This window comes from Glaciecola sp. HA4-3 (assembly GCF_055693685.1).
Window position 1 is genome coordinate 2,133,844 of sequence record NZ_CM146340.1, and the last position, 57,671, is coordinate 2,191,514.

Consider the following 57,671-nt stretch of genomic DNA (forward strand, 5'->3'; position numbering starts at 1 on the left):
TGAACAATGCCAAGCATGCAGTGTTGTTTATCATTTTATTCCCACAGTTAGCAATGACGAGGACAAGTTAATCATAGCCAAAGAAAAATACCGTTTGGTGTTAGCTGCGCGCGCATTAATAATTGAAAAGCTGCTACATACACCATTGTTTCATATTATGCGCAATGTTCATCAAATGAGCTACACCTTCGGTGTTGCATATAAAGTTATTGGTAATTTTCCTGGTATTGTCATGTACGCTGAAAGCGCAAGTCATTCAAAACAAAGCATCATAGACGCGTTGAATGAATGTATCGAACTGTGCATTGAAGAAATCCAACATGGTCAGATTAATATGAAGAGTTTACAAACAGAGCTTAGCAAACAGGTGAGCCCAAAAGATAAGAATTTAGCCAGCTTAGCGGCAAGAGTTTGGGCAAATTTTGATACGAAGCACCCTCATCTTCAACATATCGAGTTGATTCAAACACTTGAAGCTATTCACTTGGATGAAATACACCGCTCTTTAACAAGAGCTACACAAAACAATCGTGGTCAAATAGCACTTAGTTTCAGCGCCGATAAATCTTAGATATTAACAATACGGCGTGTTTATGCGGCTAAATAAATGTTATTAAACCCAATTGATTTTCGAAGATTGATTTTTTTCGAAATTTCGAACATCGGCAACATAGTGGGACCAAATACCAAGCCTGCGACAACCCATCTTTTTTTCGACATACCGTTGCGGGCTGTTTCGATAAAAAAATAAATTGAACATAATGCACTACTCAATAAGAGTAAGATGACCATTGCAGTAATTCCTAATTACGTTTACCCATAAACATAGTATAGGTCTTTAGACGATAGATATGTCTAATATTCAGTATAGTTTGAGACTGTTAAGACTATCGCTGCATACCTAAGAACAGAAAGAAAAGAAGAATTGGTCTCTTGATTACAAAAAAGCTGCACTCTTATGAATGCAGCTTTTCTAGTCAATAAACCTTAGTAAAAAGTTTTACCTTCTTTTTGCATGGTTTTTAGGATCGCTGCAGGCGCATACTTTTCATTGTACGTGCTACTGTAATGTTCTAGACGACTCACTAAGTGGTCGATGCCCAAGCGGTCCATGTATCTAAAAGGACCACCACGAAATGGTGGGAATCCAATACCAAATATTGCGCCGATATCTCCATCTCGAGGATTACGCACAACACCTTCCTCTAGACACATCGCCGCTTCATTTAGCATCAGTAATACACAACGCTCTACTACAGTATCGTCAGTGTATTTGCTTGCCGGAGCAACACCTAACAAATCATAAATTGACTCATCAACTGATTTGCCCTTTTCTTTTCCAGAATAGTTATAGAATCCAGATTGATTCTTTTTCCCTTTCCTATCGTTTTGAAGCAATTTCTCAAACGCATCTGGCGATGCAAATCTTTCACCAAACTGGCCCATTAAAATAGGAATAATTTTGGTTCCTACATCAATACCAACTTCGTCTAAGAGCTTGAACGCGCCAACTGGAAAACCAAATTTCACTAGCGCTTTATCGATATCAGCAATAGGCTGGCCTTCCATTGCTAAATAACCTGCTTCACTCATATACGGCGCTAAAATTCTATTAACATAAAACCCTGCACCATCTTTAACAACAATTGGTGTTTTGCCTTGCTTTTTAGCAAATTCAACTGTTGTTGAAATGGTTTCTTGTGAAGTACCTTCATGTGGAATTACTTCCGCAAGGGGCATTTTGTCAACCGGTGAAAAATAGTGCAAACCAACCACATTTTCCGGTCTTGCCGCTTTTTGGGCGATATCAGCAATCGGAATAGATGAGGTATTTGAGGCAAATATAGTATGTGATTGACAGTGCTGTTCGATATCAGCCACCATGTTTTGTTTTAACCCAAGATCTTCAAAAACAGCTTCTACCACAATGTCTAACTTTGCGTATCCGCTATAATCCAAGCATCCTGTTATCTTAGCCATTTGTTGTTGCATTTGCGATTTAAGCATAAACCGTTTTTTGACTTTTTTATTCAGAATGTCGTAGCTATATTTCATAGCGCCAGCGATACCCGCTTCGCCAATATCCTTAATACGCACTGGCACATTTGCTTTAGTAGCAGTAACAAATGCAATACCGCCACCCATCAAACCGCCGCCCAAGACACCTGCTTTGCTCACTTTTTGAGGCGCGACGCCTTCAACACCTGATTCTTTTTTCATTTCAGTTGTAGCAAAAAATATTTCTCTTAACTGAGCAGATTCAGGCGTCATAACCAGTTCACCAAACAATCTAGCCTCAGTCGCAAAGCCCTTTTTACTGTTGCTCAAACCCGCTTCAATACAGTCAATGATGTACATGGGCGCTGGGTAGTTACCATTTGTTTTTGATAGTGTTTGCTCGCGCGCTTTTTTAAATAGTATGTTTCGACCAAATGATGTGTTTTCTAACATTTTGTTGGTCAACGATTTTTGAGCAATACGTTTTTTAGGAGGTTTTGCAGCAAGTTGCTTAGCAACATCCATAAGAATCGATTCTGGTACGCTATCATCAACAATGCCATACTTTTTTGCTTGCTTAGCGCGTGCTGGCGCACCTGTTAACATCATCTTCATGGCTTGTTGTACGCCAATCAATGCTGGTAAACGTTGAGTTCCGCCACTACCTGGAAGTAGACCTAGTTGTACTTCAGGTAAACCTACTTGCGTTTTGTCACTGTTAGAACATACACGGTAGTCACACGCTAGAGCCAGTTCTAGACCACCACCTAAGGCTGGACCGTGAATTGCCGCTACAAAGGTTTTATCCATCGCTTCCATACGATCAAATAGTTGCTGCCCCGCTATGGATAAGGTCTCAGCATCTTTTGCTGATGCACACTGCGCTAGCATGCTGACATCTGCACCTGCAACAAATGAGTCTTTTTTACCGCTTGCAACAACAACACCTTTGATGTCTTTGTCTTGCTCAATATCATCTAATATACTAGTGATCTCTTCGCCAAAACTCTCTTTTAGCGTGTTCATCGTCTCGTCAGGAACATCCATCGTTAAGATAGCAATACCGTCGTCTTGTTTACTTAGGGTAAATGCACTCATTATTCTGTCTCCACTATCATTGCAGCGCCTAGGCCACCAGCGGCGCAAGCCGTTAATAAGCCTGTACCACCGCCTCTGCGATTTAATTCATTTAACATCTGAGTAATCATTCGCGTACCTGTGGCAGCGAAGGGATGCCCATAAGCTAAAGAGCTTCCCATTACATTGAATTTGTCCATGTCGATTTCACCAATTGCTTTATCGCGGCCAAGTTTCTCTTTTGCAAAAGTATCGCTGGCGAACATCTTAACGTTTGATAATGTCTGAGCTGCAAAGGCTTCATGCATTTCGATAAGCGTTAAATCAGACAATGACATACCGGCTCTATCTAATGCGATAGGTGTTGCATAAGATGGTCCCATTAGCATGTCTTCCCACACGTCAATTGCCGAAAACGCGTAGCTTTTTAAGTAGCCTAGTGGTTTATAACCAAGTGCTTTGGCTTTGCTTTCAGTCATCATAACAACCGCAGAAGCACCATCTGTAAGTGGCGTTGCATTTGCCGCTGTTACTGAACCGTGTTTTTTATCAAATACAGGGCGTAATTTTGCGTAGCCTTCAAGTGTGCTGTCAAATCGGACATTGTTGTCGCGCGAAAAACCGCCTTTGTAAGGTTCAGCATATGCAGTCATAACTTCTGCATCTAAATTACCCTTCTCCCAGTTTTCTGCCGCCAAAGAATGAGAGCGGTGAGCAAGCGCGTCCTGCTCAGCTCTTGAGATACCATGAGTTTTAGCCATTTGCTCAGCCGTTTGGCCCATCGACAATCCAGTAGAGTATTCTGCAACCGCTGGTGGAACTGGTAATAGGTCTTTTACACTCAGTCGTTTAAAAATAGTGAGCCGTTGACCCAAAGTCTTAGCTTTTTGTAAGTCGACTAACGCGCGGCCTAGTTTTTTTGAAACGCCTATTGGTGACACTGACGTTGAATCAGCACCGCCGGCAATGCCAACTTCAATGTTTCCCACAACCATCGACTCGGCGATATTAACAGCTGATTGAAAACTCGTGGCGCAAGCCCTTGAAACACTGTAAGCGTCTGTACTAACGTTCATCCCCGTTCCTAGCACAATTTCTCGAGCGATATTAGGAGCTTCGGGCATTTGTACAACTTGCCCGTACACAACTTGTTCAACCACTGCAGGGTCAAGGTCATTTTTGATCATCAATTCATTAACGACCATTTTAGCTAAATCAACTGCTGGCACACCATGGAAATAGCTTGCCATTTTTGCGAAAGGGGTACGCAAGCCTGCGACAATCGCTATGCGATCGCCGTTTTGCGTTTTAAGTACTTGTTTATTTGACATATAAAGTCCTATGTATAATTCGTATGAACCGTTATGCTCACAATGCGTTTGCCCCATTTTGGCGCAATCTCTGGTCTGACCACTATGCTATTGTTGCAGAATAAAACAGCAATAGCAAATAAAGCCACGGAAACTTTTCTTGATGCTGAGTGTCTGTAGTGTGTTATTGCTAAATCGATTTAATTATAGTCTATAGACTTGAGTTTTTTTAGCTTGTACACATATATCTAACACAGTATTTAAGTAATTAATTTTGAGTAAACTGGGAAGTGTCAATGCATAAACAATTTACCGCCTTACTTGAGCATTTAGATGCACAAGTATTAGGACAAAGCCACTTAACGCAGAGTATCCTTATAGCACTGCTTGCTGATGGCCATCTTTTGGTAGAAGGCCCCCTGGTTTAGCAAAAACGCGTGCAGTAAATGCACTATCAGATGGTATAGACGCAGATTTTCATCGTGTTCAATTTACCCCCGACTTATTGCCAGCTGATTTGACAGGTACCGATATATACCGTCCGGAAACAGGCGAATTTATTTTCCAAAAAGGTCCCTTGTTTCACAATTTAGTGTTGGCGGACGAAATTAATCGCGCACCAGCTAAGGTCCAGTCAGCTTTACTAGAAGCTATGGCTGAGCGCCAAATTACCGTAGGAAGCAAGACATACAAACTTCCAGAATTATTTTTGGTAATGGCAACACAAAACCCGCTTGAACAAGAAGGGACATATCCCCTACCTGAAGCACAACTCGACCGTTTTTTAATGCATGTCGAAATCGATTACCCAGACGCGGCCACCGAACATAAAATATTAGCATTGACGCGTTCAGAAGCACTAGATAAAGCAACAAGCGTGCTAAATTCAGACAAACTCAGTCAACTTGATATTGCGCAAGCGCGCAAGGATATTCTAAATATACATGTTGCAGAAGCCGCAGAGGTGTATTTGGTACAACTTATTATGGCTACAAGAAAGGCGATAAGTTATAGCCCTGAACTTGCACAATGGATTGAGATTGGTGCAAGTCCTAGAGCCACTATTGCATTAGAAAGATGCGCAAGAGCCCATGCGTGGCTGCATCAACGTGACTTTGTAAGCCCACAAGATATACAAGCTGTTTTGCCTGATGTGTTAAGGCATCGTTTAATATATAGCTATCAAGCACAAGCTCAAGGAGTGACTCCAAACCAAGTAATTGCAAAAATTTTAGAATTAGTCCCCGTGCCATAGTGGTGGCTTTTTATGTTTGTATAACGACAATTCATTACGAGATATGACGACTAATGCAAAGCGCTGCTGTAAACGAACAACTTAATTTTTTGCAATCCAACGGTGTTAGCGTCGCGCTAGGTGAACTAATGCGCTACAAAGGTATTGCCAACAGGTTAAGTCTTCGACCAAACTCAGTCATTCGAAATAGCTTATCAGGCATGATGTCTTCCAAGGTCAAAGGAAGAGGAATGGAGTTTGATGAAGCTAGACACTACCAACCGGGCGATGATATTAGAAGTATCGATTGGAGGGTAACGGCACGCACAGGTAAAACACATACCAAACTATATCGGGAAGAGCGTGAGCGACCAGTTCTTGTGTTTATCGATTTTCAGTCAAGTATGTATTTTGGTTCTTCATTATTATATAAATCAGTTCAAGCCATGCACGCATGCGCGATTATCACATTTAGCGCGATTGGGCGTGGTGATAAAATTGGCTGTATTGCTATCAATGCGTCTAACGACATAGAAATAAAACCAAAGTCGTCAAACAAACATGCTTTATCCATGTTGAATCGTCTTGAGTCATTTCATAATCAAGCTTTAGACAAACAAGCAGCTACTAAAAAAGACACCTTGTCGAGCGGGAATATGTCGACAGAAGAAGGCTTAAGTAAACTTGCTCAGATTGCCAAGCCCGGGACCCTAATCTATTTATTGTCTGATTTTATGGCGATGGATGAAAAGCATTTCAGTATTTTAGGCAACATTCAGCGCCATTGTGAAATACGTCCCTTGCACGTGTTTGATCCTCTAGAAGCGGCATTGCCTATCACTGCTAGTTTGCAACAAGTGTTGCTCACAAATGGACAGGCAGAACAAAAGATTACGCTTGGAAACAAAGATGTTGCTAACGCTTATTCAGATAATCGTGCTATTTGGCGTAATAAACTGATCAGTCAATTTGACCAACTTGGGATGAGCTTACGCCAAGTAAGTGCGGCTTATCCACTTGAACAACAACTTGGTACAAGCCCTCATGGACTCATTTTGGGAGAATCAATATGAATCCACTGGATCAACTAGCCGACATTACGGCGCCTAGTGAAGTCTCTATTTGGCCTCTGGCATGGGGATATTGGATTGTTATAGCATTTGTCATGCTTACGCTAGTGACCCTTACTGTTGTTTCTATATCATATGTCAAACGACATCGAGCAAAGAAAGATGCACTGCGCAAATTATCCAAATTAGATGTTAATGACGAATATTTTGTCGCTAAAACGCGGCAATTGGTGAAACACGTCTGCATTCACTACTTCCCTGACACCTTCCAATTTGATTCGCTAAAAACAAATCAATGGTCACATTTTATGGCTGGTATACTTAGCCATTACCGTGCAGACATGACAAAGCCCATCGAAAAGTGCTTCAGCATGATGCAAAATGATTTGTATTCACCTCGCAGGTTATCTGCGCAAGATAAGGTTTTTATTAAGGACCAAATTACACATTGGATAAAAACCTGCGTTCCAATGAAACAAGCACATAAAAAAACAGCGCTTGCAAATATAAAGACTAATGAGGCCACAAGACATGGCTGAGTTAAAAATATTAGGAGATGAGTTATTTCAGCTTGGCAACTTTGCGTTGTCATGGTGGCCCGTTTTATTGTTACTGCCCTTACCATTATTTATTTATTTTTGGGCGCCTTCAAAAACAAACGATGCTAACGTTGCCTTGTATTTTCCGCATGTAAATGCGATATCACAAAACGGTGCCTCACTGCAAAAAACAGCAAAAATGCCTATCGCGTCGCTTGGGATTATTTGGATTTTGCTGGTGCTAAGTGCGGCAAGACCTATGTGGTTTGGTGCGCCTATTTCAATTCCAACTGAAGGACGAGATCTGATGTTGGCCGTTGACTTATCCGGTAGTATGCAGCAAACCGACATGCGCGTTAACGGCAGACAAGTTGACCGTTTAGATATGGTCAAATCAGTTATGGATGATTTTATTGAACGGCGCGTGGGCGACAGGCTTGGGCTGATATTGTTTGCTGATACAGCCTATTTGCAAACGCCGTTAACCTTTGACCGTGAAACAGTCAAACAACTGCTTGATGAATCAGTCATTGGATTAGTTGGAGATAGCACCGCTATAGGTGATGCAATTGGTTTAGCGGTTAAACGCTTTTCAAAACGAGAGCGCTCTAATCGAGTGTTAGTTCTATTGACTGATGGGCGAAGCACTGCTGGCAACATTTCAGTAGAAGAAGCATTAACTCTAGCAAAAAGTGAAAGCGTTACTATTTATGCCATTGGCGTGGGGGCTGATGCGCAAATGCAACGAACCTTTTTTGGCACCCGCACCGTCAATCCTTCGATGGACCTAGACGAAAACACGTTGACCCAAATAAGCCGTGAGACCGGTGGTGAATATTTTAGAGCGCGTGATGCTCAAGAGTTATCAACAATATATGAGTATCTTGATGTCTTAGAGCCTGTAAAAGGAAACGAGCAAACACTTAGACCTCGTGCTGAGCTATTTTATTATCCATTGGCGATTGCTGGGTTCTTGACTGCTTTTATGGTGTTAATGCCCATGGCTAGCAGGCTCTTCAAATTTATGACGTCAAATGCTTCGTCACAAGGAGGCGCGTAGTGGAACACTTTTATGCCCCTTTTGTCACAGGCTCTTTTGTTTTTATTCGGCCTATGTGGTTATTGGCTCTAATACCTGTGTTCTTTGTATATATTCTTTGTATTAAATACGCACGTACACAAAATATCTGGCAAGACATCATTCCTAAACATTTATATCAGCAATTAGTCATTACTAAAGGTCTTGTGAAAACTCGCTACTTTTTACATGTTGCTACATTTGGCTGGATATTATCTATACTAGCGCTTGCTGGTCCTGCTTGGGAAAAACTGCCTCAAAGTGTGTATCAAACCCAAGCAGGTAAGGTTTTACTACTAGATATGTCGATGTCGATGCGTGCAACTGATATATCACCAAACAGGCTTACTCGCGCTCGTTTTAAAGCAATGGACCTGATCAACCAAATTAGTGAAGGTGAAACCGGCTTAGTTGCCTATGCAGGTGATGCATTTGTGATTAGTCCACTAACAGACGATATCGATACTCTTCTTAATTTTATCCCTAGTTTGCGACCTGAAATAATGCCAACACAAGGCAGTTCGGTGTTAAGCGGACTTGAGCGCTCATCTGAATTATTATTAAATGCGGGATATCAAAGCGGACAAATCTATTGGATTACCGATGGCATCGTCTTTGACGAAGTTAACGAAATTAGGCAATTCATACAAGATTCACCTTACCAAATTTCAGCAATTTTAGTGGGTACTGAACAAGGTGCGCCCATTCAAATGCGAGATGGAAGGCTACTTAAAGATAATCAAGGCAGTATAGTCGTTCCAAGTATCAACTCTCGACTAATGGCCCAAGCAATGAGCGGTACAAATGCAAATTTTAGTGAGTTCAGTGCAGATAATAGCGATATTATGGCAATTAAAAGACAGATTGATTTTGAACAACAACAAAAAGCGCTAGAAGTTGAAAACACAAGCGGAGACATTTATAAAGATATGGGACCTTATTTAGTATTGTTAGTATTGCCATTTGTGGCTTATGCGTTTCGTAAAGGCGTAATGAGCATTGCAGTATTTAGCATCTGCTTTGTGAGCATGTATGGAGGTTCTAGTATCCCCGCCTTTGCAATACAAGCTCAAGAGCCGTCATCGATCACTAATCAGACAAGTGCTGTCATTAGTCAATGGTTCAAGAATGCAGATCAAAAAGGTAAACAGGCCTTTGATAATGAGCAATTCGTGCAAGCTACAAATTTGTTTGAAGATCCACAATGGCTGGCAGCCAGCGCATATAAAGCAGGAGAATATGAACAAGCAATTGAGTTGTACCAAAAACTTGATGGACTGGACAACACCTATAATTTAGCTAATTCATTAGCCCAAAATGGCCAACTTGAGCAAGCATTAAAACACTATGATGAAGTGCTTAATCAGGTACCAACACATCAACAAGCATTGAAGAATAAAAAAATAGTTGAAGACTTGCTAAAACAGCAAGAGCAGTCTCAAGAGCAGCAGCAACAATCTGAAGACCAGAATCAAGATGGCCAACAAAATAATGACAACAATCAGTCTGAGCAAGAACAAAGTAATAGTGACGACTCTTCTGAACAAGGCTCTCAAAACCAGCAAAGCGAACAATCACAAGACTCACAAGAGTCGGACAACCAGCAACAAAGTGATAATAGCGAATCAAATGACCAACAAACGCAAAATCAACAAGACGACCGTGATTTGAGCGACGCCGCCTCACAACGTGAGCAAGGACAAACAGATAATGAACCGTCAGAACAAGAGCAAGCTTTTGACCCTAACAATTCAGACCAAACGCCCGAAGAGCAGCAAGAACAGGCATTAAAAGAAGCAATTTCAAATCAAATTGACGAGCAAGATCTTACACCCGAACAAAAAGAGCAGATGCAAAGGATGCAGATGATATTAAATAAAATACCAGATGATCCCGCCTATCTGTTGCAGCGAAAAATGCAACTTGAGGCGCAGTCTAGATATAGACCAGTACCACCGAATGTGGAGGCTTGGTAAATGAAGAACATTATTGTTAATTGTCTTCTTGCTACATGCTTGTTGTTCGGCGCAGCCACAAACGCCTTATCACAGGTAACATCGGTATCTGCAAGTGTGGATAAAAATACCATCTTACTGGATGAATCTATTCGACTAAATGTGGTGGCTAACGGCAGTGCCGAGCGAGAAAATATCGACTTTGAGCAATTAAAGGATAATTTTGTAGTCGGTAGACCTTCTGTTTCGCAACAAACACAAATTATAAATGGCAATAGAACGCAAACAACATCGTGGACTGTTACCTTGTTCCCTCTTGCCGAAGGGACCTTCACTATTCCTGAATTTACTATACAGGGACAGTCTTCTAATGCATTTGATGTTAAAGTGCTTCCCGTTGATTCAGTTAATGTTACCACACCACGTGATTATTATGTCAGGGCAACATTGGACAATGATAATCCATTTCTACAAGAACAAATGCTCTACACAATTAAGATTTATCTGTCGACCAATATTCAAAGAGGTAATTTGAGCTTGCCAATATTAGAAGGTGCGATAATTGAACAAATTGGCGAAGACAATGATTATCAAGAGATTTTAAATGGCGTGAGATATCGCATCATAGAGCGACAATACGCTATTATTGCGCAAGCAAGCGGTGAATTTACGATCCAAGGCCCAGTGTTTGAGGCGGAAATACTAAGTACATCACGCCAAAGCTTCGGTAATTTTGGCAGGACACGCACAATTACACGCAAGGCACCTAATCTAGATATAACGGTAAAACCCATTCCAACAGATTATAATGATACATGGCTTCCCAGTGAGTATGTTGAAGTAGAGGAACAGTGGCAGAACGACCCTAATCAATTAACAGTGGGAGAACCTATTACTCGAAGTGTCACGGTCACTGCTGCTGGCGTGACAAAAGAGCAGTTACCTATCGTTGATATACCCTATCATCCTAGCTTCAAAGTGTACCCTGAACAAGCTGATTTAAATACCGCACAAGTAGGTGACATGCTCGTATCGCAAGGTGTATATAATACTGCAATCATTCCAAGTGAGGCAGGCAGCTTTGTTCTACCTGAAGTTAGAATCCCATGGTTTAATACCAAAACAAGCTTACAAGAGTTCGCTGTTATACCGGCTAAGACGGTACAAGTACTACCCTCGCCATCTGCTACAAGCTTAACTAAACAGACGATTGACAAGCGGATTGTGCAAGACACAGCTGAGGCCGAAGCAACACCTTCGCTTCCAGGCACTGTAGCTTCTTCCAATTTGATATATGCCTTGGTTGCTAGCAATGTCATCAGTGTCATGATAATTGTTTTCTTGGCTGTGTTACTGCAGCGAAAATCAAGACCCACTGCACAACAAAAAAACGAGTTTACTAACACTATCAGCAACACTGAATCACAGGTATTCACTGAGCTTAAACAAACATTAGAGCAAGGTGAATTAGCCCAATTTGATTCTTTATTAGATCAGTGGTTAAACCTATTATTAGGAAGTGAGCATCACTCAAATAGCTTGAGTCTATCTAAAGCAAGTTCACTAGATTTGTTACACATGTACAACGATATTATCGCTAAACAGTTTGGACATGAAAATCGCGCCATTGACTTTATGCGTTTAATCGAAGCTTTAGTCTCTTTTAGGCAATATAAACTAGCCGCTTCAAAAGAAAACGCATTAAATAGTTTGTATCCGAATTAATTTTTTGGTCACAGTCAACGTCAAAGTGCTGACTGGCTCTTGCTAGAGTGGAATTTTTGTGAGATTAGAGTAGGCTTAAGTCAACATTTAACAAAAAAGTTTTCATCATGCGAAATATTTCTAGCGACGCATCGGTCTTATCAGACATGAACACAAAACAAAACCGATACGAAGCCTTGGTAAAGGCACTACATGCTGACATTTATCGTTATGCTGTGTGGTTAATTAAAGATAAAGCAATCGCTGAAGATGTTGTACAAGAGACTTTTCTAAGAGCATGGAAATCCTTAGATTCTTTACAAGACGAAAATGCGGCGAAAGCTTGGCTTATTACTATTTTACGTCGCGAAAATGCAAGGCGTTTTGAACGTAAACAGTTTGACACCGTAGATATTGATGATGTGGCTGTAGAAGACCCCGCCGCACATAGTGAAGACTCGTTGCAAACAAGAGAAGTTCGAAAAGCGATTGCCAGCTTAAGCGAAGAATATAGAGAGCCATTAACTATGCAAATAATTATGGGATTTAGTGGAGATGAAATTGCCGAGCAATTGAAACTCAATAAAAATACCGTTATGACGAGACTTTTCAGAGCCCGTAATCAATTGAAAGACATTTTAACTGCTCAGATGCAGTTAGGAGAGCAAATAAGTGGATGATTTAACGTTTAGAAAGGCAGTTTACGCTGACCCTTTTACAAAAGATCCTGAAGTGATACAAGCTGCTCAAGAAGATGCTTCAAAGCAAGCATTTTGGAATGATATAAAAACAATGGAGGCTGAACTTGAAGCAGCCATGAACATTCCAGTGCCTGAGAATCTGGCTGAAAAACTGATTTTAAGACAGTCAATTAAAGAACATAGACAAACAAAGAAACAAAGACCTGTCTACTTAGCACTTGCTGCATCTGTGGCGTTAGCGGCTGTGCTGACGGTCAATATGCTAAGTGGGCCAAGTAGCTCCTTACAAAATGATGTCTTTGCACATATGGACCATGTCAGTGTCGAAATGATGAAAGGTGGTCAAGTTAATACCGAAATGATCAATGACAAACTTGCTTCATTTAATGGACAAGTATCTGGTGATTTAGGAGAAGTTGTGTCTGCAAACTATTGCTATCTTGATAAAATCAAAAGTCTACATGTGATTATCAAAGGCGAAAATGGCTTAACGTCTTTGTTTGTTGTACCAGATTCAATTACCGATACCATTGCTGAGAATTTCAGTAATGCAAGTTTTGCAGGTGCATCCTTCTTATTAGAGTCTGCAAAAGTCATTGTGGTAGGTGAAGATCCAAATGAAGTTGAAGCTGTACAAAAAAGAGCCAAAACCGCTTTGTCATTTTCAGCATAAACGCTTAGATTAAATCTAACTCTATACAACGCCAAGCATCAGTCTTGGCGTTTTCGTATAATTCACAAAACGCTTCGTTTACGCTCTCTGCTTTCGATATTTACCTGAGATGTTACAATTAGGGTTCAATTAATCACAATAATAAGAGAGCATCCATGGAATATGGCGCATACATTTCTTTATCTATTTATTTTATTGCTATGCTTGGCATAGGGCTTTATGCCTATAGAACAAATGAAGAAAGTGCATCAGGCTATCTACTTGGCGGTAGAAAACTAAGTGCCCCAGTAACGGCACTGTCAGCAGGTGCATCTGACATGAGTGGATGGATGTTAATGGGCGTGCTAGGGGCAATGTATTTATCTGGTGCCTCTTCTTTATGGATAGCCTTTGGTTTGATTGCTGGTGCCTTGGATAAATTATTTGATTGTCGCACCTCGTTTACGCGTCTTTACAGAAGTCGCAAATGACTCTATAACCTTACCTGATTATTTCGAAAACAGATTTAAAGATACGTCCCGTTCTCTGCGTGTTATCGGTTCGCTGGTCATTATTTTGTTTTTCACTTTATATACCTCCTCTGGCATTGTTGCAGGTGGTAAGCTGTTTGAATCATCTTTTGGCCTAAGCTATCAAATAGGTATTTTTCTTACTGCAGGTGTGGTGGTGACTTATACATTTTTTGGCGGCTTTATGGCGGTGTCCTTAACCGATTTTATTCAAGGAATAATCATGTTTATTGCCTTGATATTAGTGCCTACGGTCGTGGTATTTGAGCTTGGAGGAATAAGCGCTACACTAAATAGCCTAGAAGCCATTAACCCACAATTATTGTCATTGTTCACCGATGCCAATACGGGAGAAACCGTCACGATAATCGGCATTATTTCATTGATGTCATGGGGCTTAGGCTATTTTGGACAGCCTCATATTATTGTTAGATTTATGGCTATTGAAAGTGTCAAAAAGGTCCCTGTGGCACGTAGAATAGGAATGACATGGATGATTGTCGCCTTGCTTGGTGCCGCTATGACGGGAATATTTGGACTAGCCTACGCTAATCAAACTGGCTTAGTTGTAAACGATGCTGAAACGATTTTTATTTTGTTATCTACTCTTTTGTTTAACCCGCTAATTGGCGGTTTTCTGTTAGCCGCGATATTAGCAGCAATAATGAGTACTATTTCATCGCAATTACTTGTCACTTCAAGCTCATTAACACGTGACGTTTACTTAAGCTTTTTCAACACACAAGCGAGCGAATCTAGGCAAGTATTAGTCGGTAGAATATGTGTCATAGTGGTTGCTATTGCGGCGATTGGACTAGCCATGGGCGAAAACAAAACAATATTATCATTGGTTAGTAATGCTTGGGCCGGATTTGGCGCTGCCTTTGGCCCCTTAGTCATCATTTCATTGATATGGAAAAACATGACTCGTCTTAGTGCTTTACTGGGCATGATAGCAGGGACCATTACTGTGCTGTTATGGATATTTGTGCCCATAGATAGTGACGGCAACACCTTGTCATCCATTATTTATGAAATAATCCCTGGGTTTTTAGTCTCTTCTGCCGTTATAGTCTTAACTAGCTTATTATTTCCTGAAAAAAATGAAGTGATCGTCGGGCAATTTGAGCGCTATGAAATAAAACTAGCAGAGAAATAACACACACTACATATGACGTTTTTTGCAGCAAGACAACCCATTCTAGATAAGAATAAAGAAGTTTATGGTTATGAACTTCTTTTTCGCGCTAGTTCGCAGAATGTATTTCCTGACGTTGACCAAGAAATGGCAACCTCAAGAATGGTTGAAGGTCTGCAACTTGACCTTGGTCTTGATCACATTGCTAAAGGTAAGTATGCGTTTATAAATTTTACTGAAGATTCGTTGGTAAAAGCTTACCCCAACCTTTTGCCAAACGATAAAGTAGTCGTAGAAATATTGGAATCTGTAGAGCCCAATAATAATGTGTATGGAGAAATTAAAGCGCTTCATGAAGCAAATTATATCATTGCACTTGATGACTTCATTCATACTAAACAATGGGAACGCTTCTATCCGCTGTGTAATATTCTTAAAGTAGATTGTCAAACAATAACACCTGAACAACTTGCACACGTTTTGGACGTGAAACGGCGCTTTAGTCATTTAATTTTGTTAGCTGAAAAAGTGGAGACATATGAAGAGTTTCATGACTATGCGTCGTGGGGTTTTACACTGTTTCAAGGATACTTTTTCAGTAAACCGGAGGTTATGAAGAGTGTTTCGCTATCTCCCTCACAAGCACTACTATCAACCTTACTTGGGGAAGTTAATAAACCAGAACCCAACTTTAAAATTATCAGTGATACCATAGAAATTGATGTCGCACTGTCGTTCAAATTACTTCGCTATACTCAATCACCATTATTCAAACGCACAAAAACAATTGAGAGCATCAAGCAAGCGGTTATTTTATTGGGTCAAAAAGAGCTTAAACGATTTATAGTATTGATGTTTGCCGCTTCGATGAATGAGTCAAAGCCAAGTGAATTGATTAAAACTGCTATGTTACGAGCAAAATTTTGCGAGCTATTTATCTCTAGTACGGAATATAAGCCACTTGCTACAAGTGCATTTTTAGTGGGCATGTTGTCTTTGATTGATGCGATGCTTGATGCGCCGGCTGACGTACTATTAAAAGAGTTACCAATCGCGGATAATATTGTTGAAGCCTTATTAGACAATAAAGGAAAGCTAGCCGATTGCATTTCGCTTTGTGAAGCCCTTGAATTTGCGCAATGGCGACAAGTTGAAATCTTATCTGAACGTTTTAATGTCGCTCATGAAACTGTTCTACAGTCTTATGATGAGGCTAGAGAGTGGGCTGATTTAGCTCTTTCGCTTTAAATATAAAAATCAAATAATGACTGATATGTCAAAACATTGATTAGTAAATAAAATATCAGTTACACTTGAGATAAATTCGTAAATTACCTCATCTATATAACAAATAAATACATCAACCTTTCAAAAAGTAATTTATCATAGCTATTTAACATAGTTCTAGCACCTTACATCAATATTGATTGTGCTACTATAAATGCATAACACCTCACTACCCTTAATCATGATAGAGGCTATGGTCAATGCCCAATAATATCGTTTGGCATCAACATCATGTTGACAAACATACTCGTGCAAAACAGCTTTCTCAAAAACCATGTGTGATTTGGCTAACTGGCTTATCGGGTTCTGGAAAATCTACAATTGCTAACCTTCTTGAAAAACAGCTTGTTGATAAACAAAAAACAACCTATTTGCTTGACGGTGATAATGTTCGCCATGGCCTGTGTGGCGATCTTGGTTTTGATGATAAAGCTAGAGTTGAAAATATTCGTCGCATAAGTGAAGTAAGCAAACTGTTTGTTGATGCTGGTTTAGTGGTCATCACAGCATTTATTTCGCCCTTCGTCGCAGATCGAAATTTTTGTAGAGGATTGCTTGAACAGGGTGAGTTTATAGAAGTATTCATTGATACTCCTATCGAGGCATGTGAAGCGCGCGACCCAAAAGGCTTATATAAAAAAGCAAGAAGCGGTGATATTAAACATTTTACCGGCATTGACTCAACCTACGAAAAACCTAGCTCTCCTGAAATACATCTTGAGTATATTGAGGGTGAATCAGCTCAAGCCAGTGCACAGAGGCTGTATCAACTGCTTGAAAAAAATGGGTATGTATCATGAGTGAAATACTAATTAACGATACATTAATAAAACAGCTTGAAACAATCGCTTCAGGTGCTGGCGCCAAAATACTTGATATATATCACAAGGATTTTGCGATTTATGACAAATCTGATTCAAGCCCACTAACAGAGGCTGATTTAGCAGCCCACCATCACATTATTGAGGGTTTACAAGCGATATCATCATTACCGATTTTATCTGAAGAGTCGGCAGAAATTCCATGGGATGAGCGCAAAACGTGGGCCAGATACTGGCTCGTAGACCCCTTAGATGGCACCAAAGAGTTTATTAAAAAGAACGGCGAATTTACAGTAAACATTGCGCTGATTGAATACGGTGAACCCACAGTCGGCGTCGTATATGCCCCTGTATTAAATAAAATGTATACCGGTATTGTTGGTAAAGGGGCTTATCTAAAAGATGGGCAACACATCCAAACATTAAAGGTAAGCCCTCATCAATCAGGCGATACGTGGAAAGTGGTGGGAAGCCGTTCTCATCATAACCCACAAATCAACGCAATTATGGATGCCTTGACTGGTCCTAAAGAGCTTATTGCAATGGGTAGTTCATTAAAGCTCTGTTGTATCGCAAGTGCTGAAGCACATTTATATCCTCGTGTTGGGCCAACAAGCGAATGGGATACCGGCGCTGCTCATGCGGTTGTGCTAGCAGCGGGCGGAAAAGTCACTGTGTTGGATAGCCAAAACCCGTTTGATGACGATGCTCACCCACTTAGATACAACCAGAAAGAATCAATACTTAATCCTTTTTTTATGGTAAGCGCTTAACATGTTAAACGACAAACAATTATTAGAAACTGACATTCATCAATATTTAAGTGCACATGAAAACAAAGACCTTATGCGCTTTTTAACCTGCGGTAGTGTTGATGATGGCAAAAGCACCCTAATTGGTCGACTTTTACATGACTCAAAAATGATCTATGAGGACCAATTAGCCGCTATTACACAAGAGAGCAAAAAAGTGGGTACTACCGGCGAAAAAGTCGATTTAGCTTTGCTGGTAGATGGTCTGCAATCTGAACGAGAGCAAGGTATTACTATTGATGTTGCCTATCGCTATTTCAGTACTGATAAACGTAAATTTATTATTGCCGACACTCCAGGGCATGAGCAATATACACGAAACATGGTAACCGGCGCATCGACGTGCGATTTAGCTATTTTGATGGTTGATGCAAGATCGGGCATTAAAACACAAACCAAAAGACATGCTTTTCTTGCGTCTCTACTGGGAATAAAACATGCGATTGTCGCCATAAACAAAATGGATCTAATGGAGTATAGCCAAAGCGTATACAATAAAATCCGTGACGATTTTTTAGTTTTTTCAAAACAACTGAATATACCAGATATTCACTTTGTGCCTATTTCAGCACTTGAAGGTGACAACGTCGTTAACCAAAGTGAGCATACGCCTTGGTTTAAGGGGCCCACCTTAATGCATACACTAGAAAACATTGAAATTACTCGTACAGCAAATGATGATTTCAGGTTTCCTGTACAATATGTGAATCGCCCTAATTTAGATTTTAGGGGCTTTGCAGGTACCATTGCTTCTGGCTCTATTGCAGTATCAGATGAAGTGCTCGTATTACCTTCAGGTAAAAGTTCGCGAGTCAAAAGTATTTATACATTTGACAAAGAGCTCGACAAAACCAGTGCACCAAATGCAGTCACACTTACCTTAGAAGATGAAATCGATATTTCTCGTGGTGATATGATTGTGAAAAAAGAAGCGCCTCCTCTTAGTGCAAATGCTTTTTCAACACATTTAGTATGGATGGCTGAGGAAGCACTGATTCCAAACAAACAATACAATTTTAAGTTTGCCAGCAAAACCGTGTCGGGCAGTATTTCAGATATTAGCTATAAGATTGATGTAAACACTCTTGAGCATAGTGAAGCGCTTCATTTAAACCTCAATGAAATTGGTGTGGCTGATATTAAACTCACCCAAACAGTGGCATGCGATGCATATAGTCGCAACCGAGCGACGGGTGCATTTATCGTAATCGATAGAATGACCAACGGCACTGTCGGCGCAGGCATGATAATTTCTAGCAATAAAAATGTGCAGAACCAACATGAATACTCTGAGTTTGAACGAGCATTCAATGCATTAGTAAGAGAGCATTTTCCTCATTGGGGTGCTGTCGATATTAGCAAGCTATAATACTTGATGAACACAATAGTCCTTTTCTATAAACGATAATGCAATGATGAACTTTGACCAAATCATTGTTTTGCTTATCTTTTTTGCTACTATTTTAACGCTTATATTTACTAGGAAGCGTCCTTCAAGTGTGTTTGGCGCGTGCACACTTGTGCTTTTACTAAGCCAACAATTGTCATTTAGTGAAGTGCTTATCAATGTAACTAATCTAGGACTTGTAGCCTTGGTGCTACTGCTATTAATTAGTCATTCCATTGATAAAACCACCTTTATTGTTAGGTTAGGTCGCGCCGTTATTTCTGGTAATTATGCTAATAGTTTTTGGCGGATGTTTGCACTAACATTTAGCGCATCAGCTCTACTGAACAATACGGCTGTTGTCGCTAGTTTAATTGGTCCGGTTAAGCAGAATCAATTGCATGCGCCATCTAAATTACTCATCCCACTCTCATATGCGGCTATATTGGGTGGTACCGTAACCTTAATTGGAACGTCAACTAACCTTATTGTCGACAGCTTTTTGATTGAACACGGGCATCAAGGATTTAAGTTTTTTGACTTTACACTTTTTGGTATCAGCGCGGGGATCATTTGTGGTATTTTGCTTTTTTTGTGTACTCCCTTATTACCTACTTTTTTGTCACGTGAGTCCGATATACAACATTATTTGTTAGAAGCTGACGTAGAAGAGCAATCGGAATTAGTCGGCAAAACAGTTGAAGAAAATCACCTACGTAACCTACCTGAGCTATTCTTAGTTGAAATTGTGCGAAACAAAAGAGTTATATCCCCAGTATCCCCAAACATGGTAATACAGAAAAACGATAAGTTAATCTTTTCAGGTAATGTAAAAAAGCTTGATGGTTTACAACATATAAATGGCTTAACAACCTTCGCAGAAGCCAATGGCTTATTAAATGAGAACTTGACTGAAGTCATTGTATCAAATCGGTCAAGTATAAGCGGTAAAACGCTAAAAAGCCTTGGGTTTAGAGCCATGTTTGACGCTGCAGTAGTAGCAATTAGGCGTGATGGAGAGTCAATTTCTGGAAAATTAGGTGAAATAAAAATAAAACCTATGGCGACTTCTTGCAACTTGCAACAGGTGATGATTTTGGTCGACGCAACAATATCACAAAAAACTTTTTTATCGTGTCTAACCAAGCAATTAAAAGGCGTTTAGCACCGTGGCAAGAACGGTATACCTTACTTGGGTTTTTAGGTGTTATTGCATTGGCAGCATTTTCATTACTACCATTAGCGACTGGCTTACTGTTTTATATCGCTAGCTTGGTTGTGATTAAAGTATCTTCGATCGCTGAAATAAAGCGTCACCTGCCAATAAATCTTATTATCGTGATTGTCGGTGCATTGAGTCTAGCGACTTCACTTGAAAACTCTGGCCTAGTCACGCTGGTGTCGTCGTTAATTCAAGGTTCATTAGGCAACATGTCTGCGCTTTATGCACTGATTGTTGTTTACGCTATGACTGTATTATTAACCGAATTTGTAACCAACAATGCCGCAGCAGCCATCATGTTTCCCTTTGTTTATGGCTTAGTTATTAGTATGAATCTACCTATCACGCCTTTTGCCTTGGCTCTGGCCTTTGCTGCAAGTGCTAGCTTTATCTCCCCCTATGGGTATCAAACAAACCTAATTGTATTTAGTGCCTCACAATATCGTTTTGGTGATTTTGCCAAAATAGGCCTGCCAATATCACTTGCCTATGGCACCATTATAATCAGCTTGCTCAATTGGTACTATTTTTAAAGTAACTCGCAAATAAGAGCGAGCAATTAAGCGCTCGCAACTTGTATCGTGTCTAAGTGATTAACTTATTTTTGCATCTAAGCTTTTCAAAGAGCGTAAAAATAAGCCTAAGCCTCCAATGGCTAAAACCAAAATAACAATAAGCTCAAAAGACGTCATGGTTTTGAAGTTAAAACGAACTGATGAGAGCACGCCAAAAAATAAAGCAGTTAGCGAGCCTATCGATAATATCCAACCGAGTAGATTTTTGCTGTTGTAAAAGATAATGCCAACGCCAAAAATAAACGGGATCATTATCATTCCACCTGTGACACCAAAGCCTCCACCGAAACCAAAAAGACGCGACCCTAGTCCAAAGTTTGAACTTACGGTGATGGCATTAAATAACATGTAAAAACCACCGCACATCATAATCAAACCAATGAAAAAATGCCCTATCCCACCTGAACTACCACCTGCTCCATTCATATTTTATCCTAATGCTTTATGCGTATCTCTAATATACATTGACTACCAACTATCTACAAAAATTTAGCTTTGAAACTTGATAAACGATTGCGACTAATGGGGATGCGTTTACCATTGGTCATGATTAACTCCCCTTCACGCCCTTTTTGTCTAAACGTTTTGATTCCTTCAAAGACTACCCAATGAGACCTATGTACTTGCATGCCCATTTCTTGTGAAAGCTCTGCAACCGCATCTTTAAGTGAGTAAAGAATAAGTTGATGACCTTGGCTTGTGACAACATCTAAGTAATGTAATTCTGCGCTTAGATATAACAGTGAGTCACCTAAGTCAATTGTCACCAAACGCATAAACCTTAGTTCATATAGACTTGACGAGCTAGCTGGGGTAATAGCTTGGGCACTTGAGCTCGTTTTTGATGGACTGCCTGCTGAAGCGGTTTTGTTCGGTAATGCTACTATTTGAGCTGAGGTGTTTTGCTGGGCAAAACTAATATTCAATATCCAAGGAGCATTGATCAACACCCACACAATAATCGCAGGTGGAACAACCCCGCCCCACTCATCGACCAAATCGATAACGATGTTATTTGTACTAAGTTCCCCCATCCAATATACATCTATTGCGCTTGCTATAGGGACAAATAAACTAGCGCCAATTAGCCCTGATATCAAAATTTTTAACCATGGATTACTAAATTTTGCTACGTTGATCTTGGCAAGCTGAACGTGAGCAATAATCATGAATCCAACAGGAATGAGAGTTTGCAACTGCCATTGCACTAGGGTTTTCCACATCTCTACATTTGGGTTATTTTCGATAAACGCAAACACTAATCCAATGCTCGATGCTATACCAAAAAAATATGCTAATGGTGATATGCCGACAATAGGAAACTGCCTATTCATACAATAAAGTTGCCCATTCGTTCAATCTCCTATTATTTGGATTTGCATGGCTTACTATTTAGCTGATGGACATTCATCTTAATCATTTTTAGGACGCTAACTCTTATGAAAAATTTCTACCTGTGCGCAGTTGCCATATGCTTTTATATAATCTCACCTAGCTTATTGGCAAAATCAATACATGACAATGAAAAAGACACATCAAACAATTTTTACATTAAACCCATTGTCGGTATAAGTGTTTTAAGTGATCAAACATTTATCACTGACAATCTGCTTGAGCAGACAGGTAGTGCAGATATTGAACTAAACAATGGCTTAAATTTAGGCTTAGGTGCTGGGTATCGATTCAATGATTCTGTGGTGTTAGAACTCGCTTGGGAATATAGAACAAATGACTCTAATACGACCTTAAATAATGGGGCTACTTTTGCTGGTAACTATGCATCTTCTTTGTTCTCTGCCAATGCTTACTACACATTTTTTAGATACGACAACATAGATGTTTACGCAGGGACTGGTCTTATTTATGTTCAAGAAATAGACTTAGATTTAGAAGATAGCGAATTAGAACGCTCGTTATCTGGTAACGGTAGTTCGGGAATGCAATTTATGATTGGTACAAGATATCAACTTGCAAAAAGTTGGTATCTACAAGCTCAGCTTAGACACATATCAGTATCGAACATGCGTTTAGATGCTGAAGAGAACCTAAACACTGGAAGTATCAATAATCTGTCTTACAAGCCTTTAAGTTTTGAGCTAGCGGTGGCGTACTGGTTTTAATTACCAGCCGCTTGAATGGCGCCAACACCAAAAATCCAACCTTCAATTTGTTCAGCCGCCTCACTTGTTTTTACCTCAAGTGGTGTTGCGGTTTTAAACAAATAACGCATGCCCGCTGCTGCAATGATGGCATCAGTAAGATGATCGTTGAGCTGTTCAGATTGGGTAAAAGGCGGACATTCAAAAAATGCTAGAGCCTTGTTGAGCGTCTCTAAAGTGCGAATTTTAGCATTTCCAAATCCCGCCATTTTTATGAATAAACGCGGATATAACTCACTAATAACGACGGTCGCATTAGCCACTAAGTGTTTTTCAAATGGCCATATTGCCACTTTGTCACCGTATTCTAGTTTTAAGCGATACAACATCCTCATTCCCGCAAGGCCACCTTTTCCAACTTGCTTTGCACCAATCAATTTAAAAGGACTTTCGGGCACACCTACATTTTGAATAATAGCTTGTTTCTCGGTATCTCGTCTTAGTTTGTTTGCATCAAACCATGATGGCATTTTACCCGTTTGCCAGAAGGATTTTGAGTAAGCTTCGTGGGTCCAAAATCCTCCAGCGAAAAAGTTTTCATGTTGCTGGTTAACCCTATCTACCTCTTGCCATAAGCTAAGATAATTGGCATTTTTTCCAAGCTGTGATGAAGCAACACTGCGCACATAACCCAAATTACAATCAATGCCCACAAAGGTATATTGACGTTGTCGCAACTTTTGCGTAATGAGCTCATAAACATCTGTTCTTGAAAGTTTATCTTCAATTGCCAGAACTGCCCCATTACTAATTGGCTTGCAACTGGCAAGAGAGATAGCGTGAGTTTTTACAGGGCTTTTTGCGCCCGACCAATCAAGCCCTATATATTCGTCAAATATCATATATGATTTACCGTTAAGAATTAACGCCGCTCAGCGCTTGCGATTATTTTTTTGCCTTTGAGTCTTTTGCTTCATTTTTCTCAATCAGTAAATCGGCATAAGAGCGCAACTTTTGCTTATCTCTTAAGTGGGCAAAAGGGTCTTCACAAGAGCGTGATTTAGGTAGTGTCTTTTTATTTTTACTATCAACATTTGACACTTTACGATTAATCGTCAGTAAGCTTTTAAGCGTTTTGTTTGGCTTTTGAATATTCTCTTTGGCACGCTTATTTTTGTTGGCAATATGATTTGCAAATATAAAAATAACAATGCCTACCGCCCAAATACCCCATTTGACAACAAACGACATACCAATAGTATTTTGGATTTGCTGCGTAGCTGCTGAACTACTGGCATATGCAAGGTAGTCCTAGTGTATTTTGCCAACCAAAAACACACTAAGAATAAGCAGCAAAAGTGTCACGATAAAAAATTTATAACGACGCCACAGCAGACCTGATAGCACAATATTGATTAATTTATTCATAAAGACTTAATTATAACCTTAACCAAAAAAACTAAAACCAAAGACGGCAAGCACAGCAAGAAGACCTTTTTCTTTGATATCTGAATATATCTGCGCTTCTTCTTCTTGTACGATTACCTCTAACTGTTCAGGTGTAAAATCTTCTGGCACTTGTTGCGCAAGCACAATGCGAGTGCGGGCTCGGCTTATGGCCTTCTCTCGTATCGCACTCTTCACTTTTTGATTTAGGGTCGAAAATGGGTTTCTCACATTTATCCTTTTTGTTAGCAAACAGTATTGTAACTAATGTTTATATTGACAATCTACGCATTACAATGAATCAACAAAATATAGCGTTTTTGTACGCCTATATCATCTAGTTATTGTAACAGCGTGTGACGATTTGTGCTGGATTAAAGAAAAGTTATAAGTTATTCGTATGATCCCTATTGATAATATGCGTCGCATTGGATAGTATTCTCTCGCTCAAATAGTTAAGGCAAAACCAAAAATATGACATTTTTCGCAAATTTGAACCATCACCACCATACACGCATATAGCCTTTCAGGAATGTGCTGGAAGGGTATTGGTTCCTTTCCATGGCGATGAAATAAATTTGAAGCCCTCGGAAGGAAACTTTCGGGGGTTTTTCCTTTTAAAAGGCCCGTTAGCGTCAACAAGCGAAATAAATTAATTAGATTGGATCAATTACACTTTTTATCAGTATAAGTACGGGTAGTAAAACTAAGGAATTAAGATGAGTGATAGCAGCAGACTTCGAATAGCAATTCAAAAATCAGGTCGCCTGAGTGATGACAGCATTGCATTATTAAAAGCCATCGGCATTAAACTACAAATCCGCGATAGACTGTTAATCGCCCATAGCACTAATCAAGCTATCGATTTATTACGCGTAAGAGATGACGATATCCCTGGATTAGTTATGGACAATGTCGTGGACTTGGGTTTTATTGGCGAGAATGAATTAGAAGAAAAAATGCTTGAGCGCCAAGCAGCTGGTAAAGCACATGAATTTAAGACATTGCGCCGTCTTGATTATGGCGGTTGTCGACTATCAATTGCAGTACCAAACGAGTTTGCTTATGCAGGTGTTTCATCACTTAGCGGTAAAAAGGTCGCCACGACTTACCCCTATCTGCTTGAACGATTCTTTAAACAACAAAACATAAATGCGCAAGCGGTTATGTTAACCGGTTCGGTCGAAGTAGCGCCAAGAGCAGGCGTCGCAGATGCGATTTGTGACTTAGTATCCACCGGCGCAACGCTTGAAGCCAACGGCTTGCGTGAAGAAGATGAAGTCTTCTCATCTAAAGCGGTGTTGATACAAAAAGCACAAGGACTTAGTGAAGAAAAACAAGCTTTAGTTACGCGCTTGTTACCGCGTATTGATGGTGTTTTGCAAGCCAAAGAAAGTAAATACATTATGTTACATGCACCCAAAAACTACCTTGAGCAAGTAAAATCATTGTTACCTTGGCGCTGAAAATCCAACAGTACTGCCATTGGCGGGCATCGATGATAGGGTTGCAGTGCATGTAGTGAGCTCTGAAACACTCTTTTGGGAAACAATGGAAAAGTTAAAAGCAATTGGTTGCAGTTCGATATTGGTCTTACCAATAGAGAAGATGATGGGCTAAAATATGAGTAATCAATACAGTTCAGGTCACATACCTAAAACGCTTGTTTGGGAAAAGATGAGTAAAAGCGAACAAACTGCTTGTCTTGCCCGCCCTGCTTTGTCTGATTCAATCAAGCTGCAACAAATCGTTAATGATGTTTTAACGCAAGTGAAAGCTAAGGGTGACTAAGGCAGTTTTAGACTATACCAATCAATTTGATGGTGTAGTGCTAGATGATTTGAGATTAGATAAGTCAATTATTGATAACGCAAAAACGATGTTATCTGCAAAAGTCATTAGTGCCATCGATACTGCTTATCAAAATATAAAAACCTTTCATCAGGCACAGTATCCAACAGATATCAAAGTTGAAACAATGCCAGGCGTTATTTGCGAACAAAAGCATAGCCCATTAGAAGTGGTTGGTTTATATATCCCTGGGGGCAGTGCCCCGCTACCCTCAACGGTATTAATGTTAGGGGTAAGTGCGCAAGTGGCGGGTTGTGACATGCCCATTTTATGCACACCACCTTCTAAGATGCGCACAAAAGATATGCCAATTGCGCCAGAGATTTTGTACGCTGCATCCTTATGTGACATACAACACATATACCTTTGCGGCGGCGCCCAAGCTGTAGCTGCCATGGCTTATGGTACGCAAAGCATTCCTAAAGCAGATAAAATTTTTGGCCCGGGAAACAGCTTTGTTACTGAAGCGAAACAACAAGTAAGTCAAGATCCACAGGGCGCTGCTATAGATATGCCAGCCGGTCCATCTGAAGTGCTTGTGTTAGCAGATAATCAAGCGAATCCAGCCTTTGTGGCGGCGGATCTTTTATCACAAGCTGAGCATGGTGTTGATTCTCAGGCCGTACTTGTTTGTGACAGTGAAAGTATTATTGATGCTGTCAAAATCGAAATTGAGCAACAATTAGTAAAACTAAGCCGGCGCGAAATAGCGCAGCAATCAATCAATAACAGTCGCTTTATATTAAGTAGCTCAACTGAACAATCAATATCAATTGCCAATGCATATGCTGCAGAACATTTGATTATTCAGACCGCAGATGCATCGACTGTTGAGGCTAGCGTGAAACATGCAGGTTCTATTTTTGTTGGTGCATACTCTCCTGAATCTGCAGGCGACTATGCCAGTGGAACCAATCACGTGTTGCCTACTTATGGTTATGCTCGTAACTATTCAAGTTTAGGCTTATTAGATTTTATGAGGCGTTTTACAGTCCAAACTTTATCAAAGCAAGGATTGAATAACATCGCCGATGCGATTATGGATTTAGCAAGTGCTGAAGGATTAGATGCTCATAGCAACGCAGTCGCAATTCGTCTAGCAGACAATAAAACAGAGGTATCACGATGAATCCCTCACAAAATGAACAATGGTTAGATGACTTGACAAGTCAGCATGTTAGAGCGCTTACTCCATATGAATCAGCGAGGCGTTTATTTAGTGCTGATGATAGTCAAGAACGTATTTGGCTAAACGCAAATGAAGCGCCAAGCGCAGAGGAATTTTCAGTCAAAAGTGACTTACTTAATCGCTATCCAGACTGTCAACCTACTGCAGTAATCAATGCTTATGCTAAATACAGTGGCCTTGCACCCCAAAATATAGTGAGTACACGTGGCGCGGATGAAGGCATTGAGCTGCTAATACGCGCTTTTTGTGAAGCTCAAAATGATAGTGTATTAATTGCTCCCCCGACTTACGGTATGTATGCAATCAGCGCCCAAACTTTTAACGTTGGCGTTACTAAAGTGCCACTGAATCAAGATTTTAGTGTTGATACACGTGCTATTATTGATGCACAAAAGTCGACACAGCAGACTATAAAGCTTGTATTTTTGTGTTCACCAAATAACCCAACTGGCACATCTATTGCCGAAGACTCCTTAATAGAAATACTTGAGGCTTATCATCAAAAAGCTATTATTGTCCTCGATGAAGCCTATATCGAGTTTAGCGCTAGTGAGACTAAAACTTACCTGCTCGACAAGTACCCTAATCTGGTTATTCTGCGCACTTTATCAAAGGGTTTCGCACTTGCTGGCATTCGATGTGGTTTTGTTTTATGCAGTGAAGCAATAAAAGAAACACTGCTGAAGGTCATAGCGCCTTACCCTATACCCGACCCTGTTGCACAAATTGCACAACAAGCTTTGTCAAGCGAAGCAGTTGAGTTAATGCGTCAACGAGTCCAGCAACTTAGCGCTGATTTACGCAAGCTATGCGATGAGCTAAACAGTATAAGTGAAATAAGTTTGGTAGGCTCACAATGCGGTAATTTCGTCTTGTTCAAAAGTCAATTTAATACTCAATTAATGGCGTATTTAGTAGAACATCGAGTCTTAATTAGAAACCAATCCAAACAACTGTTTTTAGATAATTGTTTACGCATCACTATTGGTACGCCAGAACAAAACGAACGTGTTTTGTTTCTCATTGAGCAATTTTTCAATCAACGTGGCACAAAGGCACTCAACACTAGCGAAGGGACATTATAATGAGCCAGCAACCCATATTATTTATCGACCGAGATGGTACTTTAGTAGAAGAGCCGCCTATTGATAAACAGCTCGATACCCTAGCAAAGTTAAAGTTTGAGCCTATGGTAATAAGCAATCTAATTGCCTTGCAACAGGCGGGTTATAAGCTTGTTATGGTATCCAATCAAGATGGCCTAGGTACAGACAGTTTTCCTCAAGCGGATTTTGATTTACCGCATCAAGCGATGATGGATATATTTACCTCTCAGGGCATTACGTTTGATGAGGTATTAATTTGTCCACACTTTGATAGTGATAATTGTAGTTGCAGAAAACCTAGTTTGGGCTTAGTAAAAGACTATCTTGTGCAAGGTAAAGTGGACTTCACCAATTCATTTGTTATTGGCGATAGAGACACCGACATAGCCTTAGCACAAAATATGGGGATTGTAGGTATAAAGTATGATCCTATCGAAAACAATTGGGACAAAATAAGCCGTCAATTATTAGTCAAAGAGCGTATTGCTGAAGTTGTCCGAAACACTTCTGAAACTCAGATTTCTGTAAAAGTGAATCTTGATAGTCAGGAAAAAAGCACCATTAGTACGGGAATGGGTTTTTTTGACCATATGCTTGATCAAATAGCAACGCACGCAGGCTTCCAACTTGATTTGAACGTAAATGGTGACCTACATATTGATGATCATCATAGCGTTGAAGATACGGCTTTAGCGCTTGGTGAAGCGCTTAAAAAAGCGCTTGGCGACAAACGTGGAATTGCACGCTTTGGGTTTGCATTACCAATGGATGAGTGCCGCGCAGAATGCCTGATGGATATTTCTAACCGACCTCACCTTCAGTTTGAGGCCGAGTTTTCTCGTGATAGTGTGGGTGAAATGGCCACTGAAATGGTCCCGCATTTCTTTTACTCAATTGCTCAATCAATGGGCTTATCACTACATTTATCGACAACAGATGGCAATGCACATCACCAAGGTAGAAAGCCTTTTTAAAGTTTTCGGTCGCGCATTAAGACAAGCTATTAGCAAACAAGGTAATGTTTTACCTAGTTCAAAAGGGGCCTTATAATGCCCAGCGCAAAAATCACCATTGTTGATACTGGCTGTGCAAACATTTCATCGGTCAGATTCGCCATTAAACGTTTGGGCCTGGCGGCAGATGTATCTGATAAAGTGGATGATATCAAACGTGCACGGCATGTCATTTTGCCAGGTGTAGGTAGCGCAAAAGCAGCAATGACTAGCATAAAAAACAAAGGCCTTGTTAATTGTCTGCAAAGTCTAACTCAACCAGTTTTAGGCGTATGTTTGGGCATGCAACTGATGGTCGAAAGCTCGCAAGAAAAAGATCTTAATGCCAGTGAAGACATTGAGTGTTTAGGCCTAATTCCAGACCAAGTAAAAAAAATGAGTGTAGGTGATTTACGTTTACCTCATATGGGCTGGAACCAAGTCAGTAGTGCATATGACAACCCTTTGTTTGAAGGGATTGAGGACAAGGCTTATTTTTATTTTGTGCATGGTTATGCCGTCAGTAAATACGAACATACCTTAGCGACTAGCCAATACCACTATGAATTTTCTGCCGCCATCCAAAAAGACAATTTTTTTGGGGTACAATTCCACCCAGAGCGCTCTTCAGATGCTGGTGCACAACTTTTAAGAAATTTTTCAAGGATAGACTAATGATCATACCCGCTATCGATTTGATTGAAGGTCATGTTGTTCGACTTTATCAAGGCGACTATGAACAAAAAACGCAATACAATTTAGACCCCATTGATGTTGTTAAAGACTACGCACAGCAAGGTGCAAGCATATTACATATTGTCGATTTAACGGGTGCAAAAGACACCAGTAAACGACAAATCAAGTTAATTAAGTCGATGGTAGCGACAGGGCTTATGCAGTTTCAAGCCGGTGGTGGTATTCGAACTGTACAAGATGTAAAAGACTTCTTATCTGCTGGCGTAAATAGAGTGGTGATTGGGTCGCTTGCCGTAAGTGAACAAGCATTAGTTGCGTCTTGGTTCCAAAAGTTTGGCGCAGATAAAATTGTTTTAGCCCTTGATATTAACATTGATGCTAATGGTAACAAGTTTGTTGCCACCCATGGATGGCAACAGGACTCTGGAGTTAGTATTGATGATCTCATAGAGCATTATAAAACTGTTGGCTTAAAGCATGTATTATGCACAGACATCAGCAAAGACGGAACACTTCAAGGCGCTAACAACGCTTTATATAAAGACTTGGTCAGCCAGTATCCTGATATTGAATGGCAAGCCTCAGGCGGCATCGGCTCGCTAGCTGACATAAGTGCATTAAAACCTAGCAAGGTCCAAGGCGTAATTTTAGGCCGCGCTTTATTAGAAGGTAAATTCACACTGACTGAGGCAATATCATGTTGGCAAGACGCATAATTCCCTGTTTAGATGTCCGTGATGGTCTTGTGGTCAAAGGCGTCCAATTTAGAAATCATGAAATAATCGGCGATATTGTACCGCTTGCCAAAAAATACGCAGACATCGGTGCAGATGAACTTGTATTTTATGACATTACTGCATCAAGTGATGCTAGAGTCGTTGACAAAAGTTGGGTCAGTCAAATAGCTGAAGTAATAGATATTCCGTTTTGTGTGGCTGGCGGAATTAAAACCGTTGAAGACGCTGGTAAAATATTAGAAATGGGCGCAGATAAAATATCGATTAACAGCCCTGCTTTGTCTCGACCAGAGCTTATCACTGACCTATATAACACCTATGGACAACAATGCGTTGTAATTGGCATCGACAGTTTTTATAACAAACAAAGTGGCCAATATGAAGTGTATCAATTCACAGGGGATGAAACCCGTACTCAGAAAACACAATGGTTAACCTTGGATTGGATTGATGAAGTACAACAACGCGGTGCTGGCGAAATTGTATTAAACTGCATGAACCAAGATGGTGTCAGAAAAGGCTATGATATTGAGCAACTAAGTCACGTAAGACGCAAATGCAAAGTCCCTTTAATCGCTTCTGGCGGTGCAGGTGCAATTGAACATTTCATTGATGTGTTTAAGCAAGCAGATGTTGATGGCGCATTAGCCGCCTCAGTATTTCATAAAAACATTATTGATATGAGCGAACTAAAGCATGAATTATCACAAAACCATATTGCGACACGATTTAAACAAGGTTAAAAGATTAATGCCGATTTTATTAGGAAAAATATGAAGCTTACTCAAGAAAATATCGCCAACCTTGCATGGGATAAAATGGAACAATTAATTCCATGCATCGTGCAAGATGCACAAAGTGCTCAGGTCCTAATGCAAGGCTATATGAATCAAGACGCTATAAAACACACCTTGGACACTGGTTTAGTCACTTTTTACAGTCGAAGTAAAAAGCGTTTATGGACAAAAGGTGAAAGTTCAAATAACACACTTGCTTTAGTCGACATTTCTAGCGATTGTGATAATGATTGCCTATTAATATTAGCTAATCCCGCCGGTCCTACATGTCATACTGGCTCCACTAGCTGCTTTAGTGATGCGACAATGCCTAGCATTAGTTTTTTATCTGAATTAGAAAACGTTATTGCGTCTCGTAAAAATGCACCTGCTGACTCAAGCTATACAGCCTCTCTTTATGCCAGCGGTATTAAAAGAATGGCACAGAAAGTGGGTGAAGAAGGTGTTGAAACAGCGCTAGCGGCCACGGTAAAAGATTTACAGGAGCTAAAAAATGAATCTGCTGACTTGCTGTATCACTTGATTGTGCTTCTGCAAGCAAGCGAATTATCTCTTGAAGAAGTCATTGAGATTTTAAAGGCAAGACACAAAAAATAAAAAAATAAAATATTTACTTGAAAAGCCGAAAACTGTACTCATATATAAGTTGTGGCAGCCGAAAGGGGTCACAATTTAACGCCGCCGAATCGTCGGGGCATAACAACTTAACATATTGCTTAATAGGAAGAATATGACTATGAGAACTATCGATCTATCTCCACTTTACCGTTCATTTATTGGTTCAGACCACTTGGCATCTATGATTGATGCTGCAAGCCGCCAAGAAAAACAAAACACGTACCCGCCGTACAACATAGAATTACTAGCAGATGATAAATATCGCATTACCATGGCGGTAGCTGGATTCGCTAAGGATGATGTCGTAATTGAGGTGCAAGAGAACACTTTAAAGGTATCTGGCAACAAGCCAGCGACTGAAGACAAAGCAAATACGAGCGAACGAAAATTTCTGCACAAAGGTATTTCCGAGCGTAATTTTGAACGTAAGTTTCAATTAGGTGATAACGTCAAAGTATTAGCTGCAGACCTTGAAAATGGTTTATTGCACATTGACTTAGAACGGATCATTCCCGAAGCGCAAAAACCAAGACGCATTGAAATTGGTGGAAAACTTATAGAAGGATAAAATAACGAACCTCCCTATTTGTTATTTATTTTTCCCGACGCCGCTTTTAAGCGGCGTTTTTAATGCACCATTTAAAAACTTGCTTAAGCTATGATTGCATAGCATAGTTAAGTGTCTAACTATCAAAACGCAAACAATGTGCTAAAAAGAATTACGCTACACAATAATAATCAAATGCAAGTCACCATTTGTGATTTTGGCGCACGTATTTTATCCATTAAATTCCCCAATCAATTAGGCCACCTGACAGAAACTACCTTTAATTTTAAAACTGACGACGATGTATTCAATGATCTTTTTTATTGTGGCGCTACCTGTGGCAGAGTTGCCAATCGGATTAATAAGGCTAGCTTTACGATTAATAATCAACATCATAAATTAGATGCAAATAATGAGGGTAATACACTTCATGGTGGATATAAGGGTTTTAGTCACAAAGTATGGGATATCGTCGCTGTGACACGATCCTCATGTTCTTTATCATTAGAGTCACCAGATGGTGAGTGTGGATTCCTAGAGCAATTTTTCAATTATCGTCACATATACATTAAACAACGACAATGCATTGGATATAAGCTACCAAGCAAAATGTGACAAGCTTTGCCCAATTAGTATTTGTAACCACACATATTTTCATCTTGGCGAGGCCGACATCAGTCAACTGTCATTGATGGTAAATGCTGACTTTTATCTGCCAACAACCAAGGGAGGGATACCTACAGGCTCAAAATCAAGAACAACAGGGATTATGGATTTGAATAGTCCACAAAAACTTAGCGACTTGTTATCTAAAAGAGATTTCGATGATTGCTTCTTACCAAATCAGCGTTTAATGACCACTTTGCACTCTGCATCACAAGGAATTCGCTTACAAGTTTACAGTGACCAATTAGGTTTACAGGTGTATTCGGGCAATTTTTTACCTCGAAAACATCGAGCTATTGCTTTAGAAGCGCAGGGTCTGACTGATGCAGTTAATCAGAAAAATTTAGAGGCTGAATGGGTGTCACCACAATCATCTTATAATAAATCAGTTACTTACCAATTTGAAAATTTTTAACTGTCTGCTATCGATTGATTGCATTGAGCGCATAGGCTTGATAAGTTAGATAGTAAATCTGATTGAAACATTATTTATGTCCTTACCGTTTATTCACTTTTCTTTACAGCTTGCTTTACTGCAAATTCATATGAACAAGCATATTGGCCACTACCTATGAACCACACCTTACGCTTAACTTTAACGCTTATTATTATTTGGTTATTACTATCAGGTATGTTTGAACCGCTAATGCTTAGTTTTGGCGTATTATCGATTATATTATCAGTGTGGCTTACTCGTCGAATGACTCGCATTGATCAAGAAAGATATCGTTTTTTTGTCACCGGATCATTCATCTCGTTTTTATTCAAGCTAAGTATTAAAGTCATTCAATCAAACATTGATGTTAGCGCGCGTATCTTGGGGTTTAAACCAGTCGAGTCGACTTTCATTACCATAAAAATGCCATTTGACGATGACGTGGCTAAAGTGGTGTATGCCAATGCTATCACTCTCACGCCGGGCTCTTCGAGTATTGCCTTAGCCGATAACACATTGTTGGTCCACACTATTAGTGCTCAAAACGCTGAGGATTTGGCGCATAACGATATGCTTAAAATAATGCCAAAGCAGTATTCAGTCAAACCTATCGAGGTCTCTGAGCAATGACCTATTATTTTTTAGCCGCTGGTTTAGCTATCATGATCACAATGGCCCTAGCCGTATCAAGAGCATTGTTAGGTCCTTCAGTCTTTGACCGAATATTAGCCGTCAATATGTTTGGCACAAAAGCCGTTTTGCTAGTCGCAATTTATGCCTTTTATAGTGGCAGACATGATTTACTGGATATTTCATTACTTTATTCATTGCTCAACTTTGTTGGCGTAATCGCCGCTTTGCGTCTTGTAGAGCGAGGTAAGTTTTTTGCAAATGCAAAAGGTGCAAGAGGAATAAAAAAATGAGCGCCATTTTAGAAGTAATTAGTTTTATCTTTATCGGTTTTGGCTGTATTTTGGGTTTAATAGGTGGTATTGGCATTATAAAATTGCCTGATACTTATGCACGTTTACATGCCGTTGGTGTCACCGATACTCTTTGTACATTCTCGATTTTATTTGGTTTAGCACTGCAAGCTGATGGTTACACCAGTATTGCGAAGCTTATTTTAATCTTTTTGTTCTTGGCATTTACTAGCCCTGTTTCATCGTATGCACTGGCGAACAATGCATGGCGGTGGGGTTTACGTCATAATCAGAAGATTCATATCATCGCAGGCGAAAATAAAGCCGATGATAAGGGTAAATCATGAGTCTTATTATCAATTTAATCTTATTAGGCTTTTTGTTAGTGATGGCCTTAGCTGTATTAAAAACAAAACATTTATTTGCAATGGCGATGCTATTTGGACTTTATAGCCTGTTAGTAGCTGGACTGTTTGTTGTGCTTGATGCACCAGATGTTGCATTTACAGAAGCGGCGGTAGGTACTGGTATTTCTACAGTACTCATGTTAGTTACCTTAGCTTCGATAAAAGATGGTCACGAGGCAAAGCCCAAAAACAAACGACGTGCCACACCTCTGCTTGTTTGCACTATTATGGGTGGATTACTTATTTTTGGTACGCACGATATTGCTGAGTTAGGTGAGCTTGATAGCGCGCCAAATCAGCAAGTTGCGCAGCGTTACATTGAAAAAGGCCAATCAGAAACCGGTGTCCCTAATTTGGTAACCGCGGTATTAGCTAGCTATAGAGGATTTGATACGCTTGGAGAAGTGACAGTAGTTCTAACCGCTGGAATAGGTGTGTTGTTGTTACTAGGTCAACGTCGAAAGATTCACGTTAAATCCCGAGGAGGCAAAAATGGATAACGACCTTATTTTGCGAGTCGTCAGTAAATGGTTATCTCCTATCATTATTTTGTTCGCCTTTTATGTGCAATTTCACGGCGATTATAGTCCTGGAGGCGGTTTTCAGGCTGGCGTTATATTCTCTTCGGCAATATTACTTTACTCACTTACATATGGCCTAGATGCGGCTTTAAAGCTGATACCAGAAATAGCCTTAAAAATCGGGGCTAGTTTTGGCGTGTTGTTATATGCAGGTGTGGGTGTGGTGTCGATGCTATTAGGTGGTAACTTTTTAAACTATAGCGTATTGGCATCAACGCCAATCGCTGGACAACATATCGGCATCATCATAATTGAGTTAGGGGTGGGCATTACTGTTGCATCGGTAATGATACTGCTATTTTTTACATTTGCTCGAAGAGTGACGCCAGAATAATGGATATTACAAGTATTACCAATTATGTCATTGGACATGTTAACTATTGGCTTATTATCGCGGTAATGATGATAGGGCTATATACTTTAATGAATCGGACTAACTTGATTAAAAAGCTTGCTGGCCTATCAATGTTTCAAACCGCTGTCATATTGTTTTATGTTAGCTTAGGTAAAGTAAACGGCGGCACAGTACCAATAGTTGATTCAAACTACACACTCTATTCAAATCCATTGCCTCAAGTTTTAATGCTCACTGCAATTGTAGTTGGCGTCGCAACTACCGCGCTGGGTTTTGCCATTGTAATTAGAATAAAAGAAGCTTATGACACGGTTGAAGAAGACCAAATCAACGCGTTGGATAATCAAGAATGAATGAACAGTTAACGATTTTATTAGTTGTTATTCCGCTGATTGTTGCTCCAATAACCGCTATTTTTAAACACCATTCGATTACATGGTTATTAACCCTTTTTGTATCAGTCTGCAGTTTTGTTTTATCGTTTATTATTTTGTATCAAGTCATCGATGGCTCCCACGTCATTTATGAATTGGGGGGATGGCGTCCTCCTTGGGGAATTGAATATAAAATTGATTCTCTTAATGCATTTATTGCGCTAATTATTAGCGCAGTTGCTGTGGCCACGAGTATATTTGCATTTTCCAGCGTCCCAAAAGAAATTGATAAAAATAGTTATGGATTATTTTATGCGGCGATTCAATTATGCTTGCTTGGTTTACTAGGTATTGCACTAACTGGAGATATTTTTAATCTATTTGTATTTCTAGAAATCTCGTCATTGTCCAGCTATGCCCTGATTAGTATGGGACGCTCTAGAAAAGCACTTAGTGCATCATTCTCTTATTTGATTTTAGGCACTATTGGCGCAACATTCTTTCTTATCGGTGTAGGCTTTTTGTTCGCGGCATCTGGTAGTTTAAATATCGCAGACATTGCACTTCGTTTTGAGAATTTTGCTCAAATGCAACTGGTGATGACTGGTTTCATCTTTATCATATTAGGAATAGCGCTTAAAGCAGCAGTGTTTCCTTTGCATAGTTGGCTTCCTAACGCATATTCACATGCCCCTTCTGTTGTCAGTATATTTTTATCTGCAACCGCAACAAAAGTATCTATTTATGCGCTGTTAAGAGTGCTATTTGATTTATACCCAATTACATACTGGCAAGCATTGTTACTCCCTCAATTATTACTTGTATTAGGTTGTGTGGGCGTTATTTATGGTTCGTATCGAGCTTGGCAGCAGGTTGAGCTTAAACGTTTATTAGCCTTTTCAAGTGTTGCCCAAATTGGCTATATCATTATTGGCATCGCTTTACTTAATCAAAGTGGGCTTACCGCATCTGTTCTTCATTTGTTTAATCATGCAATTATCAAAGCGACTCTTTTTATGGGCGCGGGCGTTATCCTATATCGTGCAAACACTACCACTTTATCTCAGTTAAAAGGTTTTGGTAAAGATATGCCATGGACGTTTATGGCCATAGTCATTGCAGGTTTGAGTTTAATTGGCGTGCCGGGTACTGCCGGCTTTGTTACTAAATGGTATTTATTAGAAGCTGCTATTTCAAGCACCAACTATTTGGTCGTTGTTGCAATAGTTAGTGGTTCAGTTTTAGCTATTTTATATGTGTGGAAAATTGTAGAAACTATGTTTTTTCTACCCAAAGCAAAAATGGTCATTCATGGCGTAGAGAGTGGCGACAATAGTATCGCAAAAGTGCCCAAAAGTATGGCTATTGCGTTGTGGATGGGTGCTATCGCCTGTCTTTATTTTGGTCTTTATACTGAATTACCTTATCAAGCCGCATCAAATATCGCCAGTGCTTTGCTTGATAGTAATATTAGTGTCTCGCCATCGAAGTAAGGAATATTGATGTTTGAACTCACCCATGGCTTAATGGCGACAATGATTATCCCACTGATCGGTGCGGTGGTCATATCACAACTTGGAAAACAGCCTAACCTTCGAGAGGCAACTACTCTTACATGTGCAATTCTATTGCTTATTGTCAACATATGGCTGTTTCGCAATTTAGATTTGGCTAATCAGATTGGTTTTGTATTTGCAGAACCAATTGATGGTCTTTCGATTTCGTTTGCACTCAATAGTTTTGGCATCATGTTCGCACTTATTGCAAGTACGTTATGGATAGCCACGTCGATTTACGCTATTGGTTATATGCGCGCTCATCATGAAAAGAATCAAACTCGATTCTTTGCTTTTTTTGCTGTTGCCATTTCAGGCGTAATGGCAGTCGCGTTTTCCGAGAATCTATTTACACTCTTTATCTTTTATGAATTCTTAACTGTCTCTACCTACCCTTTGGTCACTCATGCAGGCACCAAAGAAGCCAAAAAAGGTGGCCGAAACTATATTTTAATATTGATGGGTTCATCTATTTTGTTTTTCTTACCTGCGATGATCACCGTCTATTTTGTTGCCGGTAACTTAGAATTTGTCCAAGGTGGAATTTTAGAAGGAAGCTTAGACCCATCTTGGGTATTACCACTGCTACTTTTGTTCATATTAGGCATTGGGAAGGCGGGTATCATGCCATTGCACAAATGGTTACCATCTGCAATGGTGGCGCCAACACCAGTTAGCGCTTTACTACACGCGGTTGCAGTCGTCAAAGCTGGCGTGTTTACTGTTGTAAAAGTTGTCGTGTTTATATTCGGTACTGACTTTATTAGCCGCTCTGGTGCCAATCAAATTCTTTTGTGGTTACCGCTTATTACGATCGTACTAGCGTCATTTGTTGCACTGACAAAGGACAACATCAAAGAAAGACTCGCGTATTCAACAATCAGCCAACTTAGCTATATTGTCTTAGGTGCGCTTATGGTCACGCGAGACGCTGTAATTGGTGCTAGTTTACATATTGCGATGCACGCCTTTGGCAAGATTGCTTTATTTTTTGCCGCCGGCGCTATTTTAGTCACAATGCACAAAAAAGCAGTTAGTGACTTAGATGGAATGGGCCGAGCGATGCCCTTTACGTTTATTGTATTTACCATAGGCACGCTAAGTATCTTAGGTATACCATTGTTTGGAGGTATGTGGAGCAAGTGGTATTTGCTATCAGGTGCTCTTGGACTTGAAAATCATGCAATGACAATGTGGGCGGTGCTAGCGGCATTAACAATTAGCTCATTACTTAACACTTACTATTTGTTTAGCATTCCTATGCGCGCGTTTTTTATTAAAAATACACAATACACTAAGGTGAAAGAAGCCCCCGTAGCTTGCTTAATCGGGATGGCAATACCAAGCATTATTACCTTGTATTTATTTTTTGACCCATCGTTGTTTTATCAACTTTCGTTATCATTAACTTCTTAGGAACGCGTTATGAATAATCACCTACAAGATGAACATCATGACAATGACGCAAGCAATTTGAGCGAAGCGCTAAGGCTTTTTTGATAAGCCCAAAAATGTCAGTGCTATTCTTTACGTGTTCTACGCCTTATGCATAGCTTTGGTCTTGATAGACTTTCTTGTTCATCGCCATCACTACGTTTATTTTGAAGAAATACCGGCCTTTTACGCTATTTATGGTTTCATTGCCTGTGTAGTCTTAGTTGTTTTAGCCAAACTCATGCGCTTGTTTTTAATGAAAAACGAGCATTACTATGATCAAAGGGAAGATGAGCAGGAGCAACCATGAGCTATTCCATTCCTATGTTTGCACCCTTCTTTATAGCTGCTTTACTTGCTTTATTGATGCCAATGAAATGGCGATATGCATTAGTGCTTGTTCCATTGATAAACGGACTGTATCTTTTTTTAGCAAACGATTACTCAAATATCTCAATTAATTTGCATATATTTGAACTCCAATTAGTTGAAGTTGATCGACTAAGTCTATTGTTTGGTTATTTGTTTCATATTGCCTGCTTTTTATGTCTTATTTATGCCTTACACTTGAAAGATAGAGTGCAATTTGTTGCAGGTTTAGCCTATGCTGGCAGTGCCATTGGAGCTGTGTTCGCGGGCGACTTTTTAACCCTTTTTGTTTTTTGGGAGTTACTTGCCTTAACGTCAGCATTTTTAGTGTTTGCACGCCGCACAAAAGCAGCACAAGGGGCTGGAGTAAGGTATCTTATCATTCAAGTCCTCTCTGGTGTTTTGTTGTTAATTGGACTGATTTTTCATTATGCGCAAACAGGAAGTATTGATATTACGTATATCGGTTTAGGAAGTATTGCTTCTTATTTCTTTTTAATCGCGTTTGGGATTAAAGCCGCATTCCCTTTTCTGCATACTTGGCTTACCGATGCATACCCTGAAGCTACGCCCGTTGGTACTGTATTCTTATCTGCTTTTACCACTAAAGTGGCGATTTATATGCTAGCTAGAACCTTTCCTGGTGAAGATGCACTAGTGTATATTGGAGCAGCGATGACATGCTTCCCTATTTTTTACGCCGTTATCGAAAACGATCTTAGAAAAGTATTAGCATATAGTTTAATCAATCAATTAGGCTTTATGGTATGCGGAATCGGCATCGGTACGGCGCTAGCACTCAATGGCGCAGTCGCTCATGCTTTTAATGATGTCATTTTTAAAGGACTATTATTTATGACAATGGGGGCCGTACTAACACGAGTGGGCCATGTTAATGGTTCTAACTTAGGAGGTCTTCACAAAACCATGCCTAAAACGACCTTATTTTGTATAGTAGGCGCCGCCTCTATATCAGCCTTCCCCTTGTTTAGCGGTTTTGTAAGTAAAAGTATGGTCATGGCTGCTATGATTGAAGCAGGACATGAATATCTATGGCTAATGCTACTGTTTGCCTCCGCAGGAGTATTCCATCACGCTGGAATTAAAATACCATTTTTCGCCTTTTTTGCGCACGACTCGGGACTTCGTCCCAAAGAAGCACCCACTAATATGTTAATCGCAATGGGGCTAGCGTCGGTGTTATGTATTGTTATTGGTAGTTATCCGCATTTGCTTTATCAATTATTGCCTTGGGACAATAGCTATCAACCTTATGATCTAACGCACACACTGACACAATTGCAATTGCTATTTTTCTCAGCGCTGGCTTTCGTTTGGTTAAACAAACAAGGGCTTTATCCGCCAGAATTGCGTTCGGTTAATTTAGATATAGAATTTTTATATCGAAAGCTCCTGCCAAGCACTGGTAAAAGATTATTGGCAATATACCTGAATATTTCAGGCTTATTCACAAAAAGCATAGCTGTGTTTAGTAACAAAGCACCGTCAATTAACAGGGATGCTGATGCAAATGCGGCCACTATGACCCAAAGAATGGCAATAGGATTTATCATTCTTGTGCTATTTGCTATCTATACCCAATTTATATAAATACTGACAGGGGTTTGTCACATTACCACAGCGGTAAACTGGCAAACCCCATAAACAGTACCCAGCTAGCAAAAAATATTTTTAATTTTACTGGTGAAAAATATAACACAATAGTTTTGGCGATAACGCCGCCAATTATAGCGCCAGCACCCGCAAAGAGCACGACTTGCCAATAAACGGCTTGTGATACAAATAAATGATAATAAATAGCGCTGTGGACGCTAAATGCAGTTAAAATAACCGCTATAGCAATAGCACAACTGATATTAAAGCCGCGTAATATCAGATAGACAGCAACAAGCTCTCCTACCCCAACTGACAACCAAGCCGTTATCACGCCGCCAAGCAAACCGATAACACATAGTGCAATTATATCTATTGTTAGCAGCGTTTGTTTAAAATGTTCTCGTTTACTTAGTCCGGTTGAAGCGTAAATCAATAATGCTAATAAAATTGAAAAAAGGCCAAAATATAAGTGCAAACCATCTTGAACACGTTCGGTATATTCGCCAAATATAAATTGCGCAATCCAAATGCCAGCGATTGAAAAACAAATTAGCCAAGGCAATGATTTAGGCAAAATGTGCCAGTCAAGTGATGAGGGCTTTATTCGCTGATAGTGCTGATACCAAGTAATCGCTCCTGCTGTCATACCACAGCACTGTATCGCAAAACTAGTGGCGATAATGGTTTCGTTAGATAAGTCTAGTTGATTGAAAAAAGGAACAAATACAACGCCACCACCGGCCCCGGTTGCATTTGCAAAAATTGCACCGATGATACCAAGGAAGACAAAAGCACCATATTGAGAGACCAAATGCACTTGATGCGTGGCGAAAAGTAAGCATATCCATACAATAACCAAGCTTATTTTTATAGGGTGACGCTTGATAAATTTATAACTTTGCGTTAACAATAATGATACCTAAAAGAGGTTAAACCTAAACTTACCAACACTATACGAAAAATTATCCCAGTAGGAACCATTAATTGCCAATTACTCAATTGAAAGGCAATTAGTGATGCACCATAGACACATTATATTAATAGGAAAGACATGGTTGAAACTCTAGATTCAGCAAATGGCATCACTATTGTACTGTCACCTAATCGTTCAGCTACATGGCAGCAAACAAAATTGGTAATAATTGCTATGACTGTCGTTGTGATGATTATTGCCTTAGCTTGGACGTTTGTTGGTGCTTGGGTAGTTTTACCATTTGCAGGATTAGAGCTAGGGCTGTTTGCATATCTTTTGTATCGAGTCTCAATTTCTACTTATCACAAACAAGTGATTCAAATTGACGATAAGCTGATTACAATTTCAAGCGGCTACCGTAAAGGTAGATCCTTTGAACAATTCTCGCGTGAACTTACAGATGTGTACTACACCCAAACGCCAAATGATTGGGAATTGCCCAAAATAACTATCGCACAAGGTAACAAACGCTGCAGTATTGGAGATTTTTTGAATTTAGAAGATAGAGTGGTGTTAAAAGAGCAGCTTGTAAACAATGGTTTCATCATTTGCAAAAACATGTGGTGGAAAGTCTGATCTTAATTAATCTTGTAGTTGTTTAAATCATGTTGATCGTTTTTTAACTTACTAGAGGCATCACATGAATCTATACATTGAATCCATCGAAGGCGGCAAATACATCGCAAGTATCGAGCAAAATGCGAATAGAGAAATAGTACGAGATAACTATAAAGACTCGACAAGCTTTAATTCCTTAAGCGAAATTAAAGACCGCTTATCAGGTTCACATTTTAATAAAGTATGGCTTAAGCAAAGCACACCTTATGATGAAATGTGCGGCTCACATGATGACAATGAAAAATTGATGATTGAGTTAGATTGGCGATAAAATCACTGCCTTTAGCGAGATAATTGTGGCATATTTAATGACAAAATTCCCATTTAGGAAACTACTACATTGCAAAGCTTCGATTACCTTATCGTAGGCGGTGGATCAGCTGGTTGTGTGCTAGCAAATCGTTTGTCTGAAGATCCTTCCATAAGCGTTTGTCTGTTAGAGGCAGGCGTGAAAGATACAAGTCCCGCTATTCATATACCGTTTGGTTTATCGCTAATCAATCATGTTAAGTCGATTAACTGGCGTTATGAAACTGACAGTGAACAACACATGAATAATCGTCAAATGTATTGGCCTAGAGGTAAAACGCTGGGAGGCAGCAGTTCAATCAATGCAATGTGTTACATTCGAGGCGTCCCTGATAATTTTGACCAGTGGGCCAACGATGGGTGTGAAGGATGGAGCTGGAATGAAGTGCTACCTTATTTTCGCAAAAGTGAAAACAACACACGCGGAATTTCTACTTTACATGGTGCCGATGGGCCACTCTCGGTTTCTGATCTTAAGCATATTAACCCACTAACCTTAGACTATGTGCAGGCTAGTATTGCCAATGGTTATTATGAAAATAATGATTTCAATGGAGTAAGCCAAGAAGGTGTTGGCATTTATCAAGTAACGCAAGATAACGGTTCTCGTTGCTCAACTGCAAAGGGTTTTTTAAACGATGAAATCAAAGCCCGTAACAATTTAACAATCATCACGCAAGCAATGGTCGATAGTATCATCATTGAAGGCAATAAGGCATGTGGTGTCAGAGCTAGAATAGATAATAAAGCCTCATCAATCTTAGCATCAAAAGAAGTCATTCTTAGCGCAGGGGCAATTAACTCTCCCCAAATATTGATGCAATCGGGAATCGGAGATAAAGACTCTTTAGAGGCCCTAGGCATAAAGGTAATAAAAGATTTACCTGGTGTTGGACAAAACTTGCAAGATCATTTAGATGCTACGATTGTATACAAACAAAATAGTCTGACATCTTACGGCTTCAGCGTATTGGGCCTACTTAAGAATGCTATGGCACCTTATCAATACTTTAAGCATAAAAAAGGAATGTTTACTTCAAATGTTGCGGAAGGTGCAGGTTTTTTGAAATCATCGCCTGACTTATCAGCGCCAGATGTTCAGATACATTTTTTGCCCGCAATGTTAATTGATCACGGACGCAAGATAGTACATGGCCATGGCTTTACATTTCATTTTTGTAACTTATATCCCCACAGCAAAGGCCACATTGATTTGCTTGCTGACAGTGAATCCCCTAGTGGCTTTAAATTGGCAATTAAACCCAACTACCTTAGTGACGAAAGAGATTTAGCACCAATGATTTTTGGCTATAAATGGTCGCGCAAAATTGCGCAAACTGAGCCACTGAGTAAGGGAGCAAGTCCATACTTCCCAAGTAATGATATTGAATCTGACGAAGACATTATCCAATATTTAAGAGAACATGCAGAAACCTTATATCATCCTGTTGGCACATGTAAGATGGGAGCTCAAAACGATGTTAACGCCGTTGTTTCTTCAAGTTTGCAGGTCTTTGGGATTGAACGCTTAAGAATAGTAGATGCATCTGTTATGCCCAATATTATTGGGGGCAACACAAACGCACCTACCATTATGATTGCTGAAAAAGCCGCCGATATGATTATTGAAGCTAACGCCATAAATAAAGGTCTTACCTAAAACGCAAACAGCCATTCAAAATGAATGGCTGTTGACTATTACAGTGCGTTAAATATTGTAAAGTTTACGCTAAAAGCACCTCAAGCTGAGCACTTATTCGCTCAACCGGCTTTGTACCATCAAGCTTGAAATATTCACACAAACCTTCTTTGGCCGCTTGGTTATAGTAATCAACTAAAGGCTTTGTTTGGGTGTGATATACACCTAAACGGTCTCTTACAGTATCTTCTTTATCATCATCACGGATAAGTAAATCTTCCCCGGTGACATCATCTTTACCCTCTACCTTAGGCGGGTTGTAAACAACGTGATATACACGGCCAGACGCAGGGTGTACACGACGCCCTCCCATTCTATCGACGATTACATCGTCAGGTACGTCAAATTCAATACAATAATCGACGCTAACGCCTGAATCTTTCATTGCATCTGCTTGAGGAATAGTGCGAGGAAAACCGTCTAGCAAAAAGCCATTGGCACAGTCTTCTTGTGCGATTCTTTCTTTTACTAAACCAATAATAATATCATCAGATACTAATTGCCCAGCATCCATGACTTTTTTGGCTGCTAATCCCATTTCGGTACCCGCTTTAATTGCAGAGCGCAACATGTCCCCTGTTGAGATTTGAGGAATACCAAATTTATTCATTAAGAATTGAGCTTGAGTTCCTTTTCCAGCACCTGTGGGCACCAAGAAGAATAATACGCATTGAGCGCCTCCAACATTAATTATGGTTATCAAAAATAATTTGCACAAACTTTACAGTGATGAAAGAAAGTTAACAAGAACAAATGCTTAATTTTGTTCATACTTTAGCCTAACAAGATAACAAAAATAAAGATGGCTCAATTGTCTGCGGCAAAAACAATACTATTGCTCAACATTAAGTTCCTTAACTGCAACAAAAAGCCCACCTATAAGGTGGGCTTTCACAAACACTATATGTGGTTTATTTTGCCAATGCCGTCAATAATTCATTTAAATTTTTAACGAAGCTAGCAGGCTCCTTTAAACTACCTTGCTCAGATAGTGCAGCTTGATCAAACAGAACATTAGTCCAACGACCAAATTGCTCCTCATCTTGAACATCAGCTACTAATTTAACCAACTCATGCTCTGGATTAAGCTCAAAGTTATAAGTTGGTTCTGGGACTGCTTGACCGGCCGCTTGCATCAATTTAGCCATCTGTGTCGTCATTCCGCCATCAGTTGCAACAATACATGCAGGAGAGTCTGTCAAACGATGCGTAAACTTAACTGACTCAACTTTTTCGCCAAGGGCAGTTTTCATACGCTCAAGCACACCTTCGACTTCTTTTTCAGCTTCTTCTTTTGCTTTTTTAGACTCTTCATCATCTAAGCTACTCAAATCAACATCAGCGCCTGCAACTGATTGGAACTGCTTCTCATTAAACTCCGTAAGATGAGACATGAGCCATTCGTCCACTCGCTCACCCAACAATAATACTTCTATCCCTTTCTTTCTAAACACTTCTAAATGAGGACTTGTGCGCGCAGCCTGATATGAATCTGCTGTCACATAAAAGATTTTCTCTTGCTCGTCTTTCATTCTGTCAATGTAATCAGCTAAGGATACTGTCTGCTCGTTTGATTCGTTATGAGTAGACGCAAAACGCAGTAGGCCTGCAATTTTTTCTTTGTTTGCGAAATCTTCAGCAGGGCCCTCTTTAAGCACGTTACCAAACTCCGCATAGAAAGTTTGATAGTTTTGAGCATCATTCTTTGCCATTTTTTCAAGCATACCTAAAACACGTTTAGTACACCCTTGACGGATGGCTTGAGTGATTTTGTTGTCTTGTAAAATTTCACGAGATACGTTCAAAGGTAAATCATTTGAATCCAATAAACCTTTTACAAAACGAAGATAAGTTGGCATAAATTGTTCAGCATCATCCATAATGAAGACGCGTTGAACGTATAATTTTAAACCACTTTTCTGTTCTCTGTTCCACAAATCAAATGGGGCTTTAGATGGAATATATAATAAACTGGTATATTCTGTTTTACCTTCTACCTTATTATGAGACCAAGTCAAAGGCTCAGCATAATCGTGCGACACGTGTTTGTAGAATTCTTGATATTCTTCTTTGGAAATATCTGATTTGTCACGTGTCCATAAAGCCGTAGCTTTGTTTACCGATTCCCATGATGCTGGAATAGCTGGAGTCTTTTCGCCATCAGGCCCGTCACTTTCAGGAACTTCTTCTTTGAACATCTGAACAGGAATGCTGATATGGTCTGAATATTTTGAGATAATAGAACGTAGGCGCCAATCATCCAAAAATTCTTTTTCATCCTCTTTAAGATGTAAAATAATCTCGGTACCTCTTGTTTCCTTTTCTATATCTGCTACCGCAAAGTCTCCCTCGCCAGCTGATACCCATTGAACACCCTCAGAGGCTGAAGAGCCAGCTGCACGAGTATTGACGGTTACTTTGTCGGCCACAATAAATGCAGAATAAAAGCCAACACCAAACTGACCAATTAGCTGAGAATCTTTTGCTTGATCACCTGATAACTGGCTGAAGAAGTCTTTTGTACCTGACTTAGCAATAGTACCAAGGTTTTTAATGACATCTTCTTTATTCATGCCAATACCGTTATCGGTAACAGTTAGTGTGCCAGCGTCTTTATCAACACTAAGCCTAACTTGTAATTCGCCATCACCTTCGTATAGAGCGTTATCTGATAATGCTTTAAAACGAAGCTTATCTGCGGCGTCAGCAGCGTTTGATACTAGTTCACGTAAGAATATCTCTTTATTTGAATACAAAGAGTGAATCATTAGTTGAAGAAGTTGTTTTACTTCGGTTTGGAACCCATGTGTTTCGTGTTGGACAGTCTCAGCCATAGCCAAGGATCTCCTTTGTCAATTGCTATTGAAATACTTGGGTCTAGATTTGAGGGCTATTGAATGGATTTCAATAGCAAAAAACAAAGAATTTTTAAAAAATACGTCGACCGCTAAAAGCGTGGGTTAATGTATTACCATCGATAAATTCTAGCTCGCCGCCAACGGGGACACCATGAGCGATACGAGTTGCATCAATATTTTGTTTTTTACATATTTGAGAAATATAGTGTGCCGTTGCTTCACCTTCTACAGTGGGATTAGTTGCCAAAATCACTTCTTCTATATCTTCTTGGCTAAGTCGTTGGGCAAGCACATCTAAACCAATCTCATTTGGACCAATCCCATCAATTGGTGACAAATGCCCCATTAACACAAAGTATGTTCCTTGAAATAACGCCGTTTGCTCTATAGCAAGGACGTCTTGAGGTGACTCAACGACACAAATTTTTTTATTAAGTTTGCGTTTCTCGCTACTGCAAATATTGCACAAAGTGTCCTCTGTGAACGTTCGGCATTGTTGACAGTTATTGATATGCTCCATGGCTTGATGCAAAGCATCACTGAGTTTAAGCGCACCTTCTCGATTTCGTTCAAGTAGCGTAAAAGCCATTCGCTGTGCGCTTTTTGCACCCACACTAAGGTAACACCTTGAATGCTGAAATGAGCTCATCAATCAACGGACTAAAAATCATAAAAGCCCTTAAAATGGCATCTTAAAGCCTGGTGGCAATCCCATCCCACCGGTAACGTCGCCCATTTTTTCCTGGGTAGTTTCTTGTACTCTTCTTACGGCATCATTAAAAGCCGCAGCAGTGAGGTCTTCTAACATTTCTTTGTCTTCACCAACTAGAGACTCATCCACTACAACGCGCCTGACATTGTGGTTACACGTCATGGTTACTTTTACCATACCAGCGCCTGACTCACCTATAACTTCCATTGAAGCTAATTCTTCTTGAGCTTTTTGCATTTTTGCTTGCATTTGCTGGGCTTGTTTCATCATATTGCCCATTCCACCTTTAAACATATATACCTCTTATAAGATTAAAAACTATTTGTGATTTATCGGGGTCTTACACTATTTTCAACGACATTTGCGTCAAACGCTAAAATCAATTCTTGAATGTTTTCGTCTGTATTAACCACATTTTGCGCATGTGCTTGTCGCATTTGATCAATCTTTGTTTGCAGTTCAAAAGGCGTATTATTGACCTCGCCTTCAATTGTGAGGTTAATAGAACACGGCTCTTGTAACATTTCGCTCAATGTGTTTTCAACAGCTTTAATCGCAGCACTTTCAGCCATATGTTGATTTTTGCTAGCCAGTCTTAGCGTCAAATCCTTGTTTAGCTGCTCACATCGCGTATTTAAAAGCAATTGACGTGAAAATGCGCCTAAGCCAGTTGTATCAACGAATTTACTCCAAGCGTCAATCTGAGCCGCTTTTGTCAGTTTTTCACCATTATCAAGAAAAGGATTAATAGACTCGGTACACTCAGCAAACTGTTGTTCAAGCGTTTGAGGTGTTTCAACACCTGCCGCTTGGACAGTATCAGGTGCTGCTTCAGACTTTTTTGAAGGATCGGTTTCCTTCTCTTGTGTTTGCTGTAGGGTATTTAAACGATTTATTAAATCAAAAGTATTGCTTTGCTGATTTGCTAGTTGTTGGTCGCCCTGTACCTCATTGACATGTTGCTCATCCCCCATATCAGAATTAGCAAACTCTTGGTCTTGCGAATCTGTTTGTGACATTTGCTGCAAATCAAATTCATCAATTAAACTTAAATTAGGCCCACCTTCTGGTTCTTGGATTACCGTTTCATCAATCACTGATGACGTCGACAAGGTATCAGGAACTGCCTGACTATTATCATCAAGATCACTACTTTGCTGCTTAATAGGAGCATGTTGTGCACTTGGCTCTTCTATTGTTGATGATCGCGGCGTTGTCTGCGCTGGTTCTTCTGGCGAAGATTCCACTGGCATCTGCTCAACCGGCATCTGCTCAACCGGCATCTGCTCAACTGGTTTAGGCTCAACTGGTTTAGGCACTGCGGTTGTAGGTTCAGAAGTCGTTTGTACTGATGAGGTTGGCGCAGGCGCTGAATGAGAGTTATCAAATATTGGCTCGTCAAGTTGAGAATGCTGTTCACTTTTTAAAGACTCAATATCAAGATCTATTTTTTGTGCTGGCGTAAATGCTAACATCCGCAAAATCGTCATTTGCAGTCCCATCCGAGCATCGGGTGATACAGGTAAATCGCGCTGACCATTTATCCCAATTTGATAAAGAATTTGGACATGCTCTTTCGCCATTGTCTTTGCCAAAGTAAATATACCTTTAGGCGAATCACTATCAAGCTTGCAAGCTTCTGGCACTACTTGTGTTAGGGCTATTTGATGAAATAGCGCAATAAGTTGGCTCAAAATTTGGCTATAATCGGGTGAGATAGCGCACATATCATCCAAAAGCGTCATTGCTTGCTTGTCATCACGCTTAACAATACTAGCCGCCAATTTAAGAACTAGATGCTTATCTAACAAGCCCAGCATAGACGCAACAATTGTAGTACTTACATTGTTATTACCTTGCGCAATTGCTTGGTCTGTTAAGCTTAAACTGTCACGAATACTTCCTTGTGCAGCTTTTGCTATTTGTTCTATCGCAAGTGTATCAAACGCTATGTTCTCATGTGTTAAAATATGAGAAAGGTGACCAGATATTTGTTCTTTGGTCAAAGCCTTGAGACTAAACTGCAAACACCTAGATAATATGGTAACCGGTAACTTTTGGGGATCCGTCGTTGCTAACAGAAACTTGACATGCTCAGGTGGCTCTTCGAGGGTCTTAAGTAAAGCATTAAAACTGTGCTTTGACAGCATATGTACTTCATCTATCAAATAAACTTTATATTTACCACGAGTAGGTCTGTATTGAACATTATCTAAAAGCTCTCGTGTATCTTCGACTTTTGTCCTTGAAGCGGCGTCTATTTCTAGTAAATCTACATAACGCCCTTCGCTGATGTCCACGCAAGTTGAACACTTGCCACAAGGGTTCGCACTTTGCCCTTCTTCACAATTAAGACTTTTTGAGAATATTCGCGCGATGGTGGTTTTACCAACGCCTCGGGTGCCTGTAAATAGATATGCATGATGCAATTTGTCGTTTTCTAGTGCATTTGTAATTGCATCTACAACATGTTGCTGCCCCACAAGCTCAGAAAAAGTCTGTGGTCTAAATTTACGTGCTAGCACCTGATAACTCATGTGTTATCTAATCCCCTTCAAATTCGCATACACAATAAGGTTTAATGTCTGCTTCTTTTAGCTTTGCTTCACCACCAATATCAGGCAATGAAATAATAAAACCTGCATGTTCAACCACGCCACCTAGTCGCCTTATCAGCTTGGCTGTGGCTATCATGGTTCCGCCTGTTGCAAGTAAATCGTCAATCATCAAAACTTTGTCACCTGGACTTATCGCGTCTTTATGAATTTCAAGCTCATCGGTTCCATATTCTAGCTCATATGATTCAGATATGACTTCACGAGGCAGTTTCTTGGGCTTTCTGACGGGCACAAAGCCAACACCCAATTCAAGTGCTAAAGGCGCACCAAACAAAAAACCTCTCGCCTCAGTACCAACGACTTTATCAAAATGCACATCTGCATATTGTGCCTTAAGTAAATCAATACATGCTTGAAACGCTCTTGGTTGCTGTAGAACGCTGGTAACGTCTCTGAACATTATTCCCGGTTTAGGATAATCTGATATTGTCGTGACGGCGTCTTTTATTATTTGTTCGTGTGACACATTAAACCCTTATATGTGTTTGAGTAAGTATTATTTAAAACAAAAGCGTTTTAACTGTCCATGCGATAATGTGAAGCAAAGGAAATGCGACTAGCGCCAAGACAATGCCTAATAAATACCACCAATTAAACACTTCTTTGAACTCAGTATTATCACCCATTTATACATATTCCTATACTAAATTTTTTGGAGGATGAATACTACTTGATCATGATTAAAAAAAATAGTTCAGTCGGCAATTATTCAAACGGCTTCTTTATACCAATATATACAAATATACGCTTAAGTATTCTATTTAGAATGATTATACTTTTGCCAATGTTCAACCAAACCATTTAGAACATCAAAAAATGGCTGTGATGGTGTGTTATACAAATAATTGAGCGTTATTGATAATGATTCTATGGTGGACAATTGAAACGACTTTTTCGCGCGCCTGATTTGATATTGTTTTTGTATGTCACTAGGTAACTCAATGCTCTTTAAAGACTGTAGCCATTTAAAACGCTGATAAATACCAAATGCTTGTCTCCAACTAGCATCGATAAAGACAAGACGTTTTACTGATAAATCACGTTTCAGCGGACTGGGCGAAAATTGACTCAATAGCTCACTATTAAGGTTGGGAAACATCAAAATTGAACCTTCTTGGCAACACTTCTCAAGTAAACTCATCCCTTTTAGATCATCACTTAACACAACCTCAATTTCAGGGCTTACTAATCTTGCTAAACGTAAAGTGTTTTTAGCGTGATGTTTTTCTTTAGGGTGTTGGATGACTGAAACATTTACCGGCAAACTTAATCGAGAAATATGCAAACACAGGCAAGTGCGCAAAGGGTATCCACATCCATTGCATATTTCACGGCCACTATAAATTGTTGTCATTGTAAAGCGTTGCGCATTAACTCGGCGTCTTTGTGTAGAAATTGTCTATACAATAGTAAAATAAAAAGCCGGCAATACACATCGATATTGCCGGCTTTCTTCAAAAAAATCACTCCCAGCAGTTTATTTCACATAAAATGGAAAGTTTGCATGAGCCGCGTTTCCACTGCCATCAAATGCATAAGCAAACAACCTATATGCACCTATAGTTCTTCTGGTGCTTTTAGTTTAATCGATTGACCTTTGTTTTTAAGAATTAGACCATCAATCACCGGAGGAACATATTCAGCGTCACCACCTACCTCAGTTGCTGTGCTTTCTTTGCGAATCTCCCACGTTACTCTAACATCTTCGTCATCTGGTTCTAGCACCTTAAGAGCCGCTTCATATTCCTCTCCAGAGAACAAAAATACATTGTCAAAAGGTCTCTTTTTATCCAGAACGATTGGACTCATGCGTGGAGAACGATTTTCAGGCCACACGCCATTCCAAATTCGATGCATGATATCAGACGCTTCAGTTCGCTCGCCTGTTTCTAGGAACATTCCATACCATGTAGGTGTTTTTTCTTGTTTTTGTCCCCACAAGAAAACATAGTTACCAATCACTTGGTCTTGAAATGGCTGAATGACTTCAACAAAGCTTTTAGCGTAATTTGCGGCCTTTTCTGAACTGGTTTGTTCAACAGGTGCGCCCCATTGCGTCTGAAAAACCTCCCAGTGTCCAACTGAACCCCATTCTGTCACCATATAAGGCTTTTCATAGCCCCATTCTTTGATGTACTTAGGTAAGTTAATAAGATCGCCATACAATTGAAAACTAACAAAATCTAGCGCTGGGGCTCTTTCTTCAATAGCCTTCATTGCCTTTCTATCAAAACCTGCAAGAGCTGTGGTTGTAGGGTGATTGGGATCAAGTTTTTTGATCATCTCTGCCACTTGATTGACAGCATCAAATACCTTTGGATTTTCAAAATCAAAATTAACTTCGTTACCTATGATCCACGTAAGTAAAGCTGGATGATCCTTATACTTTAAAACTCGCTCGCGTGTTTCCGCCAATTGTTTCGCAACGGCTGCTTCATCATTATAATCAAAGCCATGTCGTTCGCGTGCAAACTCCAAACATAAAGAAACAGTAAGACCTAGAGCATGCGCTTTGTCTAACAGCTCTAATGCGGGCAATGCATTAGAATCTACTGACCATGTTCTAATAGAATTAGCACCTGCTTGTGCTACTCTTTCTAAGTCAGCATCGACCATCCCCACGCCTTTAACATAGTATGGTTCGCCGCCTCTTAGTAATTGAAATGCTCCGTCCTTTTCAACTATCTCTACTTTAATTGCCTCTGCATGCAAAGTGGTACTGATCAGCACAAGCAATAAAGCCGCAAGTATTCTAAAAGGATGTAAAAGTTTAGCTATTGCCATAAAACAATCCCTCAAAAGATTGAAAAATAAGAGATGCCTCTTTATGCAAGAGGCATCATATTTTGCTATTAGAAGCTATAGCGAACTCGCATACCAAAGGTTCGTGGGCGCGTAAAGAAGCGAGTATTATCAAACTGCGTGATAATTGTTGCTGCAGTGCGCACATCATCGGTAATGTTGTTAATAAATGCTTCTATTCTTAAATCACCGTCGCCATGGGCATAACCAATACCAGCATCAAATGTCCAATAGGCATCAACAGTATCATCCAGACGTAAACGAGGGTCGTCAGGGTTTTGGTAGTCAACGCTGTTAAAGATGGTTAAGAATTGATCATCTCTCCAACCAGCAGATACTACGTAATCTAACCAACCACTATCAAGCTCGAACGCTTGAGATAACTTAAAGTTAACTTGATACTTAGGCGTACGTGGTAAGCGGTTACCATCAATTGATTGAAACACAGCCTCATCCGGCGCCACATCAGCTTGGAAACGCGAATCTTGGATGTCTTGCGAATCCTTGATTTGTGCCTCTAACCATAACGCGGTGTATGAAAGATTGATGTTGTGTGGTAGCTCAAATTTACCATCAAATTGCATACCATAGATTTCTGAATCTGCTGCGTTAAAACTAAATGACACAACTAAAGCACTATAGGCGCTGAATCTTGCGGATCAACCGGAGCACCGCTATTGAACTCAAGTGCTTGCTCAACTGATAGTAAGTTAGTAAATACTTGATCTTCATAATCATAATAAAACGCTGAGGCGTTAAACGTCGTAGGAATTCCATTGAACTCCCATTCGTTTTTGCTTCCAATCTCAAACAAAGTAACACTCTCTTCGTCATATGTTGGCGCCAGAGAAATCCCATCATTGTCTTTGAATGTGTCGTTAAATCCGCCTGATTTATGACCTGTAGTCAAAAGACCATAAACCATATTGTCATTTGTCAAATCATGCTCAACACGCAAACGCCAATCCAAGAAGCTATTCTTGATACGGCCATCTTGAACAGTAATTGAATCGTTTGGCGAGATAGGAACCGCAAACGAATGAGTACCGTCTTCATTACAAATTAAACCATCATTTGAATCAGTATCGGTACATTCAGGACGCACCTCAGAGCCACCTTGGTGTTATGCCATTAGCAAATATGTCGTCCAAGGTATCACGAGCACCAAACTGCCCAATACCATTGAAGTAAAATGCTAAGAATTCATCGTCTGACACATTTCCATCACCATTTTGATCAGGGTTATAAATCGTTCTATCAAAGCCTGCAAACTCGAAGCCTTCTGTACCAACACGAGCTCCCATACAACAACCAAACGTATTACCCGTTGCAGTATCAAAACCACCTAATGCGAAGGCATACCGTGCGTTAACACCTTGGCGTGTTTTTTCGTCAGATGTAAAACGTAGGCCGGCAGTTAGACGCGTATCTGAACTCCATTCATAGGTAACATCACCATATACTGAGATTGAATCTGTATCGGTATTAGGTTGGTTAAATTCAGCGCCTTGGAAAAAGCCACCTCTATCACCGGCAGACGCAAGAAACGTTTGCTGGCGCTCTTGGAAGTAAAATAAACCTGCTGTGTAATACCAACGGCTTAAGTTATCAGACACCAAGCGTAGTTCATGAATCGTTGACTCTGAATCAGTGATAAATTGAAAACGTGAAAAGTTATCAAGACTCTCGTTCAAAGGCTGCAGAGTCTCAAGCACGCCTGGATAGTCTGGTGCAAGCGGAGTCGCGGCAGCATAATCGTATAACAGGTCTCTAAATGAACCATTATATTCAATCTTAGCATCGCCAAGGTCATATACTACTTCGAGTTTAGCACCCCAGTGTGTTGTATCCTGAACTGGTTCAAAACCACGTGCAATTACATCTCTAGGATCTTCAATATCATCTGGGTTAATGCCATTACCAAGTGCATTTGCAAAGTTAGTGCCCGTATAACCAGTACCTTCTTCACTAACATAGTCATATGCAAGTAAGATACTTAAATCGTCACTCGCTTCCCATAAATATTGGGCTCTTAAACCTAAATTATCTGCAGCTTCGGCAACACCTAATTCTAACGGTCCTACATCGTTGTAATAAGAGTCGTGTTTTAGCATTGACCCTGCGATACGAAAAGCAGTATTTTGAGTCAAGGGAATATTCACTGCGCCGGTCACAACGCGTTGGTCGTAATTACCAATTTCTACTTCGGCCATACCATTGAAATAATCTAAGGCCGGTTTCCATGGAATAATATTGACTGAGCCTGCGGTCGCGTTCCGCCCACGTAATGTTCCTTGTGGACCCACGTTAACTTCGACTCGTGCGATATCGAAAAATACCGAGCCAATACCCGTTGGTCTGGGAATATAAACACCGTCTAAGTGAGTTGCCGCTGCAGGATCGCCTAGTTCTGTATTATTCGAAGAACCAATGCCTCGAATCCACACTTCTACGTTGCCTTGATTGTTGCCAATTTCAAGCCCTGAGTGTGCTTTCGCTCAAATCAGTAAGGTCTTGAACCCCTAAAGATTTAAGCTCTTCACCTGAAAAGGCATATGCAGTACCCGCCAAATCTTGAATACTTTGGGCTCTGCGCTCAACAGTGACAATGATTTTTTCAATGTCTTGTTCAGCTTTCATGCGTTCTTGTTCTGTTTGTTGCGTATCTTCGCTTGGCTCAGCATCTTGCGCAAATACAGGACTAGTAGATAAATTTGTCCCTAATGCAGCTGCTAGCAATAACGCTAATGATGAATATCTAGTTTTCATGGCTTTTCCTTCTTTTTGGATGCCTGATTGCTTACCACTACTAACACTAATGCGTGTTGATAATAGTAACCGTTATTCTTATTCGTTGTGCTGGGGCAGTGTTACCTACCCCAACAATATTCTCTACTCGCTTACCGGCTCAAATCTCAGGTTATCGTAATAAATACCCGTAGCTTCAAAGCCTCCTGCAGTATTTGAGAAACCAAATTGGAGAATCTGTCCAGCTAATTCAGGTGCGATACTGACATCAATTGTAAAGGTTCCCCAATCAGTATTACTAACGTTTGTCATGTCTAACTCGACGTTATAGGTTGTTGCAAAACCGCTATTAGGATCGAGCGTCTTAACGAATGCAAACGCTGTAGAATCGCCACCAATCCCGCCATCACTTGGCGCTTTAGCATCAAAGGTAAACGTATAATTACCC

53 protein-coding genes, 8 pseudogenes and 1 other annotated feature (2 of these 62 only partly in view) are annotated in these 57,671 nt (G+C 40.0%); of the genes and pseudogenes, 39 read left to right on the forward strand and 22 right to left on the reverse strand.

Annotated elements, in window-relative coordinates; translation table 11 throughout:
• Positions 1 to 571, forward strand: partial view of an insulinase family protein gene (locus tag ACZ1G6_RS10110; RefSeq protein ID WP_472616193.1) — the end only. It extends 2,288 nt beyond the left edge of the window; only the last 571 of its 2,859 coding nucleotides appear in the window; the start codon falls outside the window, past its left edge; the stop codon is at positions 569 to 571.
• Positions 572 to 987: 416 nt separating this feature from the next.
• Here ACZ1G6_RS10110 and fadJ read toward each other — a convergent pair whose 3' ends face one another.
• Both fadJ and fadI read right to left on the reverse strand, forming a co-directional pair.
• On the reverse strand, positions 988 to 3,096 hold the full coding sequence (fadJ, locus tag ACZ1G6_RS10115) for a fatty acid oxidation complex subunit alpha FadJ (RefSeq protein WP_472616194.1): 2,109 nt from the start codon (positions 3,094 to 3,096) through the stop codon (positions 988 to 990).
• Positions 3,096 to 4,406, reverse strand: coding sequence for an acetyl-CoA C-acyltransferase FadI (gene fadI / locus ACZ1G6_RS10120; protein WP_472616195.1), 1,311 nt, complete (start codon positions 4,404 to 4,406; stop codon positions 3,096 to 3,098). Before fadI ends, fadJ begins: the two co-directional genes overlap by 1 nt.
• A 275-nt stretch (positions 4,407 to 4,681) precedes the next feature.
• On the opposite strand from fadI, the pseudogene ACZ1G6_RS10125 reads away from it, so the two are divergent.
• The 14 genes and pseudogenes from ACZ1G6_RS10125 (at position 4,682) to ACZ1G6_RS10190 (ending at position 21,048) form a co-directional block, all read left to right on the forward strand.
• Positions 4,682 to 5,640: pseudogene (locus tag ACZ1G6_RS10125) on the forward strand (AAA family ATPase).
• A 53-nt stretch (positions 5,641 to 5,693) separates the two neighbouring features.
• Complete coding sequence (locus ACZ1G6_RS10130; RefSeq protein WP_472616196.1) at positions 5,694 to 6,692, forward strand: DUF58 domain-containing protein; 999 nt, start codon at positions 5,694 to 5,696, stop codon at positions 6,690 to 6,692.
• Positions 6,689 to 7,228 (forward strand): DUF4381 domain-containing protein, encoded by a 540-nt coding sequence (locus ACZ1G6_RS10135; RefSeq protein WP_472616197.1) that lies wholly within the window; start codon positions 6,689 to 6,691, stop codon positions 7,226 to 7,228. Before ACZ1G6_RS10130 ends, ACZ1G6_RS10135 begins: the two co-directional genes overlap by 4 nt.
• On the forward strand, positions 7,221 to 8,288 hold the full coding sequence (locus ACZ1G6_RS10140; protein ID WP_472616198.1) for a vWA domain-containing protein: 1,068 nt from the start codon (positions 7,221 to 7,223) through the stop codon (positions 8,286 to 8,288). The genes ACZ1G6_RS10135 and ACZ1G6_RS10140 overlap by 8 nt, the downstream gene beginning before the upstream one ends.
• The gene (locus ACZ1G6_RS10145; RefSeq protein ID WP_472616199.1) at positions 8,288 to 10,282 is read left to right on the forward strand and encodes a vWA domain-containing protein; all 1,995 of its coding nucleotides are present in this window, start codon (positions 8,288 to 8,290) and stop codon (positions 10,280 to 10,282) included. Before ACZ1G6_RS10140 ends, ACZ1G6_RS10145 begins: the two co-directional genes overlap by 1 nt.
• Positions 10,283 to 11,986, forward strand: coding sequence for a BatD family protein (locus ACZ1G6_RS10150; protein ID WP_472616200.1), 1,704 nt, complete (start codon positions 10,283 to 10,285; stop codon positions 11,984 to 11,986).
• 107 nt (positions 11,987 to 12,093) lie between these two features.
• Positions 12,094 to 12,645 carry a sigma-70 family RNA polymerase sigma factor gene (locus ACZ1G6_RS10155; protein ID WP_472616201.1) on the forward strand — a complete coding sequence of 184 codons (552 nt, stop codon included), beginning with the start codon at positions 12,094 to 12,096 and terminating at the stop codon, positions 12,643 to 12,645.
• The gene (locus ACZ1G6_RS10160; protein ID WP_472616202.1) at positions 12,638 to 13,339 is read left to right on the forward strand and encodes a DUF3379 family protein; all 702 of its coding nucleotides are present in this window, start codon (positions 12,638 to 12,640) and stop codon (positions 13,337 to 13,339) included. Before ACZ1G6_RS10155 ends, ACZ1G6_RS10160 begins: the two co-directional genes overlap by 8 nt.
• 155 nt (positions 13,340 to 13,494) lie before the next feature.
• Positions 13,495 to 15,007: pseudogene (gene putP / locus ACZ1G6_RS10165) on the forward strand (sodium/proline symporter PutP).
• 12 nt (positions 15,008 to 15,019) lie between these two features.
• Positions 15,020 to 16,234, forward strand: coding sequence for an EAL and HDOD domain-containing protein (locus ACZ1G6_RS10170; RefSeq protein WP_472616203.1), 1,215 nt, complete (start codon positions 15,020 to 15,022; stop codon positions 16,232 to 16,234).
• Between the two features lie 239 nt (positions 16,235 to 16,473).
• Positions 16,474 to 17,073 (forward strand): adenylyl-sulfate kinase, encoded by a 600-nt coding sequence (gene cysC, locus ACZ1G6_RS10175; protein WP_472616204.1) that lies wholly within the window; start codon positions 16,474 to 16,476, stop codon positions 17,071 to 17,073.
• Positions 17,070 to 17,867 (forward strand): 3'(2'),5'-bisphosphate nucleotidase CysQ, encoded by a 798-nt coding sequence (gene cysQ / locus ACZ1G6_RS10180; protein ID WP_472616205.1) that lies wholly within the window; start codon positions 17,070 to 17,072, stop codon positions 17,865 to 17,867. The genes cysC and cysQ overlap by 4 nt, the downstream gene beginning before the upstream one ends.
• A gap of 1 nt (position 17,868) precedes the next feature.
• Positions 17,869 to 19,275: a sulfate adenylyltransferase subunit CysN gene (cysN, locus tag ACZ1G6_RS10185; protein WP_472616206.1), complete on the forward strand. Its 1,407-nt coding sequence runs from the start codon at positions 17,869 to 17,871 to the stop codon at positions 19,273 to 19,275.
• 46 nt (positions 19,276 to 19,321) lie between these two features.
• Positions 19,322 to 21,048, forward strand: a pseudogene (locus ACZ1G6_RS10190) (SLC13 family permease).
• Positions 21,049 to 21,108: 60 nt separating this feature from the next.
• On the opposite strand, the gene ACZ1G6_RS10195 reads toward ACZ1G6_RS10190, so the two are convergent.
• Positions 21,109 to 21,516: a hypothetical protein gene (locus ACZ1G6_RS10195; protein ID WP_472616207.1), complete on the reverse strand. Its 408-nt coding sequence runs from the start codon at positions 21,514 to 21,516 to the stop codon at positions 21,109 to 21,111.
• A gap of 53 nt (positions 21,517 to 21,569) precedes the next feature.
• A complete protein-coding gene (locus tag ACZ1G6_RS10200; RefSeq protein WP_472616208.1) occupies positions 21,570 to 22,424 on the reverse strand; it encodes a LytTR family DNA-binding domain-containing protein in 855 nt (284 codons plus the stop codon).
• Between the two features lie 105 nt (positions 22,425 to 22,529).
• Here ACZ1G6_RS10200 and ACZ1G6_RS10205 point away from each other — a divergent pair, with 105 nt between their 5' ends.
• Positions 22,530 to 23,210 (forward strand): outer membrane beta-barrel protein, encoded by a 681-nt coding sequence (locus tag ACZ1G6_RS10205; RefSeq protein WP_472616209.1) that lies wholly within the window; start codon positions 22,530 to 22,532, stop codon positions 23,208 to 23,210.
• On the opposite strand, the gene ACZ1G6_RS10210 is transcribed toward ACZ1G6_RS10205, so the two are convergent.
• The 3 genes from ACZ1G6_RS10210 to ACZ1G6_RS10220 all read right to left on the reverse strand — a co-directional run bounded on the left by ACZ1G6_RS10210 (position 23,207) and on the right by ACZ1G6_RS10220 (position 24,866).
• On the reverse strand, positions 23,207 to 24,091 hold the full coding sequence (locus tag ACZ1G6_RS10210) for a hypothetical protein (RefSeq protein ID WP_472616210.1): 885 nt from the start codon (positions 24,089 to 24,091) through the stop codon (positions 23,207 to 23,209). The genes ACZ1G6_RS10205 and ACZ1G6_RS10210 overlap by 4 nt on opposite strands.
• A 43-nt stretch (positions 24,092 to 24,134) precedes the next feature.
• Complete coding sequence (locus ACZ1G6_RS10215) at positions 24,135 to 24,440, reverse strand: hypothetical protein (protein WP_472616211.1); 306 nt, start codon at positions 24,438 to 24,440, stop codon at positions 24,135 to 24,137.
• A 195-nt stretch (positions 24,441 to 24,635) separates the two neighbouring features.
• Complete coding sequence (locus ACZ1G6_RS10220; RefSeq protein WP_472616212.1) at positions 24,636 to 24,866, reverse strand: hypothetical protein; 231 nt, start codon at positions 24,864 to 24,866, stop codon at positions 24,636 to 24,638.
• 266 nt (positions 24,867 to 25,132) lie between these two features.
• Positions 25,133 to 25,252: a sequence feature (His leader region), on the forward strand.
• A gap of 102 nt (positions 25,253 to 25,354) precedes the next feature.
• On the opposite strand from ACZ1G6_RS10220, the pseudogene hisG reads away from it, so the two are divergent.
• The 20 genes and pseudogenes from hisG (at position 25,355) to ACZ1G6_RS10320 (ending at position 41,880) form a co-directional block, all read left to right on the forward strand.
• Positions 25,355 to 26,255 (forward strand): annotated as a pseudogene (hisG, locus tag ACZ1G6_RS10225) (ATP phosphoribosyltransferase).
• A 3-nt stretch (positions 26,256 to 26,258) separates the two neighbouring features.
• Positions 26,259 to 27,615, forward strand: a pseudogene (gene hisD / locus ACZ1G6_RS10230) (histidinol dehydrogenase).
• Complete coding sequence (hisC, locus tag ACZ1G6_RS10235; RefSeq protein WP_472616213.1) at positions 27,612 to 28,760, forward strand: histidinol-phosphate transaminase; 1,149 nt, start codon at positions 27,612 to 27,614, stop codon at positions 28,758 to 28,760. The pseudogene hisD and the gene hisC overlap by 4 nt, the downstream one beginning before the upstream one ends.
• Positions 28,760 to 29,831 (forward strand): annotated as a pseudogene (gene hisB, locus ACZ1G6_RS10240) (bifunctional histidinol-phosphatase/imidazoleglycerol-phosphate dehydratase HisB). The gene hisC and the pseudogene hisB overlap by 1 nt, the downstream one beginning before the upstream one ends.
• A complete protein-coding gene (gene hisH, locus ACZ1G6_RS10245; protein ID WP_472616214.1) occupies positions 29,831 to 30,448 on the forward strand; it encodes an imidazole glycerol phosphate synthase subunit HisH in 618 nt (205 codons plus the stop codon). The pseudogene hisB and the gene hisH overlap by 1 nt, the downstream one beginning before the upstream one ends.
• On the forward strand, positions 30,448 to 31,185 hold the full coding sequence (hisA, locus tag ACZ1G6_RS10250; RefSeq protein ID WP_472616215.1) for a 1-(5-phosphoribosyl)-5-[(5-phosphoribosylamino)methylideneamino]imidazole-4-carboxamide isomerase: 738 nt from the start codon (positions 30,448 to 30,450) through the stop codon (positions 31,183 to 31,185). Before hisH ends, hisA begins: the two co-directional genes overlap by 1 nt.
• The gene (hisF, locus tag ACZ1G6_RS10255) at positions 31,167 to 31,949 is read left to right on the forward strand and encodes an imidazole glycerol phosphate synthase subunit HisF (RefSeq protein WP_472616216.1); all 783 of its coding nucleotides are present in this window, start codon (positions 31,167 to 31,169) and stop codon (positions 31,947 to 31,949) included. The genes hisA and hisF overlap by 19 nt, the downstream gene beginning before the upstream one ends.
• Positions 31,950 to 31,979: 30 nt before the next feature.
• Positions 31,980 to 32,600, forward strand: coding sequence for a bifunctional phosphoribosyl-AMP cyclohydrolase/phosphoribosyl-ATP diphosphatase HisIE (hisIE, locus tag ACZ1G6_RS10260; protein ID WP_472616217.1), 621 nt, complete (start codon positions 31,980 to 31,982; stop codon positions 32,598 to 32,600).
• Between the two features lie 139 nt (positions 32,601 to 32,739).
• Complete coding sequence (locus ACZ1G6_RS10265) at positions 32,740 to 33,189, forward strand: Hsp20 family protein (RefSeq protein WP_472616218.1); 450 nt, start codon at positions 32,740 to 32,742, stop codon at positions 33,187 to 33,189.
• Positions 33,190 to 33,300: 111 nt separating this feature from the next.
• A complete protein-coding gene (locus tag ACZ1G6_RS10270) occupies positions 33,301 to 33,783 on the forward strand; it encodes an aldose epimerase family protein (RefSeq protein ID WP_472616219.1) in 483 nt (160 codons plus the stop codon).
• Positions 33,755 to 34,249: an aldose epimerase family protein gene (locus tag ACZ1G6_RS10275; RefSeq protein WP_472616220.1), complete on the forward strand. Its 495-nt coding sequence runs from the start codon at positions 33,755 to 33,757 to the stop codon at positions 34,247 to 34,249. The genes ACZ1G6_RS10270 and ACZ1G6_RS10275 overlap by 29 nt, the downstream gene beginning before the upstream one ends.
• A 156-nt stretch (positions 34,250 to 34,405) precedes the next feature.
• Positions 34,406 to 34,900 carry a Na+/H+ antiporter subunit E gene (locus tag ACZ1G6_RS10280; RefSeq protein WP_472616221.1) on the forward strand — a complete coding sequence of 165 codons (495 nt, stop codon included), beginning with the start codon at positions 34,406 to 34,408 and terminating at the stop codon, positions 34,898 to 34,900.
• Complete coding sequence (locus tag ACZ1G6_RS10285; RefSeq protein ID WP_472616222.1) at positions 34,897 to 35,193, forward strand: MrpF/PhaF family protein; 297 nt, start codon at positions 34,897 to 34,899, stop codon at positions 35,191 to 35,193. The genes ACZ1G6_RS10280 and ACZ1G6_RS10285 overlap by 4 nt, the downstream gene beginning before the upstream one ends.
• Positions 35,190 to 35,540, forward strand: coding sequence for a monovalent cation/H(+) antiporter subunit G (gene mnhG / locus ACZ1G6_RS10290; protein WP_472616223.1), 351 nt, complete (start codon positions 35,190 to 35,192; stop codon positions 35,538 to 35,540). Before ACZ1G6_RS10285 ends, mnhG begins: the two co-directional genes overlap by 4 nt.
• Positions 35,537 to 36,100, forward strand: a complete 564-nt coding sequence (locus ACZ1G6_RS10295; protein WP_472616224.1) for a DUF4040 domain-containing protein — start codon at positions 35,537 to 35,539, stop codon at positions 36,098 to 36,100. The genes mnhG and ACZ1G6_RS10295 overlap by 4 nt, the downstream gene beginning before the upstream one ends.
• Positions 36,093 to 36,515: a Na(+)/H(+) antiporter subunit B gene (locus ACZ1G6_RS10300; RefSeq protein ID WP_472616225.1), complete on the forward strand. Its 423-nt coding sequence runs from the start codon at positions 36,093 to 36,095 to the stop codon at positions 36,513 to 36,515. Before ACZ1G6_RS10295 ends, ACZ1G6_RS10300 begins: the two co-directional genes overlap by 8 nt.
• Positions 36,515 to 36,889 (forward strand): cation:proton antiporter subunit C, encoded by a 375-nt coding sequence (locus ACZ1G6_RS10305; protein ID WP_472616226.1) that lies wholly within the window; start codon positions 36,515 to 36,517, stop codon positions 36,887 to 36,889. Before ACZ1G6_RS10300 ends, ACZ1G6_RS10305 begins: the two co-directional genes overlap by 1 nt.
• Positions 36,886 to 38,403 (forward strand): monovalent cation/H+ antiporter subunit D family protein, encoded by a 1,518-nt coding sequence (locus ACZ1G6_RS10310; RefSeq protein ID WP_472616227.1) that lies wholly within the window; start codon positions 36,886 to 36,888, stop codon positions 38,401 to 38,403. The genes ACZ1G6_RS10305 and ACZ1G6_RS10310 overlap by 4 nt, the downstream gene beginning before the upstream one ends.
• Positions 38,404 to 38,412: 9 nt before the next feature.
• Positions 38,413 to 39,882 (forward strand): proton-conducting transporter transmembrane domain-containing protein, encoded by a 1,470-nt coding sequence (locus ACZ1G6_RS10315; RefSeq protein ID WP_472616228.1) that lies wholly within the window; start codon positions 38,413 to 38,415, stop codon positions 39,880 to 39,882.
• Positions 39,883 to 40,206: 324 nt separating this feature from the next.
• Positions 40,207 to 41,880, forward strand: a complete 1,674-nt coding sequence (locus tag ACZ1G6_RS10320; protein WP_472616229.1) for a Na(+)/H(+) antiporter subunit D — start codon at positions 40,207 to 40,209, stop codon at positions 41,878 to 41,880.
• A 22-nt stretch (positions 41,881 to 41,902) separates the two neighbouring features.
• On the opposite strand, the gene ACZ1G6_RS10325 is transcribed toward ACZ1G6_RS10320, so the two are convergent.
• Positions 41,903 to 42,796 carry a sulfite exporter TauE/SafE family protein gene (locus tag ACZ1G6_RS10325; RefSeq protein WP_472616230.1) on the reverse strand — a complete coding sequence of 298 codons (894 nt, stop codon included), beginning with the start codon at positions 42,794 to 42,796 and terminating at the stop codon, positions 41,903 to 41,905.
• A gap of 141 nt (positions 42,797 to 42,937) precedes the next feature.
• On the opposite strand from ACZ1G6_RS10325, the gene ACZ1G6_RS10330 reads away from it, so the two are divergent.
• The 3 genes from ACZ1G6_RS10330 to ACZ1G6_RS10340 all read left to right on the forward strand — a co-directional run bounded on the left by ACZ1G6_RS10330 (position 42,938) and on the right by ACZ1G6_RS10340 (position 45,446).
• Complete coding sequence (locus ACZ1G6_RS10330; RefSeq protein ID WP_472616231.1) at positions 42,938 to 43,435, forward strand: DUF2244 domain-containing protein; 498 nt, start codon at positions 42,938 to 42,940, stop codon at positions 43,433 to 43,435.
• Positions 43,436 to 43,499: 64 nt separating this feature from the next.
• On the forward strand, positions 43,500 to 43,748 hold the full coding sequence (locus ACZ1G6_RS10335; RefSeq protein ID WP_472616232.1) for a DUF6482 family protein: 249 nt from the start codon (positions 43,500 to 43,502) through the stop codon (positions 43,746 to 43,748).
• Positions 43,749 to 43,817: 69 nt separating this feature from the next.
• Entirely contained in the window at positions 43,818 to 45,446 is a 1,629-nt protein-coding gene (locus tag ACZ1G6_RS10340) for a GMC family oxidoreductase (RefSeq protein ID WP_472616233.1), read from the forward strand.
• A 64-nt stretch (positions 45,447 to 45,510) separates the two neighbouring features.
• On the opposite strand, the pseudogene adk reads toward ACZ1G6_RS10340, so the two are convergent.
• The 14 genes and pseudogenes from adk to ACZ1G6_RS10410 form a co-directional block, all read right to left on the reverse strand.
• Positions 45,511 to 46,156, reverse strand: a pseudogene (adk, locus tag ACZ1G6_RS10345) (adenylate kinase).
• A 240-nt stretch (positions 46,157 to 46,396) separates the two neighbouring features.
• Positions 46,397 to 48,319 (reverse strand): molecular chaperone HtpG, encoded by a 1,923-nt coding sequence (gene htpG / locus ACZ1G6_RS10350; RefSeq protein ID WP_472616234.1) that lies wholly within the window; start codon positions 48,317 to 48,319, stop codon positions 46,397 to 46,399.
• Positions 48,320 to 48,413: 94 nt separating this feature from the next.
• A pseudogene (recR, locus tag ACZ1G6_RS10355) lies at positions 48,414 to 49,014 on the reverse strand (recombination mediator RecR).
• Positions 49,015 to 49,022: 8 nt separating this feature from the next.
• Entirely contained in the window at positions 49,023 to 49,349 is a 327-nt protein-coding gene (locus ACZ1G6_RS10360; protein ID WP_472616235.1) for a YbaB/EbfC family nucleoid-associated protein, read from the reverse strand.
• A 35-nt stretch (positions 49,350 to 49,384) separates the two neighbouring features.
• On the reverse strand, positions 49,385 to 51,592 hold the full coding sequence (gene dnaX / locus ACZ1G6_RS10365; RefSeq protein ID WP_472616236.1) for a DNA polymerase III subunit gamma/tau: 2,208 nt from the start codon (positions 51,590 to 51,592) through the stop codon (positions 49,385 to 49,387).
• 7 nt (positions 51,593 to 51,599) lie between these two features.
• Complete coding sequence (gene apt / locus ACZ1G6_RS10370) at positions 51,600 to 52,139, reverse strand: adenine phosphoribosyltransferase (protein ID WP_472616237.1); 540 nt, start codon at positions 52,137 to 52,139, stop codon at positions 51,600 to 51,602.
• 34 nt (positions 52,140 to 52,173) lie between these two features.
• On the reverse strand, positions 52,174 to 52,299 hold the full coding sequence (locus ACZ1G6_RS10375; protein ID WP_472616238.1) for a hypothetical protein: 126 nt from the start codon (positions 52,297 to 52,299) through the stop codon (positions 52,174 to 52,176).
• Positions 52,300 to 52,430: 131 nt separating this feature from the next.
• Entirely contained in the window at positions 52,431 to 53,027 is a 597-nt protein-coding gene (locus ACZ1G6_RS10380) for a DTW domain-containing protein (protein WP_472616239.1), read from the reverse strand.
• 203 nt (positions 53,028 to 53,230) lie between these two features.
• Positions 53,231 to 54,457, reverse strand: coding sequence for a glycoside hydrolase family 2 TIM barrel-domain containing protein (locus tag ACZ1G6_RS10385; protein ID WP_472616240.1), 1,227 nt, complete (start codon positions 54,455 to 54,457; stop codon positions 53,231 to 53,233).
• A 68-nt stretch (positions 54,458 to 54,525) separates the two neighbouring features.
• Positions 54,526 to 55,101, reverse strand: a complete 576-nt coding sequence (locus ACZ1G6_RS10390; RefSeq protein WP_472616241.1) for a TonB-dependent receptor domain-containing protein — start codon at positions 55,099 to 55,101, stop codon at positions 54,526 to 54,528.
• Between the two features lie 2 nt (positions 55,102 to 55,103).
• Entirely contained in the window at positions 55,104 to 55,580 is a 477-nt protein-coding gene (locus ACZ1G6_RS10395; RefSeq protein ID WP_472616242.1) for a hypothetical protein, read from the reverse strand.
• Position 55,581: 1 nt separating this feature from the next.
• Entirely contained in the window at positions 55,582 to 56,949 is a 1,368-nt protein-coding gene (locus ACZ1G6_RS10400; protein ID WP_472618972.1) for a TonB-dependent receptor, read from the reverse strand.
• A gap of 1 nt (position 56,950) precedes the next feature.
• Positions 56,951 to 57,244, reverse strand: coding sequence for a hypothetical protein (locus ACZ1G6_RS10405; RefSeq protein WP_472616243.1), 294 nt, complete (start codon positions 57,242 to 57,244; stop codon positions 56,951 to 56,953).
• Positions 57,245 to 57,367: 123 nt separating this feature from the next.
• Positions 57,368 to 57,671: the 3' portion of a family 16 glycosylhydrolase gene (locus tag ACZ1G6_RS10410; protein ID WP_472616244.1), read on the reverse strand. The gene runs 3,107 nt beyond the window's last position; only the last 304 of its 3,411 coding nucleotides appear in the window; its start codon lies off the right edge, out of view; the stop codon is at positions 57,368 to 57,370.

What these genes read in the sequence shown, in the direction of transcription:
- cysN (WP_472616206.1), top strand. Translation starts at nt 17,869, where the DNA reads ATGTTAAACGACAAACAATTATTAGAAACTGACATTCATCAATATTTA.
- hisC (WP_472616213.1), top strand. Translation starts at nt 27,612, where the DNA reads ATGAATCCCTCACAAAATGAACAATGGTTAGATGACTTGACAAGTCAG.
- ACZ1G6_RS10135 (WP_472616197.1), top strand. Translation starts at nt 6,689, where the DNA reads ATGAATCCACTGGATCAACTAGCCGACATTACGGCGCCTAGTGAAGTC.
- dnaX (WP_472616236.1), bottom strand. Translation starts at nt 51,592, where the DNA reads ATGAGTTATCAGGTGCTAGCACGTAAATTTAGACCACAGACTTTTTCT.
- ACZ1G6_RS10195 (WP_472616207.1), bottom strand. Translation starts at nt 21,516, where the DNA reads ATGAATGGAGCAGGTGGTAGTTCAGGTGGGATAGGGCATTTTTTCATT.
- ACZ1G6_RS10280 (WP_472616221.1), top strand. Translation starts at nt 34,406, where the DNA reads ATGAACCACACCTTACGCTTAACTTTAACGCTTATTATTATTTGGTTA.
- ACZ1G6_RS10150 (WP_472616200.1), top strand. Translation starts at nt 10,283, where the DNA reads ATGAAGAACATTATTGTTAATTGTCTTCTTGCTACATGCTTGTTGTTC.
- ACZ1G6_RS10305 (WP_472616226.1), top strand. Translation starts at nt 36,515, where the DNA reads ATGGATATTACAAGTATTACCAATTATGTCATTGGACATGTTAACTAT.
- htpG (WP_472616234.1), bottom strand. Translation starts at nt 48,319, where the DNA reads ATGGCTGAGACTGTCCAACACGAAACACATGGGTTCCAAACCGAAGTA.
- fadI (WP_472616195.1), bottom strand. Translation starts at nt 4,406, where the DNA reads ATGTCAAATAAACAAGTACTTAAAACGCAAAACGGCGATCGCATAGCG.
- ACZ1G6_RS10300 (WP_472616225.1), top strand. Translation starts at nt 36,093, where the DNA reads ATGGATAACGACCTTATTTTGCGAGTCGTCAGTAAATGGTTATCTCCT.
- ACZ1G6_RS10295 (WP_472616224.1), top strand. Translation starts at nt 35,537, where the DNA reads ATGAGTCTTATTATCAATTTAATCTTATTAGGCTTTTTGTTAGTGATG.
- ACZ1G6_RS10130 (WP_472616196.1), top strand. Translation starts at nt 5,694, where the DNA reads ATGCAAAGCGCTGCTGTAAACGAACAACTTAATTTTTTGCAATCCAAC.
- ACZ1G6_RS10265 (WP_472616218.1), top strand. Translation starts at nt 32,740, where the DNA reads ATGAGAACTATCGATCTATCTCCACTTTACCGTTCATTTATTGGTTCA.
- fadJ (WP_472616194.1), bottom strand. Translation starts at nt 3,096, where the DNA reads ATGAGTGCATTTACCCTAAGTAAACAAGACGACGGTATTGCTATCTTA.
- ACZ1G6_RS10380 (WP_472616239.1), bottom strand. Translation starts at nt 53,027, where the DNA reads ATGACAACAATTTATAGTGGCCGTGAAATATGCAATGGATGTGGATAC.
- cysQ (WP_472616205.1), top strand. Translation starts at nt 17,070, where the DNA reads ATGAGTGAAATACTAATTAACGATACATTAATAAAACAGCTTGAAACA.
- mnhG (WP_472616223.1), top strand. Translation starts at nt 35,190, where the DNA reads ATGAGCGCCATTTTAGAAGTAATTAGTTTTATCTTTATCGGTTTTGGC.
- hisIE (WP_472616217.1), top strand. Translation starts at nt 31,980, where the DNA reads ATGAAGCTTACTCAAGAAAATATCGCCAACCTTGCATGGGATAAAATG.
- ACZ1G6_RS10360 (WP_472616235.1), bottom strand. Translation starts at nt 49,349, where the DNA reads ATGTTTAAAGGTGGAATGGGCAATATGATGAAACAAGCCCAGCAAATG.
- ACZ1G6_RS10155 (WP_472616201.1), top strand. Translation starts at nt 12,094, where the DNA reads ATGCGAAATATTTCTAGCGACGCATCGGTCTTATCAGACATGAACACA.
- ACZ1G6_RS10385 (WP_472616240.1), bottom strand. Translation starts at nt 54,457, where the DNA reads ATGGCAATAGCTAAACTTTTACATCCTTTTAGAATACTTGCGGCTTTA.
- ACZ1G6_RS10200 (WP_472616208.1), bottom strand. Translation starts at nt 22,424, where the DNA reads ATGAATAGGCAGTTTCCTATTGTCGGCATATCACCATTAGCATATTTT.
- ACZ1G6_RS10215 (WP_472616211.1), bottom strand. Translation starts at nt 24,440, where the DNA reads ATGTCGTTTGTTGTCAAATGGGGTATTTGGGCGGTAGGCATTGTTATT.
- ACZ1G6_RS10170 (WP_472616203.1), top strand. Translation starts at nt 15,020, where the DNA reads ATGACGTTTTTTGCAGCAAGACAACCCATTCTAGATAAGAATAAAGAA.
- hisF (WP_472616216.1), top strand. Translation starts at nt 31,167, where the DNA reads ATGTTGGCAAGACGCATAATTCCCTGTTTAGATGTCCGTGATGGTCTT.
- ACZ1G6_RS10205 (WP_472616209.1), top strand. Translation starts at nt 22,530, where the DNA reads ATGAAAAATTTCTACCTGTGCGCAGTTGCCATATGCTTTTATATAATC.
- ACZ1G6_RS10320 (WP_472616229.1), top strand. Translation starts at nt 40,207, where the DNA reads ATGAGCTATTCCATTCCTATGTTTGCACCCTTCTTTATAGCTGCTTTA.
- ACZ1G6_RS10330 (WP_472616231.1), top strand. Translation starts at nt 42,938, where the DNA reads ATGGTTGAAACTCTAGATTCAGCAAATGGCATCACTATTGTACTGTCA.
- ACZ1G6_RS10405 (WP_472616243.1), bottom strand. Translation starts at nt 57,244, where the DNA reads ATGAAAACTAGATATTCATCATTAGCGTTATTGCTAGCAGCTGCATTA.
- hisH (WP_472616214.1), top strand. Translation starts at nt 29,831, where the DNA reads ATGCCCAGCGCAAAAATCACCATTGTTGATACTGGCTGTGCAAACATT.
- ACZ1G6_RS10310 (WP_472616227.1), top strand. Translation starts at nt 36,886, where the DNA reads ATGAATGAACAGTTAACGATTTTATTAGTTGTTATTCCGCTGATTGTT.
- ACZ1G6_RS10140 (WP_472616198.1), top strand. Translation starts at nt 7,221, where the DNA reads ATGGCTGAGTTAAAAATATTAGGAGATGAGTTATTTCAGCTTGGCAAC.
- cysC (WP_472616204.1), top strand. Translation starts at nt 16,474, where the DNA reads ATGCCCAATAATATCGTTTGGCATCAACATCATGTTGACAAACATACT.
- ACZ1G6_RS10210 (WP_472616210.1), bottom strand. Translation starts at nt 24,091, where the DNA reads ATGATATTTGACGAATATATAGGGCTTGATTGGTCGGGCGCAAAAAGC.
- ACZ1G6_RS10335 (WP_472616232.1), top strand. Translation starts at nt 43,500, where the DNA reads ATGAATCTATACATTGAATCCATCGAAGGCGGCAAATACATCGCAAGT.
- ACZ1G6_RS10375 (WP_472616238.1), bottom strand. Translation starts at nt 52,299, where the DNA reads ATGGGTGATAATACTGAGTTCAAAGAAGTGTTTAATTGGTGGTATTTA.
- hisA (WP_472616215.1), top strand. Translation starts at nt 30,448, where the DNA reads ATGATCATACCCGCTATCGATTTGATTGAAGGTCATGTTGTTCGACTT.
- ACZ1G6_RS10285 (WP_472616222.1), top strand. Translation starts at nt 34,897, where the DNA reads ATGACCTATTATTTTTTAGCCGCTGGTTTAGCTATCATGATCACAATG.
- ACZ1G6_RS10315 (WP_472616228.1), top strand. Translation starts at nt 38,413, where the DNA reads ATGTTTGAACTCACCCATGGCTTAATGGCGACAATGATTATCCCACTG.